The organism is Pseudofrankia saprophytica (genome assembly GCF_000235425.2).
GTDB lineage: Bacteria > Actinomycetota > Actinomycetes > Frankiales > Frankiaceae > Pseudofrankia > Pseudofrankia saprophytica.
Window position 1 is genome coordinate 605,455 of the sequence record NZ_KI912266.1, and the last position, 55,574, is coordinate 661,028.

The 55,574-nt window shown below is 71.5% G+C and carries 48 protein-coding genes, 1 tRNA gene and 1 pseudogene (2 of these 50 only partly in view); 32 read left to right on the forward strand and 18 right to left on the reverse strand.

All coding sequences use genetic code 11. The annotated features are described in order from the left end of the window. The 9 genes from FRCN3DRAFT_RS0202680 to FRCN3DRAFT_RS0202720 form a co-directional block, all read left to right on the forward strand. Positions 1 to 779: the 3' portion of a TIGR03621 family F420-dependent LLM class oxidoreductase gene (locus tag FRCN3DRAFT_RS0202680; protein WP_007514387.1), read on the forward strand. Its footprint begins 187 nt before the window's first position; only the last 779 of its 966 coding nucleotides appear in the window; the start codon falls outside the window, past its left edge; it ends in the stop codon at positions 777 to 779. After that, a complete protein-coding gene (locus FRCN3DRAFT_RS0202685) occupies positions 779 to 1,966 on the forward strand; it encodes a cytochrome P450 (RefSeq protein WP_007514388.1) in 1,188 nt (395 codons plus the stop codon). The genes FRCN3DRAFT_RS0202680 and FRCN3DRAFT_RS0202685 overlap by 1 nt, the downstream gene beginning before the upstream one ends. 33 nt (positions 1,967 to 1,999) lie before the next feature. Beyond that, positions 2,000 to 2,470, forward strand: a complete 471-nt coding sequence (locus FRCN3DRAFT_RS0202690) for a VOC family protein (protein ID WP_007514390.1) — start codon at positions 2,000 to 2,002, stop codon at positions 2,468 to 2,470. Positions 2,471 to 2,583: 113 nt separating this feature from the next. Beyond that, entirely contained in the window at positions 2,584 to 3,717 is a 1,134-nt protein-coding gene (locus FRCN3DRAFT_RS0202695) for an acyl-CoA dehydrogenase family protein (protein WP_007514392.1), read from the forward strand. Further along, positions 3,714 to 4,982: an acyl-CoA dehydrogenase family protein gene (locus FRCN3DRAFT_RS0202700; RefSeq protein ID WP_007514394.1), complete on the forward strand. Its 1,269-nt coding sequence runs from the start codon at positions 3,714 to 3,716 to the stop codon at positions 4,980 to 4,982. The genes FRCN3DRAFT_RS0202695 and FRCN3DRAFT_RS0202700 overlap by 4 nt, the downstream gene beginning before the upstream one ends. A 39-nt stretch (positions 4,983 to 5,021) precedes the next feature. Then, complete coding sequence (locus FRCN3DRAFT_RS0202705) at positions 5,022 to 5,579, forward strand: nuclear transport factor 2 family protein (protein ID WP_007514396.1); 558 nt, start codon at positions 5,022 to 5,024, stop codon at positions 5,577 to 5,579. Between the two features lie 148 nt (positions 5,580 to 5,727). Beyond that, positions 5,728 to 6,579: a mycofactocin-coupled SDR family oxidoreductase gene (locus FRCN3DRAFT_RS0202710; protein WP_007514398.1), complete on the forward strand. Its 852-nt coding sequence runs from the start codon at positions 5,728 to 5,730 to the stop codon at positions 6,577 to 6,579. Between the two features lie 137 nt (positions 6,580 to 6,716). After that, positions 6,717 to 7,310 (forward strand): carboxymuconolactone decarboxylase family protein, encoded by a 594-nt coding sequence (locus tag FRCN3DRAFT_RS0202715; protein WP_007514400.1) that lies wholly within the window; start codon positions 6,717 to 6,719, stop codon positions 7,308 to 7,310. A gap of 120 nt (positions 7,311 to 7,430) precedes the next feature. After that, positions 7,431 to 8,063 carry a TetR/AcrR family transcriptional regulator gene (locus FRCN3DRAFT_RS0202720; protein WP_007514401.1) on the forward strand — a complete coding sequence of 211 codons (633 nt, stop codon included), beginning with the start codon at positions 7,431 to 7,433 and terminating at the stop codon, positions 8,061 to 8,063. Positions 8,064 to 8,078: 15 nt separating this feature from the next. Here FRCN3DRAFT_RS0202720 and FRCN3DRAFT_RS0202725 read toward each other — a convergent pair whose 3' ends face one another. Together FRCN3DRAFT_RS0202725 and FRCN3DRAFT_RS0202735 are read right to left on the reverse strand one after the other, a co-directional pair. After that, entirely contained in the window at positions 8,079 to 8,987 is a 909-nt protein-coding gene (locus tag FRCN3DRAFT_RS0202725; RefSeq protein ID WP_007514403.1) for a TIGR03564 family F420-dependent LLM class oxidoreductase, read from the reverse strand. 214 nt (positions 8,988 to 9,201) lie between these two features. Next, complete coding sequence (locus tag FRCN3DRAFT_RS0202735; protein WP_007514405.1) at positions 9,202 to 9,786, reverse strand: TetR/AcrR family transcriptional regulator; 585 nt, start codon at positions 9,784 to 9,786, stop codon at positions 9,202 to 9,204. 323 nt (positions 9,787 to 10,109) lie between these two features. On the opposite strand from FRCN3DRAFT_RS0202735, the gene FRCN3DRAFT_RS0202740 reads away from it, so the two are divergent. Genes FRCN3DRAFT_RS0202740 through FRCN3DRAFT_RS0202750 form a run of 3 tightly spaced genes read left to right on the forward strand, consistent with a single transcriptional unit; the run spans position 10,110 to position 12,672 of the window. Next, positions 10,110 to 10,949, forward strand: a complete 840-nt coding sequence (locus FRCN3DRAFT_RS0202740; protein WP_007514407.1) for a TauD/TfdA dioxygenase family protein — start codon at positions 10,110 to 10,112, stop codon at positions 10,947 to 10,949. A gap of 31 nt (positions 10,950 to 10,980) precedes the next feature. Next, positions 10,981 to 11,865 carry an SMP-30/gluconolactonase/LRE family protein gene (locus tag FRCN3DRAFT_RS0202745; RefSeq protein WP_007514409.1) on the forward strand — a complete coding sequence of 295 codons (885 nt, stop codon included), beginning with the start codon at positions 10,981 to 10,983 and terminating at the stop codon, positions 11,863 to 11,865. Positions 11,866 to 11,922: 57 nt separating this feature from the next. Next, positions 11,923 to 12,672 carry an SDR family NAD(P)-dependent oxidoreductase gene (locus tag FRCN3DRAFT_RS0202750; protein WP_007514410.1) on the forward strand — a complete coding sequence of 250 codons (750 nt, stop codon included), beginning with the start codon at positions 11,923 to 11,925 and terminating at the stop codon, positions 12,670 to 12,672. Positions 12,673 to 12,929: 257 nt separating this feature from the next. Here FRCN3DRAFT_RS0202750 and FRCN3DRAFT_RS50960 read toward each other — a convergent pair. The 5 genes and pseudogenes from FRCN3DRAFT_RS50960 to FRCN3DRAFT_RS0202775 all read right to left on the reverse strand — a co-directional run. Further along, positions 12,930 to 13,657: pseudogene (locus FRCN3DRAFT_RS50960) on the reverse strand (ABC transporter substrate-binding protein); the annotation flags it as partial. Between the two features lie 848 nt (positions 13,658 to 14,505). Further along, positions 14,506 to 15,378, reverse strand: a complete 873-nt coding sequence (locus tag FRCN3DRAFT_RS0202760) for an SAM-dependent methyltransferase (protein WP_007514419.1) — start codon at positions 15,376 to 15,378, stop codon at positions 14,506 to 14,508. Positions 15,379 to 15,536: 158 nt separating this feature from the next. Then, complete coding sequence (locus FRCN3DRAFT_RS42310) at positions 15,537 to 16,472, reverse strand: 5'/3'-nucleotidase SurE (protein ID WP_007514422.1); 936 nt, start codon at positions 16,470 to 16,472, stop codon at positions 15,537 to 15,539. 118 nt (positions 16,473 to 16,590) lie between these two features. Next, positions 16,591 to 17,214: a hypothetical protein gene (locus FRCN3DRAFT_RS0202770; protein WP_007514424.1), complete on the reverse strand. Its 624-nt coding sequence runs from the start codon at positions 17,212 to 17,214 to the stop codon at positions 16,591 to 16,593. A 337-nt stretch (positions 17,215 to 17,551) separates the two neighbouring features. Beyond that, positions 17,552 to 18,151, reverse strand: a complete 600-nt coding sequence (locus FRCN3DRAFT_RS0202775; protein WP_007514426.1) for a hypothetical protein — start codon at positions 18,149 to 18,151, stop codon at positions 17,552 to 17,554. A 140-nt stretch (positions 18,152 to 18,291) separates the two neighbouring features. Between FRCN3DRAFT_RS0202775 and FRCN3DRAFT_RS0202780 the strand changes: the two genes are divergently transcribed. From FRCN3DRAFT_RS0202780 to FRCN3DRAFT_RS0202795, 4 genes are all read left to right on the forward strand, one after another. Next, entirely contained in the window at positions 18,292 to 20,229 is a 1,938-nt protein-coding gene (locus tag FRCN3DRAFT_RS0202780) for a histidine kinase (RefSeq protein ID WP_027140189.1), read from the forward strand. Beyond that, positions 20,220 to 20,864, forward strand: a complete 645-nt coding sequence (locus tag FRCN3DRAFT_RS0202785; RefSeq protein WP_007514430.1) for a response regulator transcription factor — start codon at positions 20,220 to 20,222, stop codon at positions 20,862 to 20,864. The genes FRCN3DRAFT_RS0202780 and FRCN3DRAFT_RS0202785 overlap by 10 nt, the downstream gene beginning before the upstream one ends. 161 nt (positions 20,865 to 21,025) lie before the next feature. Then, positions 21,026 to 21,943: a metal-dependent hydrolase gene (locus FRCN3DRAFT_RS0202790; RefSeq protein WP_007514432.1), complete on the forward strand. Its 918-nt coding sequence runs from the start codon at positions 21,026 to 21,028 to the stop codon at positions 21,941 to 21,943. Positions 21,944 to 21,952: 9 nt separating this feature from the next. Continuing rightward, entirely contained in the window at positions 21,953 to 23,119 is a 1,167-nt protein-coding gene (locus tag FRCN3DRAFT_RS0202795; protein ID WP_007514434.1) for a DUF7802 domain-containing protein, read from the forward strand. Positions 23,120 to 23,171: 52 nt separating this feature from the next. Here FRCN3DRAFT_RS0202795 and FRCN3DRAFT_RS0202800 read toward each other — a convergent pair whose 3' ends face one another. Together FRCN3DRAFT_RS0202800 and FRCN3DRAFT_RS0202805 are read right to left on the reverse strand one after the other, a co-directional pair. After that, the gene (locus FRCN3DRAFT_RS0202800) at positions 23,172 to 23,780 is read right to left on the reverse strand and encodes a TetR/AcrR family transcriptional regulator (protein ID WP_007514436.1); all 609 of its coding nucleotides are present in this window, start codon (positions 23,778 to 23,780) and stop codon (positions 23,172 to 23,174) included. A gap of 92 nt (positions 23,781 to 23,872) precedes the next feature. Further along, positions 23,873 to 24,757 (reverse strand): phosphatase PAP2 family protein, encoded by an 885-nt coding sequence (locus FRCN3DRAFT_RS0202805; RefSeq protein WP_007514438.1) that lies wholly within the window; start codon positions 24,755 to 24,757, stop codon positions 23,873 to 23,875. Between the two features lie 365 nt (positions 24,758 to 25,122). Between FRCN3DRAFT_RS0202805 and FRCN3DRAFT_RS0202810 the strand changes: the two genes are divergently transcribed. Beyond that, complete coding sequence (locus FRCN3DRAFT_RS0202810) at positions 25,123 to 25,992, forward strand: class II glutamine amidotransferase (protein WP_007514439.1); 870 nt, start codon at positions 25,123 to 25,125, stop codon at positions 25,990 to 25,992. Between the two features lie 97 nt (positions 25,993 to 26,089). Here FRCN3DRAFT_RS0202810 and FRCN3DRAFT_RS0202815 read toward each other — a convergent pair whose 3' ends face one another. After that, positions 26,090 to 26,473, reverse strand: coding sequence for a VOC family protein (locus FRCN3DRAFT_RS0202815; protein ID WP_007514441.1), 384 nt, complete (start codon positions 26,471 to 26,473; stop codon positions 26,090 to 26,092). A 257-nt stretch (positions 26,474 to 26,730) separates the two neighbouring features. Here FRCN3DRAFT_RS0202815 and FRCN3DRAFT_RS0202820 point away from each other — a divergent pair, with 257 nt between their 5' ends. From FRCN3DRAFT_RS0202820 to FRCN3DRAFT_RS42320, 4 genes are all read left to right on the forward strand, one after another. Further along, positions 26,731 to 27,561 (forward strand): helix-turn-helix transcriptional regulator, encoded by an 831-nt coding sequence (locus FRCN3DRAFT_RS0202820; protein ID WP_232793896.1) that lies wholly within the window; start codon positions 26,731 to 26,733, stop codon positions 27,559 to 27,561. A 296-nt stretch (positions 27,562 to 27,857) separates the two neighbouring features. Further along, positions 27,858 to 29,108 (forward strand): cytochrome P450, encoded by a 1,251-nt coding sequence (locus tag FRCN3DRAFT_RS0202825; protein WP_007514446.1) that lies wholly within the window; start codon positions 27,858 to 27,860, stop codon positions 29,106 to 29,108. 105 nt (positions 29,109 to 29,213) lie between these two features. Next, entirely contained in the window at positions 29,214 to 30,266 is a 1,053-nt protein-coding gene (locus tag FRCN3DRAFT_RS42315; protein WP_063630129.1) for an enoyl-CoA hydratase/isomerase family protein, read from the forward strand. Positions 30,267 to 30,557: 291 nt separating this feature from the next. Beyond that, complete coding sequence (locus FRCN3DRAFT_RS42320; RefSeq protein ID WP_063630130.1) at positions 30,558 to 31,301, forward strand: TetR/AcrR family transcriptional regulator; 744 nt, start codon at positions 30,558 to 30,560, stop codon at positions 31,299 to 31,301. A gap of 64 nt (positions 31,302 to 31,365) precedes the next feature. Here FRCN3DRAFT_RS42320 and FRCN3DRAFT_RS0202840 read toward each other — a convergent pair whose 3' ends face one another. Then, positions 31,366 to 32,910: an MFS transporter gene (locus tag FRCN3DRAFT_RS0202840; RefSeq protein ID WP_007514451.1), complete on the reverse strand. Its 1,545-nt coding sequence runs from the start codon at positions 32,908 to 32,910 to the stop codon at positions 31,366 to 31,368. A gap of 285 nt (positions 32,911 to 33,195) precedes the next feature. Then, complete coding sequence (locus FRCN3DRAFT_RS0202845) at positions 33,196 to 33,735, reverse strand: dihydrofolate reductase family protein (protein ID WP_007514453.1); 540 nt, start codon at positions 33,733 to 33,735, stop codon at positions 33,196 to 33,198. A 296-nt stretch (positions 33,736 to 34,031) separates the two neighbouring features. Between FRCN3DRAFT_RS0202845 and FRCN3DRAFT_RS55805 the strand changes: the two genes are divergently transcribed. Then, positions 34,032 to 35,531, forward strand: coding sequence for an NsdA family TPR-like regulatory protein (locus FRCN3DRAFT_RS55805; protein ID WP_007514455.1), 1,500 nt, complete (start codon positions 34,032 to 34,034; stop codon positions 35,529 to 35,531). Positions 35,532 to 37,019: 1,488 nt separating this feature from the next. Here the strand turns inward: FRCN3DRAFT_RS55805 and FRCN3DRAFT_RS0202860 are convergent. Further along, positions 37,020 to 38,915 (reverse strand): ATP-binding cassette domain-containing protein, encoded by a 1,896-nt coding sequence (locus tag FRCN3DRAFT_RS0202860; RefSeq protein WP_007514459.1) that lies wholly within the window; start codon positions 38,913 to 38,915, stop codon positions 37,020 to 37,022. Then, positions 38,912 to 41,080, reverse strand: a complete 2,169-nt coding sequence (locus FRCN3DRAFT_RS42330) for an ABC transporter permease (protein WP_084174206.1) — start codon at positions 41,078 to 41,080, stop codon at positions 38,912 to 38,914. The genes FRCN3DRAFT_RS0202860 and FRCN3DRAFT_RS42330 overlap by 4 nt, the downstream gene beginning before the upstream one ends. A gap of 61 nt (positions 41,081 to 41,141) precedes the next feature. On the opposite strand from FRCN3DRAFT_RS42330, the gene FRCN3DRAFT_RS0202870 reads away from it, so the two are divergent. From FRCN3DRAFT_RS0202870 to FRCN3DRAFT_RS0202895, 6 genes are all read left to right on the forward strand, one after another. After that, the gene (locus FRCN3DRAFT_RS0202870) at positions 41,142 to 42,374 is read left to right on the forward strand and encodes an ABC transporter substrate-binding protein (RefSeq protein WP_035924255.1); all 1,233 of its coding nucleotides are present in this window, start codon (positions 41,142 to 41,144) and stop codon (positions 42,372 to 42,374) included. A 92-nt stretch (positions 42,375 to 42,466) separates the two neighbouring features. Next, on the forward strand, positions 42,467 to 43,141 hold the full coding sequence (locus FRCN3DRAFT_RS0202875; RefSeq protein WP_232793897.1) for a Uma2 family endonuclease: 675 nt from the start codon (positions 42,467 to 42,469) through the stop codon (positions 43,139 to 43,141). 198 nt (positions 43,142 to 43,339) lie between these two features. After that, entirely contained in the window at positions 43,340 to 44,344 is a 1,005-nt protein-coding gene (locus tag FRCN3DRAFT_RS0202880) for an ABC transporter ATP-binding protein (RefSeq protein ID WP_007516783.1), read from the forward strand. Then, positions 44,344 to 45,090, forward strand: coding sequence for an ABC transporter permease (locus FRCN3DRAFT_RS0202885; RefSeq protein ID WP_007516781.1), 747 nt, complete (start codon positions 44,344 to 44,346; stop codon positions 45,088 to 45,090). The genes FRCN3DRAFT_RS0202880 and FRCN3DRAFT_RS0202885 overlap by 1 nt, the downstream gene beginning before the upstream one ends. Before the next feature lie 88 nt (positions 45,091 to 45,178). Continuing rightward, positions 45,179 to 46,639, forward strand: coding sequence for a sensor histidine kinase (locus FRCN3DRAFT_RS0202890; RefSeq protein WP_007516780.1), 1,461 nt, complete (start codon positions 45,179 to 45,181; stop codon positions 46,637 to 46,639). Continuing rightward, positions 46,632 to 47,321: a response regulator gene (locus FRCN3DRAFT_RS0202895; protein ID WP_007516779.1), complete on the forward strand. Its 690-nt coding sequence runs from the start codon at positions 46,632 to 46,634 to the stop codon at positions 47,319 to 47,321. The genes FRCN3DRAFT_RS0202890 and FRCN3DRAFT_RS0202895 overlap by 8 nt, the downstream gene beginning before the upstream one ends. Before the next feature lie 70 nt (positions 47,322 to 47,391). On the opposite strand, the gene FRCN3DRAFT_RS54750 is transcribed toward FRCN3DRAFT_RS0202895, so the two are convergent. Continuing rightward, the gene (locus tag FRCN3DRAFT_RS54750) at positions 47,392 to 47,532 is read right to left on the reverse strand and encodes a hypothetical protein (RefSeq protein ID WP_007516777.1); all 141 of its coding nucleotides are present in this window, start codon (positions 47,530 to 47,532) and stop codon (positions 47,392 to 47,394) included. A gap of 343 nt (positions 47,533 to 47,875) precedes the next feature. Between FRCN3DRAFT_RS54750 and FRCN3DRAFT_RS0202905 the strand changes: the two genes are divergently transcribed. From FRCN3DRAFT_RS0202905 to FRCN3DRAFT_RS0202915, 3 genes are read left to right on the forward strand one after another with little or no spacing between them, the layout of a single operon-like run. Then, on the forward strand, positions 47,876 to 48,340 hold the full coding sequence (locus tag FRCN3DRAFT_RS0202905) for an SRPBCC domain-containing protein (RefSeq protein WP_007516774.1): 465 nt from the start codon (positions 47,876 to 47,878) through the stop codon (positions 48,338 to 48,340). Next, positions 48,337 to 48,669, forward strand: coding sequence for an ArsR/SmtB family transcription factor (locus FRCN3DRAFT_RS0202910; protein WP_007516773.1), 333 nt, complete (start codon positions 48,337 to 48,339; stop codon positions 48,667 to 48,669). Before FRCN3DRAFT_RS0202905 ends, FRCN3DRAFT_RS0202910 begins: the two co-directional genes overlap by 4 nt. A gap of 59 nt (positions 48,670 to 48,728) precedes the next feature. Further along, positions 48,729 to 49,172 carry an SRPBCC family protein gene (locus FRCN3DRAFT_RS0202915; protein ID WP_007516772.1) on the forward strand — a complete coding sequence of 148 codons (444 nt, stop codon included), beginning with the start codon at positions 48,729 to 48,731 and terminating at the stop codon, positions 49,170 to 49,172. A gap of 184 nt (positions 49,173 to 49,356) precedes the next feature. On the opposite strand, the gene FRCN3DRAFT_RS42335 is transcribed toward FRCN3DRAFT_RS0202915, so the two are convergent. The 3 genes from FRCN3DRAFT_RS42335 to FRCN3DRAFT_RS0202930 form a co-directional block, all read right to left on the reverse strand. After that, complete coding sequence (locus FRCN3DRAFT_RS42335) at positions 49,357 to 49,557, reverse strand: hypothetical protein (RefSeq protein WP_007516770.1); 201 nt, start codon at positions 49,555 to 49,557, stop codon at positions 49,357 to 49,359. A gap of 238 nt (positions 49,558 to 49,795) precedes the next feature. After that, the gene (locus tag FRCN3DRAFT_RS0202925; RefSeq protein ID WP_007516768.1) at positions 49,796 to 50,164 is read right to left on the reverse strand and encodes a hypothetical protein; all 369 of its coding nucleotides are present in this window, start codon (positions 50,162 to 50,164) and stop codon (positions 49,796 to 49,798) included. A 343-nt stretch (positions 50,165 to 50,507) separates the two neighbouring features. Continuing rightward, positions 50,508 to 50,597: transfer RNA gene (locus FRCN3DRAFT_RS0202930), tRNA-Ser, on the reverse strand. Positions 50,598 to 50,754: 157 nt separating this feature from the next. Between FRCN3DRAFT_RS0202930 and FRCN3DRAFT_RS42340 the strand changes: the two genes are divergently transcribed. Further along, positions 50,755 to 55,574, forward strand: the 5' portion of a protein-coding gene (locus tag FRCN3DRAFT_RS42340) for an FtsK/SpoIIIE domain-containing protein (protein WP_007516766.1). The gene runs 352 nt beyond the window's last position; 4,820 of the gene's 5,172 nt are visible here — the first part of the coding sequence; it begins with the start codon at positions 50,755 to 50,757; the stop codon falls past the right edge of the window.

Sequence of the window (55,574 nt, forward strand, 5' to 3'; positions counted from 1 at the left end):
CGGCGATGGCGGGGGCCGCGGCGGTCACGTCGACCTTGCGGATCGGGTGCCGGGTGTTCTGCATCGACTACCACGTGCCCGCGGCCCTGGTGAAGGAGGCCGCGACCATCGACCTGCTCTCCGAGGGCCGGCTCGAGATGGGCATCGGCGCCGGTCTGCAGGAGAACGAGTACAAGGCTCTCGGCCTCCCCTTCGCACCCGGCAGGACGCGGGTCGACAAGCTGGAGGAGGTGATCGCACTGCTGAAGGCCCACTGGTCGGGCGAGCCGATCGACCTGCACGGCGAGCACGTGAACGTCAGCGGCTACCGAGGGCTGCCGCTGCCCGCGCAGAAGCCGCGACCGCCGCTGATGATCGGCGGGAACCGGAAGCGGATGCTCTCGCTGGCGGCCAGGGAGGCCGAGATCGTCAGCATCTCGAACGTGCCGTTCGACCCAGTCAACGCGGCCGGGCTCACCCCCAAGCAGGAGGCCGCCCACCGGTACGGGCTCGTGCGGGCGGCGGCGGGCGGGCGGCTGCCCGATCTGGAGATCGAGGGCTCGCCCTACTTCACGATTCTCACTGACAACCCGGCGGCGGCCTACAAGGACATCGCCGGCTGGATCTCCGTTGACGCGGACGTCCTGCCCGACCATCCCAACGTGCTGGTGGGAACGCTCGACGAGATGGAACAGCGGCTGCGGGACAACCGCGAGAACTTCGGCACCAGCTACGTCACGGTGCCCCAAAACGCGATGGACACCTTCGCGCCTCTCGTCGGCCGGTTACAGGGCAAGTGATGACCGACGCGCTGTACTTCGACCCGTACGACCAGGAGATCGCGAAGGATCCCTATCCCGTCTACCAGCGGCTTCGGGACGAGGCACCGCTGTACTACAACGAGCGCCACGACTTTTACGCGCTGAGCCGGTTCGACGACGTCGAGGCCGCGGTGCGCGACCACCGGCGGCTCATCTCGGGCAAGGGCAACATCCTCGAGGTCATCAAGGCGGACCCGACAATGCCGCACGGCGTGTTCATCAATGAGGATCCGCCCCTGCACACCGTGCACCGCGCGCTGGTCTCCCGGGCATTCACCCCGCGGAAGATGAAGGCGCTCGAAAACCGGGTGCGCGCCTTCTGCCAGGCCTGCCTGGACCCGTTGGTCGGCGGCGACCGGTTCGACTTCTTCCTCGACCTCGGCGCCCAACTGCCAATGCGGGTCATCGGCATGCTGGTCGGCATTCCCGACTCCGACCAGCCGGTCGTGCGGGACAAGGCCCACCGCTCGCTGCGCAACACCCCCGGCGAGCCGCTGGCCGTGCGGAAGGACCGGTACTTCTCCGGCGGCGGCTTCGCGGAGTATGTGTCGTGGCGGGAGAAGAACCCGTCGGACGACCTGATCACCGAGCTGCTCCAGGTCGAGTTCGAGAACGTCGACGGCCGGGTCCGCCGCCTGCACCGCGACGAGCTGCAGATCTTCCTCGCGGTCATCTCCGCAGCCGGCGTGGACACGACCGGACGTCTGTTCGGCTGGATGGGGAAGGTCCTCGGCGAGCATCCCGGCGCGCGCCGCGAGCTCGTCGCCGACCGTTCCCTCATTCCGAACGCGATCGAGGAGCTCCTGCGTTTCGAGACCTCCTCGCCGAACGTCGCGCGCTACGTCACCGAGGACCTCACCTTCCATGGCCGGAAGGTTCCCGCCGGCAGCCGGCTGCTGCTCATGCTGTCCGCCGCGAACCGCGACGAGCGGCACTTCGACGATCCCGGTCGCTACGACATCCACCGTGCCATCGACAAGCACCTCGCCTTCAGCCAGGGCGCGCACTACTGCCTCGGCGCGGCACTCGCCCGGCTCGAGGCCCGTATCGCGCTCGACGAGGTGCTCAACCGCTGGCCCGACTGGGAGATCGATCTCGACAGCGCCGTCCGGTCCCCGGCATCGACCGTACGCGGCTGGGACAGCATGCCGGCCGTCGTCGGCTGAGCGCCCCCACCCCAGCGAACCGAGGAGTCAGCAATGGCCGTGATCGACGGCGCTGTGTTCTCCCACGTCGGCATCTGCGTGTCCGACTACGAGAAGTCACTGCGCTTCTACACCGAAGGGCTCGGATTCGAGCTCGCCGAGGGATGGCCGGTGGGCGACGTATTCGCCCCGCTCGCCGAGGTCAGCCCGCCGATGAAGGCCCGGACCCAGATCAGCCGGAAGGGGGCGACCCGGCTGGAGATCATCGGCTGGACGACCCCGGCCGCGGGTGGAACGCCACTGCAGCGCAGGAACCAGAACGGGCTCACGCACCTCTCGTTCTACGTCGACGACCTGGCGGCCGTCGCGGGGCATCTGGTCTCACTCGGCGCCACGTTGCCGGAGGACACCCGGGTCCACATCGACGTGCCCGGCGGGGCGATGGACATGGTGTTTCTCGCCGACCCCGACGGCACCCGCATCGAACTGGTCCAGGACACCACCAAACCGTTCCCACCGTTCTAAGCCCGCGCGTACTTCGCTCTAAGCCCGCGCGCGGGCGCTGCCGCCCTGGGGTCCCGGCCTCGGCCTCGTGCCCGGTCCGAGGTGCCCGGGCACGCCGGAGAGAGGAGCGGCCCATGCTGCTGGAGCGCAGCTCCGAGCAGGAGGTCCTTCGTGACACCACCGCTCGGTTCCTCGCGAGCGAGGTTCCTGTCGACAAGATTCGCTGTCTCCGGGACGACGACGCCGGGTTCGACCTGGATTTGTGGCGTCGCGGCGCCGAGCTCGGCTGGACATCGCTGCTCGCGCCGGAGGCGTCCGGAGGCGGTGCCGTGAGCGAGTCCGGGCTGGCGGACCTGTCGCTGCTCGCCCATGAGTTCGGCGCGCACGCGGCACCCGGGCCACTCGCGGTCACCAACGTCGTCGCCGCCGCGCTCGGCGCCGCCGGCGACGACACCCATGCGCCGGTGCTGGAGTCCCTGCTCGCCGGCGACGCTCTCGCCTCCTGGTGCTTCGCGGAGCCGCCCCCGGCCGACGGCCTGGGCCAGGTCGACCTGCGCTGCGCGACCGACGGCGGCGACGTCGTGCTGACCGGTGTCAAACGCCCGGTGGAGTCCGCCGCCCAGGCAGGCCATCTGCTAGTCACCGGGCGAACCGGGGATGGGCTGACACAGGTCCTAGTCCCCGCCGACGCCGCCGGCCTGTCAATCGAGCCCATGCGGAGTCTCGACCTGACCCGCCGGTTCGCCACGGTCCGCTTCGACAAGGTCAGGGTCCCGGCCGGCGCCGTCGTGGGGGAGCTGGGCGGTGCCGCCGAGCAGGTGGAGCATCAGCTGCGTCTCGCAGCGGTCCTGGCGGGCGCGGACACGGTGGGCGCGATGCAGGCCGCGTTCGACCTCACGCTGCGCTGGACGTTCGACCGCTACTCCTTCGGCCGGCCGCTTGCCTCCTACCAGGAGATCAAGCACCGGGTCGCGGACCTGTTGTCGTGGCTGGAGGCCGCACACGCGATCAACGACGCGGCCGTCGTCGCCGTCGCCTCGGGCTCGTCCGACGCGGCGAGGCTGGTGAGCGCCGCGAAGGCCTTCACCGGTGAGTACGGCTCCGAGCTGGCTCAGGACTGCGTGCAGCTGCACGGCGGGATCGGCCTGACCTTCGAGCACGACCTGCACCTCTACCTGCGCCGGATCGCGCTGAACCGGACGCTGTTCGGCACGCCGGTCGAGCACCGCCGCCGCCTCGCGGACCTCGTCGAGAAGGAGCGTTCATGACGGCCGACGCCGGCGTCGAAGACGTCGAGAGCTTCCGGCGGCGCGCCGCCGCCTGGATGCGGGGGAACCTCCGCGCTGTCAGCGGGCCGCCGACCCACAACCTCGACGGGCTCGGGCGCAGCGAGGACGAGGAACTGGCCGAGATCACCCGTCAGCGCCAGCTCCAGCGCGTGTTCTTCGACGGCGGGTTCGCGGGTATCTGTGTGCCCCGTGAGTACGGCGGGCAGGGCCTCACGCCGGCGCACCAGCGGGCGTTCAACGAGGAGATCGCCGGCTACGAGTTCCCGATGGACCTGCAGTCGCCGACGTTCAACCCGTGCCTCGCGGTGCTGCTGGAGTTCGGCACCGAGGAGCAGAAGCGCCAGCATGTCCCCGCCATCCTGCGCGGCGACGAGATCTGGATGCAGTTCCTGTCCGAACCGTCCGGGGGCTCGGACGTGGCCGGGGCGCTGACCAGCGCTGTGCGCGACGGCGACGAGTGGGTGCTCAACGGCTCGAAGATCTGGACGACCGGCGCCTGGTACTCCGACTGGGCGCTGTGCCTGGCGAGGACCAACTGGGACGTGCCCAAGCACCGCGGGCTGACGGTGTTCATCCTTCCGCTGCTGCGCGACGGCGTCGAGCTGACGCGTATCGAGATGGTCAACGGGAACCGGGAGTTCTGCCAGGAGTACCTGACCGACGTCCGGGTGCCGGACTCGGACCGGATCGGCGAGGTCGACGGCGGCTGGACCGTGGGTACCCGCTGGATGTTCCACGAGAAGATGCTCTACAACTCGCCCTACATCACGATGCCGGCCGGCCTGTCCGACGGTTTCGGTGCCGGCTGGGTGTCCGGCGTCGCCCGTGACGCTGCCCGGCTGGGCGACCCGCACGTGCGTGGCCTCGTCGGTGAGGCGCACATGCTCGACCTGGCGGCCCACGCCCTGCAACGCCGGGTCGCGCTGGGCCTCGCCACGGGCCGGCTGTCCGACCAGGCCGCCGCCGTGGCCCGGCTGTTCACCGGCGTCGCCACCAGCCGCCGCACCGAGATCGCCTTCGACATCGCCGGCCCCTTGGGCGGCACCTGGACCGAGCAGGACGGCGAGGCCGCCGGCAGCGGTCTGGCCTACCTGGTTCGCCAGGCGACCTGCATCGGCGGCGGCACCACGGAGATGGCCCGCAACGTCGTCAGCGAGCGGCTCCTCGGCATGCCCCGGGAACCCGCCCTCGACCGCGACCGGCCCTTCCGTGACGTCCCCCGCGGCCCGGCCACCCGCACCTGACACGCCATCCCATCCACACGTCGACCGCAGGAGACCAGCATGACCGCCGAGACCGAGCTCGAGGAACTACGCCGCGAGATCCGGTACGTGAAGGACCGGATCGAGATCCTCGACTGCGTCAACAAGCAGTCCCGCGGCCACGACCGGCACGACGCGGACCTGATGGCGAGCGTCTACGCCGCCGACGGGATCGACGAGCACGGCCCCGACGTGAACCCCGGCGCCGCCTACGGGGAATGGGCCAACGCGCGGCACTCCCTGGTGTTCGCCGACCACCTGCACAACATCACGACCCACACCTGCGAGATCGACGGCGACGAGGCGCACGCGGAGAGCTACGTCATCGGCACCATGGTCGGCAAGGACGGCAAGACGCTCGCCTTCATGGGCGGCCGCTACCTCGACCGCCTCGAACGCCGCGACGGCGCGTGGAAGATCGTCCTGCGGCGCTGCACGATCGAGTGGGCCTTCACCGCCGACGCGTCCTTCCTGCACTCGGGCGCCTTCAAGGGATTCCTGAAGGGCACGTGGGACACCAGCGACCTCTCGTATGCCCGTCCGCTGAACCTCGACACGGAGCCCGCCGTCCGCTGGTGACACCGCGCCGCCCACCCAGGCCGGCCAAGACCTCCGTCGGACGCCAGAAGATCTGCCGCCGCTGGCGGGCCGACGCGTCGGCCCGCCAGCGGCGGCGGCCAGAACACCCCGAGATGGGGAGCCCGTCAATGAAGGAGAGAGGACGCGCATGGGCAAGCTAGGGGGCAAGGTCGCCTTCATCACCGGGGCCGCGCGCGGCCAGGGGCGCAGCCACGCGGTGCGGCTCGCGGCCGAAGGCGCCGACATCATCGCCGTCGACATCTGCCAGCAGATCGCCAGCGTGCCCTACCCGCTGGCCACCCCTGACGACCTTGCCGTGACGGTGAAGGAGGTCGAGGCCCTGGGCCGGCGCATCGTGGCGACGCCGGCCGACGTCCGCGACCGCGGGCAGTTGCGAGCCGCCCTCGACGCCGGCCTCACCGAACTCGGCCGGCTCGACGTCGTCTGCGCCAACGCCGGCATCTGCCCGCTGACGGACGAGTCGCTGTGCAGCAGTTTCGTCGACGCCATGGACGTCGACCTCGGCGGCGTGCAGAACACCGTGGCGGTGGCCCTGCCGCACCTGGGCGCCGGCGCCTCGATCATCGTGACCGGGTCGACCGCGGGCATGATCAAGGGGACGACGGACGCGATGGGCGCGCCGGGCGGGGTCGGCTACTCGCTGGCGAAGCAGCTGGTCGCCAGGTACGTCGAGGTGCTCGCGTTGCAGCTCGCCCCGCACTCCGTCCGGTTGAACGCGATCCACCCGACGAACGTCAACACCACGCTGCTGCACAACGACAACGTGTACCGGGCGTTCCGGCCGGACCTGGAGAACCCGACCAGGGCAGACGCCGAACTGGCCTTCCCCGTGATGCAGGCGATGCCAATCCCGTACATCGAGCCGGAGGATGTCTCGGCACTCGTCGTGTATCTGGCCAGCGATGAGTCCCGCTACATGACGGGGCTCAACCTCCGGATCGACGCCGGCGCGATGCTCAAGGCTCCCCCCTCGTTCTGAACCGGAATCGCGGACATCACCGGACGAGAGGCATCACATCCTGGCAGCCGGCCACCGGCCGGTTACCGGCCCCAACTCGGTATCCGGGGTGGCTGCGTCCCCGCCGACCGCGACACAACTCGTGAAGGAGCAGCTTGATGGCGCGAATCCCACCTCTGCACCCGAAACAGTGGCCTGCCGAGGTGGTCGCGGCATTGTCCGCGATCGACCCGACCACCCGTGGCCTGCCCGCGCCCAACAGGGACGGCCGCCCGTCCGGGCGGGACGCGATCGCCTCGCTCGCTCGCCACCCGGAGCTCGCGAAGGCCTTCCTGCCGTTCAACGGGTACGCCCTGCTGGACACCGAACTGCCGATCCGCGAGGTGGAGATCCTCATCCTGCGCGTCGCGGCGCGACGCCAGTCCCGCTACCTGTGGGGCCAGCACATCTTCGCCGGGCGGGCAGCCGGACTCACCGACGAGGAGATCGCCCGCGTGGCCTATGGGCCGAACGCGCCGTTCCTCCCGCCGCTCGACAGCGTCCTGCTGCGGGCGGTCGACGAACTGATCGACGACGGTGTCATCTCGGACGACACCTGGTCGGCGTTGGCGACCGAACTCGACGAGAGAAGACTGCTCGACATCCTGTTCGTCACCGGCTGCTACGAAACCATGGCCTGGGTAATGAACTCGCTCGACCTCGAGCCCGACCCGCGCATCCCGGAGTATCTGAAGATCTTGCCGTTGCCCTGACGGCCATGGATCGGGAGCCATACGCGACCGCCGCGTAGCATGGTGGATCGGGAATCATCCAGGGCTGGATCTCACAGCGGACGTGGCGATCTTCCGAAAGTCGCTCCTGAAAGGCGCCAGATGACGACACCTCGCCGGGTCGGCGCGGAGACCTCGAAGACGCGCGCTCTCCTGTTGGAGAGCGCCGAACGGCTCATGCTCGACGAGGGGTACGCCGCCGTCACCTACCGTGGCCTCGCCGCGAAGGCCGGAGTGACGCCAGGGCTGGTCCAGTATTATTTCCCGACCCTGGACGACCTGTTCATCGCACTGGTCCGGCACCGGACCGACCAGACCGTCGGCGCGCTCGTAGGAGCGCTCCGGACCGACCAGCCCCTGCGGGCGCTCTGGGAGTTCTCCAACAACCGGTACGCCGCGGTGCTCATAGCGGAGCTTACGGCACTCGCGAATCACCACAAAGCAATCAGAGCCGAGATCGCGGCGGTCGGCGAGAAGGTACGCGAACTGACCATGGAGGCTCTGGCCAGGTCCTCGAACGACTATTCACGCCCCTTGGGTTCGGTTCCCGCGGAGGTGCTCGTCTTTCTCATGACAAGCACTCCCCGGATGATTCACATCGAAGACGCCGTGGGCATGTCGACATCCCACGCGGAAGCGGCCGAATTCCTCGAGCACTACCTGGACCAGGTTGAGCCCCAGCACACATCTCCTGCTTCGTCTCCGTCCACGTCGCAGACGAAGCACGCCGACTGACGACCTGCGCGGCGGTCAGCCCGTGAGAGAGGCCAACAGGTTCATGGTGCGCTGCCGGGAGGCCCGGCGGTCCGCCCCGACCGGCACGACGAACACCTGGATGTCCGTCGCCCCGGCGTCGAGCAGGCCCTGGAGCTGGCGGGTCACGCTCGCCTCGTCGCCGAGGACAGCGACGTCCGCCGGGCCCTCGGCGCCGCCGATCTCCATGATGCGGCGGTAGTTCGGCTGGCTCTCGTAGACGGCCGAGGTCGCCGCCACCGCCGCCCGGGCCTCGGCGAGGTCGTCATGCACCGCGACCGGCAGCCCGGCGACGACCCTCGGCTCCGGCCGCCCCGCCGCCACGGCGGCGGCATGAAGCCGGGGCACGACATGCGTCTCGATCGCCCGGGCCGAGGCCATGAACAGCACGACGCCGTCGGCGAGTTCACCGGCCACCCGCAGCAGCCGCGGGCCGAGCGCGGCGAGAAGCACCGGCACCGGCTGCGCCGTCGGCACTGTCGCGTCCTTCGCCGTCCAGTCCGTTCCCTCGAACGTCACGGTCTCGCCGCGCAGCAGGCCCGTCAGAATGCGGAGGTACTCCTCGGTGTTGCGGCCTGGGTGGTCGTAGGGCAGGCCGTACAGACCGGTGACGCGGGACGCGTGCGACGGCCCGATGCCCAGCGTGAAGCCGGGCCGTCCCATCGCCTCCGCGACGCCGGCGGCCCGGTTCGCCTGGAGAACCGGATGGCACGGGTACGTCTGGAGGACCGCCGTGCCCAGCTCGATCGCGGATGTCTCCCGGCCCGCGACCGCCATCGCCGCCAGCGGGTCGCCGAGGACCGTGCTGTCCAACCAGAGGGAGCTGAAACCGTCCTTCTCGGCCTCCTTCGCCTGCGCGACGAGCTTCTCCGTCGTCGACGGCCGACCTGTCAGACCAATTCTCACGTGACAATATCCTCAGCGTCGAAAGTCATGATCGGCAATAAGGTGTCGCACAGGGCCGCCATACATCCATACAGCATCGCCATACGACCGTCCAACATTGTCTATGGTCGTTGCCGCAAACCTGGGGGTCCCGATCGATGCCGAGCGGGCCGCGGCAGCCTGTGCGTGCGGTTCGCGCGAGATCGACGTCTGCGTTGACGTCGAGCGCCGGAGGTTATTTGGAGGAGATCAGGTCGATCAGCGTGGCGATCAGATCTGCCGGTGGCACCCGCCGGGCGGACCTTCTAAACGACTGGGTGTTCAGGTGATAGCCGATGAGCGTGCTTCTGATCGTCACGGCGAGGGCCTGTGGGTCGCGTCGGGGAAGCTGCCCGGCTTCCATGAGCTGGCCCAGCCGGGCGGCGCTGGCGTCGAGGGCGGCGTTGTACAGGCCCTCCACCTCGTCGAAAAGGTCGCCCATCGCGGCGGCGTCCCGGTGGATGATCGCCTCGAGTCTGCCGAGCTGACCGAGCGTCGTGAGGGTCTGGTGGAACTCCAACGCCAGTGTGATCTTCACATCGGCCACGGCCGACTCGCCGGGCGTCGCGTCGCCGATCGAGGCGCGGAACCGGTCGAGTTCCTGCCGGACGACGGCCTCGAAGAGAGCCTCTTTCGAGGTGAAGTGGCGATAGAACGAGCCAGCTCCGGCCCGGAGCCCGGCACGGGCCTCTAGATCGGAGACCGTGGTGCCGGCGAGGCCCTTGCCTGCGAACAGGGCGAGTCCCGCGTCCAGCAGGCGCTCGCGGGTATCCCGGGCCATGTCTCATCCTATGGGCGGTCCTTAGCGGATCTTCGGGTGCGAGGTGACGCCCGGAGCGCCCGGCCGCGGATGCGGCCGGGCCTGCGCTCGCACCGACCAAGACACCTTCACCCCCTCCGGCAGCCAGAATAGTGCCAGAAGATCCTTTCTAATGCCAGTAGATTCTTGCGCTGCTGGGTCGGCCGGTGGTACGAACGCATGGCCCCAGATCGCGCGAACCGTCGCGAGGTGGCCGTCGGGGCAGTCGCGGCGCGCGAGCCCAGCCGCCTCCAGGTGCGTCACCCGCGGCGCCGAGTCCCTCTCTCAGCTAGTCGGAGGAAGTCATGTCCATCACGGTCACCAGGCTGGCGCCCGAGATCGGTGCCGAGATCAGCGGCTGGAGGGGAAGTGATCTCGTCAATGAGGCGGTAGCTGCCGACTGCAAGGCCGCTCTGGACCAGTACGGCGTGCTGGTGTACCGCGAGGTTCACATCGAGGACGGCGACCTGGTCCGGTTCAGCCGGCTGCTGGGCGAGGTCGTCGTGCCCAAGGTCAACGACCCCGGCGAGCACCCTGAGATCGCCCGGATCACGCTCGACCCCGACAAGAGCGTGCTGGCCGGCTACCGGCAGGGGAACTTCCTCTGGCACATCGACGGCGCGACCGACGAGCTTCCCCAGAAGGCGACGCTGCTGACCGCCCACGAGGTCGACCCCGCCGGCGGCGACACGCAGTTCGCCAACACCTACGCCGCCTACGACGCCCTGTCCGACGAGGAGAAGGCCGAGATCGCCGACCTGCGGGTGGCTCACAGCTTCGCGACCGCCCAGCGGATCGCCTATCCCGACGCCACGGACAAGCAGCGGGCCAGCTGGGAGAAGGTGCCGACAAGGGTGCACCCGCTCGTGTGGACCCGCGCGAACGGGCGAAAGTCCCTGCTGATCGGAGCGACCGCGGGCACGGTCGTCGGCTGGCCAGAAGACCGCGGCAGGGCACTGCTCGACCGCCTGCTCGCATGGTCCACCAGCCCGCGGTTCACCCTCCGGCACCGGTGGCGCCGCGGCGACCTGGTGATCTGGGACAACACCGGCATGCTCCACCGCGCCCTGCCCTTCGAACCGACCTCACGCCGGCTGATGCACCGCACCACGCTCGTCGGCCAGGAACTCGTCACCACCCGATGACAGCGCGCGAAAGCAGGAAAGCAGGAAGGTCATGGTAGACGTGCGCCTCGTCACCGACGCACGCATGACGATGGGCGAAGGACCGGTCTGGGACGTCGACCGGGACCGGCTCTCCTGGATCGACGTCTTCCAGGCGACAGTGCACCAATGCAATCTTGACGGCGGCGACGCGCGGAGCACGAAGTTCCCCGGACGCGTCATCGCCTCGCTGTCCTTACGCAAGGGCGGCGGAGCCGTCGTGACCTCCGGCAGCGAGATCCACCTGTTCGACCTCGACTCAGGCGAGACCGAGCTGATCTTCGACGCCGATGGAGGCCCGGGTTTCGGGTTCAACGACGGAACCGTCGACCGCCAGGGCCGTTTCGTCACCGGCATGGCCGACATGGCGCTCGTGAGAGCGATCGAGTCCGGGCAGGGCGACCTCACACCGTCAGGCAGCCTGTACCGCGTCGACACAGACCTGAGCGTGCACGTCACCGCAGACCCCATCGGCGTCACCAATGGCCCCTGCTTCGACGAAACGGGCACGACCTTCTACTGCAACGACAGCGCGTTCCGGCGCATCTATGCCTGGGACTACGACCCCGCGTCCGGCGAGGCCACCGACCGCCGGGTCGTCGCCCAGTTCGAGGACGGCGCCGTCGTCCCGGACGGCACCACCGTCGACGAGCAGGGCTGTCTTTGGGTGGCCGCCTACCGCGGCGGCGAGATCCGCAGATATGCGCCGGACGGCACCCTCGACCGGCGCGTACCCGTGCCGGTGGCCAGCCCGACGAGCGTCGCGTTCGCCGGACCGCAACTCGACGTCCTCGTGGTGACCTCCCGTGGCGGCACCACCGCTGGAGGCGACAACGGCCGAGTCCTCGCCCTTCGCGGGCTCGGCGTTCGAGGGCTGCCGGAGCCGAAGTTCGGATAGGCCGCGGCCAGCCAGCGATACCGGACACGCTCCATCGATCCGAAGGGACCTCAAGGCATGGCGGGAAAGCTCGACGGCAAGGTCGCGATCATCACCGGAGCCGGCTCCGGCATCGGGCGGGCGAGCGCCCACCTCTTCGCCACGGAAGGCGCGAAGGTCATCTGTGCGGACTTCAGCGGCCAGGAGGAGCGGACGGCCGACGAGATCGGGGCCGTCGGCGTGGCAGTTCACGTCGATGTCGCGGTGGAGGCCGACGTCGAGCGGATGGTCGCCACCGCGGAAGACCGGTTCGGAAAGCTCGACATCCTCTTCAACAACGCCGGTATCGCCGGACCAAAGGCGCTGATCACCGAGCAGAAGGAGGAGGACTTCGACCGCGTCGTCGCGGTCAACCTGAAGGGTGTGTTCCTCGGGATGAAGCACGGCATCCAGGCGATGCTTCGTAGCGGCGACGGCTCCGTGATCAACACCGCGTCGGCGGCCGGGTTGGTCGGGTGGCGGAAGAACGCCGTCTACGGCGCGTCCAAGGGCGGCGTCATCCAGATGACCAAGGCGGTCGCGCTCGATTTCGCGGACCAGGGCGTCCGGGTCAACGCCATCTGCCCGGGCATGACCTGGACCGGAATGGTCCCAGGATCAGACGACCTCCTGGACCCCCCCGCCGGCGTGCCGGCGCCTCCCCAGCCGATGCGCCGGTGGGGCCTGCCACGCGAACTCGCGACCGCCGCCCTGTTCCTCGCGAGCGACGACTCGTCGTTCGTCACCGGTGTCGCCCTTCCCGTCGACGGCGGCTATGTCATTGGCTGACGTCCGGCCCTTCCGTTTCGCGGTCCAGACCACAACCGCGACCTCGGCCACCAAATAGCGCGATCTCGCGCCCCGGATCGAGGACCCCGGCTACTCGACCCTGTTCCTCGCCGACCACCACCTCGCACCAGGACCCGTCAGCGCCCAGACCCTGCCGCGCCCACAGCGCCTCGCCCCATCGCCCCATCGCCCCAACATCATCGAGCCGGCCGGAGCGAGTACCGGCCGGGTTGGCCCGGCCGGTACCGTGCCGTCGGTCAGTCGGGAATCGGCGAGCTCCCAAGCACCTGGAACTCGGTGGGTTGGCCCTTGTCATCAAGGGTCGTGGACAGCCCGCCGCGTACGCACACCGCGGGGGCTTGTGCGCTGGCCTTGCCGTTGCAGCGGAACTTCATCCCGGCCGCGCCCGGCAGTTCGCTCTCCGGCATGGCCTTGATGGTCGCCGTGACCGTCGCCGGCGTGATGTCACCCGAGATGCCCTCGAGCGCGGTCTGCAGGCCCCCGAGTGTCACGAACACGTACGGCCGGTCGTGGAGCTGATGTCGATGTCGTCGCCGTAGGTCTCCATCGCCGTCTGGTAGAGAACGGCCGAGGGATCGGTGCCGCCGGCCGGCGCGAGTGTCGCGACGACCATTCCGCTCAGGATGTCCGACGACACGGCCTTACGGGTGGCGTCCGTGATGCATTGCGAGATCGCGCTGATCTGGCCGTCGTACCCGACCGCCCGCAACCCGTTGAACGCGCTGATGCAGAACGAGTCGTTGCCCACGACGAACACGATCCCGGGATGGCCGGCGACAGCGCTCTGCATCTGCGGCGTCATGTCGGCGGTGCCCGGCGGCACCCGGACGAGCTCGTACTCGATGCCCGCGTCTTTGAACGCTTTGGGCGCGAGGTTCTGCGGGACGTCCAGCGCGGCGGGCACGTCGATGACCACAAGGGTCACCTTGTCGACGCCCTTTTTCTCCGCGAGACCGACCGGCAGAAGAGGGCCGACGGCGTCGCACGCCGCCTTGCCCAGATTCCCAGCGATAACCGGCTCAGCGATGTTGAGCGCCAAGGTCACGAGGCTCGCGAACACCAGCAGCCGACGCGCCGGCCGGATCTCCGCGCGAGACGCACCCCGCATCGCAAGCTCGCGGATCGCGACCAACAAGCCAAGAACCGACAGATCCACCGCCGGCGCCACCAACGGCGCCACATAGCCCGGCACCCCCAACCGCAACCCCAGCAGCCACACATTGCCGAACCGAACAAGAACGTCAGACCCACCACCATGGCCATGATCACAGTCACGGCTGTGAACGCCACACCACGCCCACGTGCTTCCGACGCCGGAACCGGCGATGATGCGCTCATCGCCTGCCCTGCCGGACCTCGAAACTGGCCTCCACGACCAGCTGCCCGACGGAAACACCCAGGGCAGCGCCTCCCCCTTCTACGAGGCGCCCCGCCGGGGGCACGCGATCGGGATCTTCCTGTTCGCGAAGCCTTCGGGTCCGCTCCCGGACTCCCGCGCCATGTTGCTCCGGGCCGAGCCCCGGACCCCACGCCGAAAGCCGCGTGGATGCTGTACGAACCTGCCCGGGGCACTTTCATCACTTGGCCTGCACGTTGTGCCGCTCGCCGATTTCAAGCGAACAAGCGCTCCGGTCGCAGGCCTATTAACCTTCAGCGCCCGGCACTACGGCTCGGGGCGGGGGCGCCGAGCCGGTGACTCTGCGATCCACCTCGACCTCGGCACCACCGGGAAACTGGCCGTCCGCGCCTGGCCGCGCCCGCCGGAGTAGAGCCCCGGCTTCGACACCGTCGCCCTGGCCCTCTTCAGGGGATCTAGGGCTTCTGTGCCACGGCGGACCAGACGATGTTGCCGCCGGCCTCGGTGACGAAGTCACCAGCGGCCGCGGTGTCGTCAGGGCGCCACAGGTGCACGGGGACCAGCCCCGGAGGGACGAGGTCAAGACCCTGGAAGAACCGGGCGACCTCCGCCCGGGTCCGGGCAGTGACGTCGATGCCCTGGGCCCGGTAGGCGCTGACGAGTTTGGCGACCTGGTCAGGATTGCGGTCGGCGGTCAGGTACGACATCGTCAGGTAGCTGCCGGACGGAAGCACGTCGACCAGCGTGCGGATGATGCCGTACTGGTCGTGCTCGACGGGGACGAAATGCAGCACGGCGATGACGGACAGGGCGACGGGCTGGGTCAGGTCGAGGGTGTCCCGGAGTTCCGGGGCGTTCAGGATGCGGCCGGGGTCGCGCAGGTCGGCGTCCAGGTAGGCGGTGCGGCCTCGCGGGTCGCTGGTGAGCAGGGCGCGGGCGTGGGCGAGCACGATCGGGTCGTTGTCGGCGTAGACGACCCGGGACTGCGGCGCGACCGCCTGGACGACCTCGTGCAGGTTCGGACTGGTGGGGATGCCGGTACCGATGTCGAGAAACTGGCGGATGCCGGCCTCGCCCGCCAGGTACCGGGTGGTGCGCACGAGGAAGGCGCGGTTCTGCACGGCCGCGGCCGGGGTGTGCGGGAACGCCGCCTGGATCTGCGCCGCCGCCTGACGGTCCGCGGGGAAGTTGTCCTTCCCGCCGAGGAAGTAGTCGTAGATGCGCGCGGAGTGCGCGACATCGGTTCTCAGGTCGACCGTTGCCCGGGGACCTTCGACCAACGACTCTTGCAACGAGGAGAACCCCTCCGGCTCGCTGTCCACCACCACAGCCCGCTCCCCATCGCCCGATTTCCCCTTTTCGGCAGCCTAGCGGTCACGGTGGCCCTTCTAGGCGGCGCATGGCTAGCTGGCGTAGCACTTGGCGAGGGTGGCGAAGGCCGCCTTGGGCTCCCAGGCCAGGCCAGGATGGGTCTACGGTTGGTCAGTTATGGGCGGGGGTAGAGGCGGGTGAGGGTCGCGTATCCGGCGTTGAAGGCGCCGACTTCGTCGCTGGGTTTGTTCGTGGAGGTGCAGTCCTGGTTCTGTCGTGCGAGGGCTGGGTCGGGGATCTGTGGTTCGGTGTCGGTTTCGAGGAGTCCGCGGACTGTGCCGCCGGCGAAGCAGTTGGGGACGTTGAGGTTGGTGACCATGGTCTGGCGGGGTTTGGTGTCGGAGAGCAGGCTGGCGCGGTTCTTGGTGATCCAGTTCTGGACCAGTGTGACGGCGGGGGTGTAGTCGTAGGTGTCGCCGAGGCCGAGGCTGACGGCGAGGGCGGGGATGCCGCGTTGGGCGGCGGCGCGGGCGGCGCCGATGGTGCCGGACTCGTCGACGTCGGGGCCGAGGGCTTGGCCTTCGTGGATGCCGGCGATGACGAGGTCGGGGTGCATGCCCAGGTCGTCGAGGGCGACGTTGACCGCGTCGGCGGGGAAGCCGTTCACCTCGGTGACGGGGGTGCCGTTGGACGCGTCGCTCTTGGTGTAGTTGACCGGGCCGTCGGTGGTCTTCCCGCCGGTGCCGCTTTGGTTCGCCGCCGGCGCGACGATCTCTATGGTGACGTCCCCGATGGTGGCCGACAGTCTGCCCACGCCCTGGACGATCGCCTCGATGCCTTCGGCGCCGACTCCGTCGTCGCTGGTGACGAGCACGTCGAGCACAGTGTCCGCCGAGTTGGCGGTTGGGTCGCCTGTCGCGGAGCCACCGGCGCCCGCGCCGCCGCCGGTGGCTGTGTCGGTGGCTGTGTCCGTCGGCGCCGCGGCGGCTGTGGCCGCGGTGGTGGACGTGGGCGCGGTCGTTCCCGCGTCCTCGGGCATACACGCGATGGCACCGAGCAGCACCGCGGCGCTGGCGATCGCGACGGACAGACGGACAGGCTTCCCGGGCATGGGACCCTCCTGACGGTTGAGGTGTGAGGTCGTGTCGGCGCGGCGGGGCGCCACGGCGCCGTGAGCGGCCCGGCCCGGCGCCCCCCTGGACGCGCCGGGCCGGGCCGAGTCGCGGCGGTCAGCGGCCGTAGCGGCTGTAGCTCTCAGTGCCGGAGGTCGAGCTGGTCCCGTTGGTGTAGTACTCGGTGTTCTTGGCCCTGAGGGTGGAGCCGTTGGCCGCGGGAAGGATGTAGACCTTCTCGACCAGGCCGCTCTGGAAGTAGTAGGTCAGGGTGACCGACGTGCCCAGGTAGCCCCAGCTGATGTTCTTGGCGTAGCCCCAGTCGGTGTACTTGGTCCCGAGGCCCATCCAGGGGCGGGAGACGATCCGGAACTTGGCGGTGTTGAGGCGGTCGCAGTCGGTCTGCGAGATCGTGATGCTGGCGATGAACGCCTTCGAGTTGTTCGCCACCCAGACGCCGGCGTAGCCGTTGTCGCAGTTCGTCGACGCGCCGCCCGCGAACGCCGGGCCGCCCGTCGAGACGGCCTGCTCGACCGGCACCGGCGTCCCCGGCGCCGTGACCTCCGGCGCCGTCGGACCAGACGGCGGCGCCGACACCGCGGCCGACGCCGCGGCCGGGGGCGGCGCCGCGTCGCTGGTGCTCTCCGAGCTGCACGCGGCGGTAGCCAGGCCCAGTGCCAGGGCACTGACCGCCAGCGCGGCGCCGACCCGGCGGGAAAACGGAGCGAGAATGCGGTTCACGTTTACTTCTCCTGTCGGCCGCGCTGCGTCTTTCGGCAGCGCTTTACGGTTACGGGGAGCACCCCGGGTCTCCTCGCCGAGCACCGGCCGGCGATGTGGTCGATATTCGCAAAGGCCGAGCTCCGGCCGGAAGGGAGCGCATTCCCGACCTGCCCGGAGTGGGATAGGAACAGGGCCCTACGATCGCCGGGACATCTCGGAAGAAGCCCAGTTGGAGGCCAGACGACGAGGCGAGACAGGGTTCCGCCTGACAATCTGTCGGCCAGCCGACACCACGGCCCAGAACCGCGCCCGGAAACCGCACCGCTATTGGTCTTGGCGATCCGGGACCGCCTTCTCATGACATCGCCGACGCTGTCGTGCTCCCGTCGACGATGGGATCGCCATCCGCCGGCGGTACGGGCACTCGCCGCACGGCCAACGCGCCGAAACCGATGACGGTGGCGACGCTGTCCGCGATGCCGAGGGCGGGGATGTTGCCGATGTTCGCGATCGGGAACGCCACCGCCGCGAGCCCGATCAGGATCGCCACCCACCGTGGCGCGACGCGTCGCAGCGCGATCGCGCACAGCAGGAGCATCAGCGGGAAGCCCAGCCCGAGTGGTTTGATCAGGACGGCCGCACCGTCCCGATCGACGAGGGAGACGTCGCCGAGCGCGACGTGGATCGCGTCGAAGCCGTAGGCGACGTTGCCGGCGATCCCGATCGAGCCCACGACCAACAGCACGGCGGCGAACGTGCCGGACGTCCAGGTCGCGATCCGGATCAGCACGAGCGTGTAGGCGACGGCGCCGAGCACGTGGAAGATCCCGCCGGCCGAGTCGGACTCCCAGCCGCGCAGGGCGTAGAGGACGTTGGAGATCAGGTAGAGGACGGGCGCGACCACGAGGGACGCGTTCAGGAGCCGATCGGCGGGTGAGCCGGGGACGGCGTTCACGGGAAGCTCCTTGCGGTCGGAGCGGATCGGTCCCGATCAGGGTCGCGGCGCGACCGCACCGGCACATCCGGGCAGACCCGGCGGAATGGCAAGGGTTGTCCCGGTACCGCGCGCAGAGTGCGCTGTTGCACCATGTCGCTGTGCTTCGGATCTCGCCGCGTGTGGCGGGGCCGGCGTGCGGTGCCGCCGTCACGGCGCTGGTGGCGGGTGGGTTCGCCCTCGGAGCCTGGCTCGACAACCTGCACAACGGCCTGCTCGCCGTCGCCTTCACCGCCGTGGGGCTCTACGTCGTGTGGCAGCGCCCGGCCAACCGCGAGGCCTGGCTGTTCGTCGCCACCGGGGTGGCGCAGGCGGTGATGTTCGCGGCCCGCCAGTACGGCCTGCGCAGCCCCGCGCTGCCCGCCTCCTCCTGGGTCGGCTGGCTCGGGGTGTGGACGCTCCCGCTGGTGTTCGTGCTGACGGCGGTCACGCTCATGAGCTTCCCGACCGGGCGCCTGCCCTCGCCGACGTGGCGCAGGGTCATCGGGGCGCTGGCCGTGCTGGGCGTCGCGCTCGCGGCGATGTCGGCGCTGTGGCCGGTCGAGTACGCCCGGGTGCCGCTGGCCGCGCCACATCCGCTGCACCTCCCGGGCGCCGCGGCCGCGGCCGACATCCATCCCATCGCGATAGCTATCGGCTACCCGGCGTTCCAACTCGTCTGGGTGGTGTGCGCGATCAGGCGGCTGGCACGCGCGCAGGGCGACGAGTCCCGGCAGTTGCGCTGGTTCGTGTTCGCCGTGGCGGCGACGGGGGCGGTGATGGCCGCGGGGCTGATCGGGTGGCGCACCCCCGTGCCCGGGCTGCTGGCCGTGCCGCTGGTGCCGCTGGCAGCGGGAGCGGCCATCCTCAAGTACCGCCTCTACGACGTCGACCCGGTGATCAACGCGACGCTCGTCTGGGGCGCGATGGCGGCGGTGGTCACCCTCGGGTACGCCGTCGTGGTCGTCGCCGTCGGCAACCTGATCGGCGGTTCGGGCACGCTGCTCGCGCTGCTGGCCACCGCGCTGGTGGCCGTGGCGTTCGACCCGCTGCGCCGCCGCGCGCAGCGGGTGGCGGACCGGATCGTCTACGGCCGCCGCGCCACCCCGTACGAAGCCCTGTCACGGCTGTCCGCCCAGCTGACGGGCCCGTCCAGCGGACTGCTCGACGGGCTGTGTGCCACGGTGGCCGAAGGCACGGGCGCGCGGCAGGTCGTGCTGTGGACGGGATCCGCGGACGAGCTGCGCGCGGTGTCGGCGTGGCCGGCGGGGCGTCCGGACGAGGTACGGACCCTCGACGAGCTGACGCTCGGCGGGCGCGCGGTGCCGGTGGCACACGGTGGCCGGACCGTCGGCGCGCTCGCCGTGACGACGGGGGCGCGCGGCTCGTTGACCTCCCAGGAACGCGGTCTGCTCGCCGACCTCGCCGCCCAGGCGGGCCTCGTCCTGGAGCTGCGCGCGAGCGCCCAGCGGCTGGTCGCCGCGGGCGACGAGGCCCGGCGCCGGCTGGAGCGCGACCTGCACGACGGCGCCCAACAGCGGCTGGTCACCGTCGCGATGGAGCTGGGCGCGCTCGCGGGGGCCGCCGACGGCGCCACCGCGTTCGCCGGACGGGCCGAGGCGGCCCGCCAGCAACTGCTGCAGGCGACCGCCGAGCTGCGGGAGACCGCGCGCGGACTGCACCCGGCCGTGCTCACCCAGGACGGGCTGGAGGCCGCGCTCGGCTACCTCGCCGACCGCTCCGCCCTTCCGGTGCGGCTGCACGTCACCGTGGACCGCCGGCTGGCACCCGCCGTGGAGGCCACGGCGTACTTCGTCGTCAGCGAGGGACTCACGAACGCGGCCAGGCACGCCGGCGCCCGGATCACGACCGTCACCGCCGAGCTGACCGCGCAGGGGCTGCTGCTGGAGGTCCGCGACGACGGCCGAGGCGGGGCGCAGGCGCGCCCGGGATCCGGCCTGGAAGGACTCACCGACCGCCTCGCCGCCCTCGACGCCAGGCTGGTCGTCGAGACCGGACTCGGCGGAACTCGGCTGCGGACGGTGATCCCATGCGGGTGATGCTGGCGGACGACGCCGTTCTGTTCCGCGAAGGGCTCGCCCGCATCCTGACCGAGATGGGCTTCGACGTCACCGGCCAGTACGCCGACGGAGACACTCTGGTCGCCGGGGTGCGCGACGACCCACCCGAGGTCGCGGTACTGGACCTGCGCATGCCACCCGGCTTCGCCAACGAGGGCATCGAGGCGGCCATGGCGATCCGGGCCGCGGCACCGACGGTCGGGCTGATGCTCCTGTCGCAGTACGTCGAGGTGCACCACGCCCTCCGGCTGATGACCGAGTTCGACGGCGGAGTCGGCTACCTGCTCAAGGACCGCGTCTCCGACCTGCGCGTCCTCGGCGCCGAACTGCGCAACATCGCTTCCGGAGGCACGGTGATCGACCCCGACCTGGTGGTCCGCCTCGTCACCCGCCGCCGCGAGGACGACCCACTGGCCAGGCTCACGGACCGGGAACGGGCAGTACTGGGCCTGATGGCACGCGGGCACTCCAACGCCGCCATCGCCGCCGACCTCTACCTCGCGGTGAAGACCGTCGAGGCCTACGTGACCTCCATCTTCACGAAACTGGATCTGGCACCAGGCGACCGCGAACACCGACGCGTACTCGCGGTCCTCCGCTTCCTACGCGCATAAGTCCCGCGCCTGACGATCGCCACCGCTGGCGTCCAGGCCCTTGCCAGCGGCTCGCCCGATCTCTTGACCCGGCCGGAGCCGTCGAGCATCGTACGTCTGGTCAAATGCATACAAGATACATGATCTTGTATGGTTCATGCGTCAGCCCCCTAGGAGACCGCATGACGACCTTGCAGGTGCGGCGCGTGCCCTTCGACTTCGACGGCGACATCCCCTTCCTGTGGAACCCCGACAACCCCGAGTTCTCGCTGCAGGCCAATGCGACGGGCATCATCGCGATCGCGTTCGAGAAGTACATCGTGGCCGCGGTGAAGGAGGCGATTCCCCAGCTCACCGACCCCGACGTCGCCGCGGAGGCGGACGCGTTCCTCCGCCAGGAGGCACAGCACGCCAGGGCCCACCGCCAGCACCTGAGGGCGCTGGCCCGGACCTACCCCGGGCTCCAGGGGACGGCCAACGCCGCGATGGCGCTGTACGACGAGCTGCTGGAATCGAAGCCGTTGAAGTTCCATCTGGCCTACATCGCCGATCTCGAGTCGGCCTTCACCCCGACGTTCAAGCTCTTCCTCGATCATGAGGACCGGCTGTTCGCCCCCGGCGACGACCGCGTCGCGTCGCTGTTCCTGTGGCATTTCACCGAGGAGGTCGAGCACCGCAGCTCCGGCCTACGGATCTACCGGGAGTTCGGCGGCGAGGCCTACCGCCTCCGCGCGCTGCCCGCGGTGCTGTGGCACATCAACCGCCTGATCAAGGTCATCGCGGAGGGCTTCAACGAGCATGTCCCGTTCGAGGACCGGAAGGTCGACGCACGCTCCATGATCCCCGCTGTCGGGCTGCGGCAGGGGCTGCACCAGAAGCTGGCGTTCCGGCGCCGCGGCGCCGGCGCCCAGGGCTCGGGGGGTCTCGACTTCGTGCCGAAGAGCGAACGCCGCGCCGCGGCTCGCCGCGTCCTGCGCGCCCAGCTCCCGGGGCACGACCCCGAACACCAGCCGCTGCCGGAGTTCGTCGGCACCTGGCTGGGCCGCTACGACGACGGCGCGCCCGTCGCCACCTGGTACTCCGCCACCAAGGCCGGCTGAGGACGCCCCATGTCCAGTAGCTGCGACCCCGCCTTCGAACGGCTCGCCGGGAAGATCGGAAGCTTCTCCTGTGACTCGGTCGAACCCGTCATCCACCTGCGCGATCCGTTCGACCTGAGCAACGGGACGCTTCCCGTCGTCGAAACGCTCCTGATCGCCGGCGCGATACTCGCCCTGGTCCATGCCATACGGCGCTGGCGCCGGCACGGCGACCCGTCGAACCTGGCGATCTGGCTCGGGGCGATCGTCTACCTCGCCGTCACCGAGCCGCCCCTGTTCTTCTCCCGGAACCTGGGGCTGCCCGACAACATGCACGAGGTGTTCGCCCACAACGTCTTCACGATCCAGCTGGTGTACGACCGCATCCCGCTCTACATCGTCGCCCTGTACACGGCCCTCACCTCGCTGGCCTACGAGATCGTCCGGTCGCTCGGCGGCTTCCGCCGCAACGTCTTCCTCGGCGCGATCTGCGTCGGGTTCGTCCACCACCTCTTCTACGAGATCTTCGACCAGCTCGGACCCCAGCTGCGCTGGTGGATCTGGAACGACGACCTGGCCATCAACCAGCCACAGCTGGCGTCGGTACCGATGACCAGCGTCTTCATCTTCGCCGCGCTCGGCCCGGCCGCGCTCACCCTGCTGGTCCGGCTGTTCGTGGGGCGCAGGGCCGACCGGGGCGAACCCCCGCGCGGCTGGGGCCTCGCCGGCCGCACGATCGCGGCGGGGGTGCTCGTACCGCCGCTGATCGCCGTCGGCAGCCTGCCGTCCTCGGTGGTCGGCGACGACAACAACGAGGCCCAGGCGGTCGTCATGTGGCTGTGCGTCGCGGCCTTCGCCGTCGTCGCCGTGCCGGTCCTCTACCAGCAGTGGCGGTCCACCCGCGCGGCCCCGGTCCCGCCGGCGGCCGAACGTCCGTGGTTCGCCCTCGGGTATGGCGGCGTCTTCCTGGCGGCCTTCGTCGTTCTGTGGGCCACCGCGCTCCCCGACTACCTCTCGGCCACCGACGGCGTCACCACCGACGCCACCCCCACCGGCAGCCTGCCCTACGCCGTCGGATGCTTCCTGGCCGCGGCCGTCGTACTGGCCGGCCTCGCGACGGCGTCACCAGTCCTCGTCAGCCGCCGGCCGTCACGGTCGGCGCCGCGGGAACCATTGCCGGAGAAGTCGCCCGCCTGACACGATGATCTTGGTCGAACCGTAGCCCGCGGCCCGCAGTCCTCGGCCCGCGTCATACGGACCCGGGGGCGACGGCCGGCGCTATCCAGCGTTCCAGATAGCCGCGTAGGTCGGGCCCCGTGCGCGGCGGATCGGGTGGGTCGATCGTCATCGACTGGAGGATCCGCAGCATCAGCTCGATCAGCTCGTCGAGCCGGCGATCGTCGTAGCCGGCAGCCACCCAGTCGATCTCCGAACGGTGGAACAGGTCCTTCCCGAACTCCATCGCCACGGTCGAGGTGACGCCGCGCGTGAACGGACCGGGGCGGCCGGCGGCGAGCAGCAGGGTGAGGTGCGCCCTCGTGGGGAGCCATTCGATCGCCGTCGCGAGCGCCTCGACGACCCAGTCCGCGGGACGGGTGACCCGGCGCAGGTGCCGCGTGAGCTCATCGACGAAGGAACCGACGGCCGCCTGCCCGACGGCGATGAACAGCTCGTCCGTGCTGGCGTAGTACCGGTACACGGTCTGACGGATGACGCCGAGCTCCATCGCCACGTCGTGCAGCGTGAACGCCGCCGCGCCGTTGCGGTCGACGCACCGCATCGCCGCCTCGATGATCCGCGCGCGCGCCTCGTGCTCATCCGCGGGCGGCGAGCCCGCCCAGCCGTGACGCCTCGCCATGACCCGATTCCTCTTGCGTCGACAACCCGAGCTCTCGCCACCCACCGACCCCGCGGCCAACCTACAGGGCCGCCATCACCATACGAAGAAGATCAATTTGTGTGGTGAGGTGCCGCCGAAACGGAACTGGTCGCGGTGGCCACCGGGACGGGCGCCGACGGCGTCGCGGACAGTCGGGCCGCGAGCTGGCCGGTCCGGCCGGGCGCGGTGATCCATACCGCGCCGGCCACCAGCAGGCCGCCCACGATGCCGTCCAGCCAGTAGTGGTTACCGGTCAGCACGACGACGAGCGTGGTCACGACCGGGTGGGCGAGCGCGGCCCACCGCGCCCGGGACCGCAGGATCGTGACGACCCCCCATGCCTCCAGGATCGCCCAGCCGACGTGCATGCTCGGCATTGCCGCGTACTGGTTCGCCGAACCGCCCGTCGACGACGGGTATGGCGACGGGCCGATGAGCTGGCCGGTGTCGACGATGCCGACGTCCGGCAGCACTCCGGACAGGAAACGCGGGGGCGCGAGCGGGTAAGCCAGGTGGATCGCCAGCGCGGCGCCGGTCAGCGCGATCAGCGCGTTACGCACCCGAGCCCAGTGGTCGCGGTGGCGGAGCAGTACCCAGGCCAGAAAGACAATCGATGCCGGGAAATGGACGTACATGTAGAACCGGTTTGCCAGTTCCACCAGCGTGGTCGAGTGGAGGGCCCAGCGCTGCACGGTCTCCTCGCTCGGCAGGCCAAGCGCCCGTTCCAGCTGCCAGACCTCCCGGGCGTGTCCCAGCGCGACGCTCTCGTGCCCGGCCGCCAGTCGCCGCCCGAGCCGGTAGACCATGAACAGTCCGGCCATCAGCAGCGCCTGGCCGAGGGCGTATCCAAGCCACCGACCGAGCGTCCGCACCCGCCTCGGCGGCTCCTCGGCGGGCGGCGACGAGCCCACGTCCGCCGTCTCCCGTCCGCCAGCACCCACCGCCGCCGCGCTCATCGCACTCCTCCCGCTCTCCCGCCCGCGCGGCCGGCGCATTTCGTACCAGGCCCCATGTGGCGAGCCCCGCCGGCCATGGCCGCGCGCCCGGTCCGCGCGCCTGGCGCAGACATGAACTCCGGGCGTTCCACCGATGTCTGATTCATGAACCCTAGGCGGCGCACGTCCGTGACGTACCACCACCAAGGCAGCTAAAACGCCCCAGCGACGCCCGCGGACCGGCACGGGCGGACGACGCCGCCCTCAACCGCGCCGAGCAGATGCGGGCCGGCCGGCGCGCACGGTGTCAGAGTGCCGATGCCGATGCCAGGGCCGCCGCCCCGCGGGTGGAGTGGCGCAGATGCTGACGAGGAGTGCGATGCCGCATGTGTCGCCTGTTCGGAATGAGCAGCGCTCCGCGGCGTACTCACGCCACCTTCTGGCTGCTCGACGCCCCCGACAGCCTCAGCGACCAGAGCCGGCGTGAGCCAGACGGCACCGGGCTCGGCTTTTTCGACGCGGACGGCACTCCGCGGCTACACAAAGAACCCATCGCCGCCTATGAGGACCGAAGTTTCGCCGAGGCGGCCAGACAGGTCGAGTCGGCGACGTTCCTTGCCCATATCCGTTTCGCTTCCACGGGAGGCGTGGAAAAACGCAACACTCACCCCTTCGACCAGGACGGTCGCCTGTTCGCGCACAACGGGGTGGTCGAAGGCCTGGCCGAGCTGGACGCCGAGCTCGGCCCCGACCTGTCGGCGGTGAAAGGTGACACCGATTCCGAAAGGTTCTTCGCCCTCGTCACCCGCGAGATCAGATCGGCCGACGGCGACGTGGCCGCCGGCATCACCCGCGCCGCCCGCTGGGTCGCCCAGCAGGTGCCCGTGTACGCCCTCAACGTGATCCTCACGACCCCACAGGGGCTGTGGGCGTTGCGCTATCCCGACACCCACCCGCTGTACGTCCTCGAACGCCCGGCCGGCGGACACCATGGCGACCGGCATCTCGACCACAGCGGCACCGGCGGCCACATGCGCGTCCGCTCCCGCGACCTGGCCGACGTTCCCGCGCTCGTGGTCGCCAGCGAACGCATGGACGACAGCCCCGCCTGGCGCCTGATGGAGCCCGGCGAGCTCCTACACGCAGGGCCCGACCTCCGTGTCACCCGCCAGATCGCGCTTTCCGACGGGCCTGCGCACCAGCTCTCACTGAAGGATCTCCGACCTGAGGCCGCCGCCTCGCAGCGGCACGGATAGCGGCCATGGCAAGCGCAAGCCGCCACCCGCGGTCGAGCCGCCACCCGCGGTCGAGCCGCCACCCGCGGTCGAGCACCGCGCGGCCGTGCCTGCCCGGCTACCGGCCGAGCATGGCCTCGAGCGCGATGTTGTCGGGGTCGCGGAACGCGAGCAGCCAGCCATAGGGCAGCTCTCGCTTCGGCGTGAACGTGGCGCCCGCATTGGTGAGGTTTTTCTCGAGCTCGTCGAGATCGGCCTCCGTCTCCACGGAGAACGAAAGATGATCGAGGCCGGGGCGTGTCTCATCGAACGGCTCCGCGATGCGCTGGTCGTGTTCGCGCAGGACGAGGCTCAGTCCGCCGGGCAGCACGCCATGAGCGAAGGACGTCGTGTCGCCGCGGCCTCGGGCCAGCTCCTTCCAGCCCAGGACCTCGGTGTACCAGGCGCAGCTTCGATTCAGATCCGTCACCGTAAGACCCACGTGTGACACCCCGTACGGCATCTCGATCCTCCAAACAGGTGCGTCGACGGTCGCCGGCTCCGCGCCGGTCGGCCAGGTTGAGTCCAGGACGGGACGCCGGGCCTTTACCTCGAGACCTCGGACATGTGGCGTCGGACCCGACCGACTGTAGGCAGGGGCCGCCGCGGGTGTACGACCCGGACGGCCTTCCTCGGCACCGATCCGGCCGCGCTCCGGCCCCGATCCGGCCGCGCTTCGACCGCGCTCCGGGCCGTGGCGGGGCGGCCTACGATCGCGTCGTGACCGCCGCGCCGCTCATCGCCATGCGCCGGTGCGCCACGGTGGTCGCGGGCACGGTGGAGCACCGCGCGACCGAGGTGATCTCGTACTGGCACCGCCACGACCTGCACGAGATCGAGTACGCCGTATCCGGCTGCGCCGAGATTCGCACCCCGACGACGCACTACCTGCTGCCGCCGTCCCATGCGGCGTGGGTGCCCGCCGGAGTCGAACACGCCCCGCTGCTCAGGGACGTGACCACCATCGCGGTGTTCTTCGACCCCGCCGTCTTCGACTTTCCACGCGTGGGGGCCGCCATCATTCCGGTGCCGCCGGTGATGCGCGAGATGATGAGATACGCCGCCCGGTGGCCCATCGGTCGGACCCACGAGGACGCGGCGGCCAACGCGGAGGCCAGCGGCTTCTTCACGGCGCTTGCCGGCGTCGTCCGTCGCCAGCTCGCCTACGAGGCGCCGCTGTCACTGCCGGTCTCGGACGATCCCGTCGTCCGCGACGTGATCGCCTATACCGCCGCGCACCTGGCCGATGCCAGGTCCGCCGCGGTCTGCCGTGCCGTCGGCATCTCCGAACGCGTACTGCGCAGACGGTTCGCGACCGTCCTGGGCCAGACCTGGCAGGAGCACCTGCGGCAGGCTCGGCTGGTCCGGGCCATGGCGCTGCTCAGCACGTCGACGATGTCGGTCAGCCAGATCGCCGCCGCGGTGGGTTTTGGGAGCGCGAGCGCGTTGGCCCGCGCCTTCCGGGCTTGGACGGGAGAGACCCCTTCCGCCTATCGCGACCGCTCCCTCACCAGCGTCGACCCGGATGAGAGCGGACCGAACCAGACGTAAAGCGGATGGCCGCCAGGTTCCCCGCGCCGTCATGTGCCGGTCCCCAGGCGGCCGTCATGGGCTCGACGGGTTCTCCACATGCCCCCGCGCTCTGCCCCATCACCTGTTCCCTCACCCGGCAACGCCGTCGAACGACGTCGGACGACCGGGGAACCGCGGCCTCGTGAGGGCTGTACGCAGCGGTTTTCGCGCGCCACCCATGACATGCTTGCCAGTCGGCGTCATCGACGTAGTTGTCAGTTCCTGTGTTGTATGTAAACTGACGACGCCTGGTACCGCCGGCCCCTGGGGGATTGATGGCGACGGACAGCACGACGACCGGCGGTTCCACGTCGGACGTACTCCCCGAGGACAAGCCCGACACTCGTCTGATCAGCGGCGATTTCTGGGGGGACGACCCGCATCGCGGGCTGGCCTGGCTCCGGGCGAACGACCCGGTCCACTGGGACCCGGACGGCGAGATCTGGGGCGTCACCAAGTACCTGGACGTCCGCGAGGTCTCCAAGCACCCGGAGATCTATTCGAGCGCAAGCGGCTTCCGGCCCGATGTCAGCGGCTTCCCGATGATGATCGAGATGGACGATCCGGCGCACTGGCACCGTCGCAAACTGCTGAACAAGGGCTTCACGCCCCGGCGCGTCCAGGACCAGCGGGCCCGTATCCAGACAGTCGCGCACGCGCTGGTCGACCAGGTCTGCGAGCGCGGCGAATGCGACTTCGTCTGGGACGTCGCCGCCTGGCTGCCGCTCATCGTCATCGGCGACCTGCTCGGCGCGGTTCCCGAGATGTACCCGGACCTGCTGCGCTGGTCCGACGACATGATGCGAGGCCAGGGCCAGTCCGACAACGCCGAGGCCGCCGGAAAGATGATGACCGCCGCCGCCGAGTACTCCACGTACTTCACCGGGGTGCTGGCCGACCGGCGGGCGCACCCGCGCGACGACCTGCTCGGCGTCCTCGCGCACGCCGAGGCCGACGGCGACCGGCTCGACGACGAGTCGATGTTCTACGAGTCGCTGCTCCTGCTGATCGGCGGCGACGAGACCACCCGCCACGTCATCACCGGCGGGCTCTACCAGCTGCTGGCGGACCGGGCGAACTGGGAGCGGCTGCGCGCGAACCGCGCACTGCTGCCGAGGGCCGTCGAGGAGATGCTCCGCTGGGTCAGCCCGATCCGGAACATGGCCCGCACGCTGACCCAGGACGCGACGCTGCGCGGCAGGCAGCTTCGCGAGGGCCAGAAACTGCTGCTGCTCTACCCGTCGGCCAACCGCGACGAGGACGTGTTCGCGGACCCGTTCCGGTTCGATATCGAGCGCACCCCGAACGAGCACCTCGCCTTCGGCCTGGGCACGCATTTCTGCCTGGGCAACTCGCTCGCGCGCCTCGAGCTGAGCATCATCTTCGACACCCTGCTCGACCGGCTGCCCGATCTCGAGCTCGTCACCCCCGACGAGCCGGCGCTGCGCCCGGCGAACTTCGTCAGCGGATACGAGTCGCTCAAGGTCACCTTCACCCCGACGAAGCCGGTAGGCGCGACGCTGTGACCGACGGGGTACGGACGCGCGGCGTCGGTGGCGGCGCCGCGGGCAGGCGCCGCCGAGAGCGGGAGCTCTCGACCGGGATGGCGCCTCGGGTCGACACTGCGGGACGTGCCTGAGACAACCGCGGCGCCCCGCGCCGCCGACGAACCGGAGTCCAGGGCCGCCGAATCCGGGGCCGCCGAATTCAGGGCCGCCGAGTCCGAGCCGACCGAGTCCGCGTTAGCCGAGCCTGAGTTAGCCGAGCCCGTGTCAGCGGCGGCTTCCGAAGCGGCGGCGCCCACGACGCCGGGCGACGTGCTGCTGACGTCCACGACCGGTCGAGTACGGCTGCTCACCCTGAACCGGCCCCGGCAGGCCAACGCCTTCAGCTCCGCGCTCTACCTGGCCGCCGCCGAGGCGCTGCGCGCGGCGGCCGCCGACGACGGGATCGGCGCCGTCGTCCTGACCGGCGCCGGCAAGTACTTCTCCGCGGGTACCGACCTCGTCGAGATGGCCGCCCAGGCCTCCGCGGTCGCGGCCGGGAACGCCGCGACCGCCGCGAATGGCAGAGCCACGGAGACCGCGGCCACGGACACGGACACGGCGGACACGGCGCAGACGGCGCAGACGGCGGGCACGACCGGCGGCGGCCCCTTCAACGCCTTCCTGGACGCGCTGACGACATTCCCGAAACCGCTGCTCGCGGCAGTCAACGGCGCGGGCGTCGGGCTCGGCCTGACCATGCTCGCCCACTGCGACATCGTGTTCATCTCCGAGGAGGCCCGCCTCCTGGCGCCGTTCACCACGATGGGCGTCGCTCCGGAGGCCGGGAGCAGCTACCTGCTCCCTCGCCGGATGGGCCGGCAGCGGGCGGCGCGGGCCCTGCTGGCGGCGGAATGGATCTCGGCGGCCGAGGCGGTGGAGACGGGTCTGGCGCTGCGAGCCTGCCCGGCGGGCACGCTGCTGGCCGAGACGTTGGCGCTCGCCGCGACGATCGCTGACAAGCCGCTCGCCTCCGTGCTCGCGACCACCCGGCTGATCCGGGATGCCGAACGGGCGGGCATCGAGCGAGCTCGGCAGGTCGAGGGCATCGCATTCCGCGAGCTGATGCGCCGTCCCGACCTTGGCACCACCATCCTGGACCGGCTAGGGCCCTCCGCGCGCGACGAGCGGCGGAGCTGACGGCGGCGGAAGCAGGCAGCGCGCGAGCAGGCACCAAAGAGTTGCGGCGCGACCAGGCAGGCCCGAGCCGGGCGCCCGGCAACGGAGCTGGTCACGCGCGCGGCGCGGGCCGCCGGCCGCGTTCCGACGACAAATTCCGCCCATTCCACATACCTAAAGTCACGCAAGCCACTACCGCCTTGGCGGGGCGGATAGGCTGTAGATTTCCTCGGCAATAGCCTGTCGCGTTGCCTAACAGGCACGACACCTCGCACGCTGCCACACCCGATACACGTCCGATACAAGAGGAGCATGGTGGAACCGATCCGCGAGCGCGCGGCCGACGCGCAGCCGCGGCCGGTCCGCCGCGCGCCCTGGTCGGGCCGCTCCCCCGCCGCCGCCGCCGAGTCGGCCCGAGAAAAGATCATCGACGCCACGTTGGCCTGCATCCGGCGGCACGGCCTGGAACGCACCTCGATCAGCGCGATCGCGACGATCGCCGGCGTCTCCCGGCCGACCGTCTACGCGTACTTCGACACCCGCGAGGCGCTGGTCTCCGTCGCGCTCGAGCAGGCGGGCGCGTCGATCGCCGAACGGGTCGTCGCCGCGGCCCGGCGCCGGTCGAGGACGGCCGGCGACTTCGCGGTGGAGGCGTTGATCGCCGCCCGCCGGGAGTTCCGCGCCGAGCCGGCGCTGCACCCGATCAGCCAGGCCCCGGCGGACCCGTGGGCCGCGAACGAGGCGCTGTCCGAGAACTCCCTGGAGATCGCCAGGACCATCCTCGAGCCGATCACCAGCTACGACCCGTCGCTGGAGTCCCGGCTGGACGAGATCACCGAGACGCTGATCCGCTGGCTGCTCTCGCTGCTCATCTTCGACAGCGACCGCACGTCCAGCGACACCAAACTGCGCGCCTACCTGCGCCGCAGCGTCGTCCCGGCGATCCTTCCCGAGTCCCTGGAAGGCTCCGCCGAGCCCGATGACTCCGGGGCCGCCAGCGCGGCGGCGGACGCACCGGTCGCCGACGAGCCCGTCCCCGCCGACCACACCCCCTGACACTCCTCGCCGGGTGGCGCCGGCGATCCACCGGCCCACCCGGCGCCACCCGGCGGCGGGCGGCTCAGGTCGACGACGAGACGGTCTCGAGTTCATCCGTCCGGCCGGTGCCTACGGCCGCCGCCGCCTCCGGCCGGGCCGGGCGCATGAGGATCAGGACGAGGATCGCGGCGAGGACGCCGACGGCGCCAGCTACGAGGAAGGTCGCCTGGACGCCGCTGACGGCCGCGGTGTGCGCCGCCGTGTCCAGTGCCGGCCTGGCCTGCGCCGGCGCGGCGTTCAGCAGGCCGGGGGTCTGGCCGCCGGCGATGGCGTGGGCCACCCGGCCGCCGGCCGCGGGGATGGCCTTGCCCGCCAGGCTGTCCTGCGCGCGGGCGACGAAGACGCTGCCGAGCGCCGCGATGCCGAAGGCGTAGCCCAGCTGGCGCATGGTGTTCACCGCTCCCGCGGCCATCCCGGTGCGCTCGAACGGGACCAGCGACATGGACACCGATCCGAGCATCGGGGTCGTCATGCCGACGCCGATACCGATGATCGCGAAGCCGGGAATCAGTGCCGGCCAGCTGGCCGACCCGTGCACGAGCAGGGCGACCACGAGGGCGCCGACGCCGATGAACGCGAGTCCGCTGCCGATCACCAGGTCCGGCCGGCGCTCGTGCAGCAGCCGGCCGAGCAGCGCGGAGACGAGGAACGCGGTGATCGAGAGCGGCAGGCCGGTGAGGCCGGCCTCCAGTGGGCTCATCCGCAGCACCGACTGCAGCCAGATCGACGTGTAGGTGAAGGCGGAGAAGGCCGCGAACGTCATCAGCAGGCCGGCGAGCAGCACGGCGACGAAGGAACGGTTGCGCAGCAGCGCCAGGTCGAACATCGGGTGTGACGAGTGCGCCTCGAGAGCGACGAACGCCGCCAGCAGCACCACCGTCGCGCCGAGCAGCAGCCAGACGCCCGCGTCCGACCAGCCGTCGTCGTTCGCCCTGATCAGCGCGTACGTGGCGGCGGCGGCCGCGGCGGTGAAGCTGGCGATGCCCGGGACGTCCACGCGCACGCGCTGCTGCGCCCGCGCGTCCGTGAGGACCGTCAGCGCGAGCACGACCGCGATGGCGCTGACGGGCAGGTTGACGAAGAAGATCCACCGCCACGAGATGTACTCGGTGAGCACCCCGCCGACGATCGGGCCGATGGCCGACGAAGCGCCGGCGACCGCTCCCCAGATCCCGTAGGCGGCGCCCCGGTCCCGGCCTGTGTAGGAGGCGTTGAGCAGCGGGAAGTTGGTCGCGAACATGGCGGCGGCGCCGATTCCCTGGACCGCGCGGGCCGCGACCAGCAGCCCGTCGTTCGGGGCGAGGCCGCACATCAACGACGACAGGGCGAACAACACGAGCCCGACGACGTAGGCGCGGCGGTGCCCGACGATGTCCGCGACCGAGCCGGCGCCAAGCACCAGCGCGGCCAGTGCGAGCGCGTAGGCGTCGATGACCCATTGCAGCGCTCCGAAGGATGCGTGCAGATCGTCGACCATGCTCGGCAGCGCGACGTTCACGATGGTGACGTCGATCAGCAGCATGAACGTGCCCAGGCAGACGGTCAGCAGTGGCAGCCACTTGCGCATCGTGATACCTGCGATTCTGGCGAGACAGTGGTACGCGGTTGGGCCCCTCGTGGGCGGCTCGGTCCCCCAGCATGCTCCACGGGTCCGACAAGTCGGCCGTTCCGGGCGGCGGGCCGGGCGGCTGTTCCGGGCACCGTCCGGGGCGGCCGGTCCAGGCCTCCCGAGACCGCGCGGTCGACGGAGGACCGCCGAGTCCCGGGCGTCAGTGCGCGGATTTCCCCAGATAGGCGCACCTAAGCAGCCCGAACGGGCCGTCCTGGCGGGCCTGTGTGGATCTTTGGTCCGTCAGCCGACGACTCGCAGCCAGAGCCAGGAGGCGGTTGGCAGGGAAGCGGCCTGGATGGGCTCGAGCTTGACGGTGGCACCGCCGGGGTGGGCGAACAGCCGGGTGCCATCGCCGAGGAGGATCGGGGCGACGAAGACGAGGATCTCGTCGACGTGGCCGGCCTCGAGACACTGACGGGCGACGTCGGCGCCCAGGACGTTGACGTAGCCGTCGCCGGCCGCCTCCTTGGCCGCGGCCACGGCGCGACCGAGATCGTCGACGAAGGTGACACCCGGGACCGGGGTGGCCGGGGGGCGGTGAGTGAGCACGACCTGCGGCCCCTGCCAGGCGCCCTGGAAGGCGCCTTCCTTGTCGGTGCCGCGGTTCGGGTCGTCGCCGTCGAACGTGCGCCGGCCGGCGAGGATCACCTTGATCCTGCTGACCAGGTCGTCGATGAACGGATCCTCGACGAGGAACTCCGCCAGCCACGACATGTCGCCACCAGGCCCCGCGATGAAACCGTCCAGCGACATCGTGGCCGAGTACAGCACCTTCGCCATGATCCACCTCCGTCGACAACCGCTTTGCCGACAGAATCCGGCCCAACCGGACGCCGCCGCCTCCAGTATCGAAGGCTACGGCACCGCGGAACTCTGAATTCGCCGTATATCTCATCGTCGTCGCCTTGGTTCTTTCTTCTCCGCGCGGTCCCGCTCGGGCCGTGCAGTCGGGGATAGTTGTGCACCACCCCTTTCGGGGCCTGTGAGAGGCCCACTACTCTGCGCCCCCGCAGACATATGAGAACTCACCTTTGCGCCCCACTCGTCCAGGGCGGCGGCGCGACACGAGAGGATTCATGTCCACCTCGGCGTCATCTGAGGACGATGTCAGCCCGACGCTGTTCGCCCGGCTGCTGTCGGAGGCGGGCCTGTCGGACACCCGTTTCGCCCGCCAGGTCAATCTCCGTGCCCGTCGCCAGCGACGGGTGGAGCTCGGGCTGTCGCGTTCGACGGTCGGGCACTGGCGGCGCGGAATGCGCCCCCGCAATCCCATGGTCGCCGAGCTGGCGGCCGCCGAGATTTCCGCGGCGATGGGCTACCCGATCACACCCGCAGATTTCGGCTGGCGAGGCGAACAGCGCACACGTCACGATCTCGAGCTGAGCATCGCCGGCTCGCCACAGGAGACCCTCGGTATCCTCGCCGGGCTGTCTGGCCGGGACGTCCATCGGGGCGGCCTGTTACCCGAGATCCCGGCGTTCACGGCCACCGCGTTCGCGCAGCCAGCGCTGTCGAGTCTCACCGGGATCGTCGCCCGCGTCGAGCAGGCGTCGCCCTCCTCTCCTGACCGAGGCCAGGATCCCTTGGACCGAGGCCAGGACCGGGCTCGAGATTCCGGCGATCCCACGACCAGCGCGGCCATGATCAGAGAGGTGACCGCGTCCTTCCGAAAGCTGGACGCCCGGCTGGGCAGCCGGGAAATCCGTTCCCACGCTGTGACCTTCCTGCACGACCGTCTCCGGGCCGTGAAGAACGGGCCGACGAGCGCCGATCTGTGCGGCGCCTTCGGTGACCTCGCCCAGTTCAGCGGATGGTTGTCCCAGGAGTGTGAGCACCAAGCGCTGGCGCAGCGCTACTACATCCAGGCGCTCGGCCTCGCCGAACATGCGGGCGACGCGATGCTGGCCGGACGGGTGCTGGCGGCGATGAGCGACCAGACCGCCTGGCTCGGGCACCCGCGGCAGAGCCTCGCCTTGGCGATCACCGCGCTCGATCGCGCCGGGCCGGCGGCCACGCCGCTGGTGGCGGCTATGTTGCACGACAAGCACGCTTGGGCGTTGGCCCGGACGGGTGACGAAGGTGGCTGCATGGCCGCCCTGCGGGAGCTGGAAAAGGCTGTCAGCCGTGCGACGCCCGGCGACGGGCCGGTGTGGGCCAGCCACTACAACGCCGGTGACGTGGCCGAATGCCAGGGCCATTGTCTCAGGCTGCTCGGACGACCGGCGCAGGCCGAGCGGTCGCTCGTGGAATCCAGGGCGTTACAGGACCCGGCGCGTGTCCGTAGCCGTGCCTATGGTGAGGCCGATCTGGCGCTGGCATTCCTGCAACGGCCGGCGCCGGACCTGGAGGGCGCGCTGGAGGCCGCCTACCACGCCGTCACGCTGGCGTCTGGCCTCTCCTCGGCCCGCATCACCGCGAAGCTGCGGGAGCTGGACAACGCGTTCGCCGAACACCGGACGTTGGCCACCCAGAGATGGCGGCGCGCGGCGGCGCCTTTGTTGGCGGGCGGTCGGCACCGGCAAGCGGCGAAACCGGTGCCTGCCGGTGCCGACCTCAGTTCGACAGCACCAAAATGACGCGGCGTCCGAAGGCGGTGACTTGAGATCCGGAGTCGGAAGCGGAAGATCGCACATGGTGACCCGTTTCACCTACGGCGCATTTTGTCCGCGGCGAGGGAGGGGGACGAGGATGCGTTCAGGAATTTTTATCGGAACGTCCACCCCAGGTTGTTGCGTGACCTGCGAGCCCTCTCCGCCGATGACGCCGACGACGCCGAGATAACGGCGGCGGCGGCCAGGATGTGGCCACGGATCATCGGGTCCCTGGACACGTTCCGGGCGGACGCGCTCGGTGGCCTGGCCGCCCCGGCTCCGCCCGGCGAGCTTGCCGGCGAGAGCGCCGCGGTGCTCGCCTTCCGGGGATCCCGCCGCGCGGTCGTGCCGCTGTCCCGCGCGGCCGTGCCATCGCGCACATCCGTCGTGCGCAGGCTGGTCGCGGTCAAGACCGCGGCCGCCATCTCGCTCGCCGCCATTGGCGGTGTCGCGGCGGCGACCGGCGCCGTACCGGCCCCGTTCGGCGGCGACGGAACCCATGCGACCAGCACCCCGCCCGTCCGGTCGCCGGAACCGAACGCCTTAGCCGCCACCGGCGGACCGGGAATGCCTCCCGGGTACGGTCCAGGCGCTGGCACACCAGCCACCCCCCTGGGGGGCCCGGTCTGCAGCGCGTATGACGGCACCGCCAGGGGTGGTCCCTCCCCGATCGCCGCCGCCGGTGGCCCGCAGTACGTGAGCACCTCCTGCGCCGGGCTGGCCGGCCAGCAGCCGGAACCCACATCGCCCCCGGCCCCATCCGCGACGCCACGCAAGCACGGCAGCGACAGCGACAGCGACAGCCCAGGCCACCCGGCCGGCAAGCCCAGCGAGCTGCCTGGCACCCCCGGCAAGTCACCGGAGAAGCCCGATGCGGGTAAGCCTGGCCACGCGCCCGAGAATTCTGGCGGGGGTAAGCCCAGTCGGGCACCCGAAAACCCCGCCCCGGGCAAACCCAGCCAGGCACCCGAAAACGCCGCCCCAGGCAAACCCAGCCAGGCACCCGAAAACGCCGCCCCAGGCAAACCCAGCCAGGCACCCGAAAACGCCGCCCCAGGCAAACCCAGCCAGGCACCCGAAAACGCCGCCCCAGGCAAACCCAGCCAGCCGGGCGGCGGACCTGCGCAGTCTCCGGGCAGCCCCAACGCCGGCGCACCCGGCAGGCCGGACGGCGGACCGGATCAGGGCAAACCCAGCCAGCCCGCCAGCGTGGGGGGACCCTCCGACGATGGATCCCGCAACGGAGCCGGCGGTGGACCTGGCCAGGCGCCCAACAGCGGCCCGGACCGCAACCCGGGGAACTCGCTGGGGCGGTAGAAAGCCGACATCGGCGCCAAGGGCGTTGTCGACAACCGCTTCGCACCGGATGTCGGCGCGGCCCGCCGGCGCACCCGCCTCCATGAGACTGTTCGCCACGACTGAACTCATCGCACGTCCGGAGCGGGAACGGGCCAGCCGGCGGCCGGTCAGCCCTCAGCCGGTCGGTTGGGCGGTGCCGCCGAAGTAGCTCTCCTCGATGAGCTCGGGGTGGGCGGCCAGGTGAGCGGCGTCCTCATGGAGGGCGATGCGGCCGCGGTCCAGGACGTAGGCCCGGTCGGCGACCCGCAGCGCGAGCGAGACGTGCTGCTCGACGAGCAGCACCCCCAGGCCCGTCTCGTCCGCGACCCGGCGCAGCGCCGCGAGCAGCGGCGGCACGATGCCGGGCGCCAGGCCGAAGGAGAACTCGTCGACCAGCAGCAGCGCGGGCCGGCGGACCAGCGCGAGGGCGAGCGCGAGCTGCTGGCGCTCGCCGCCCGAGAGCGCGCCGGCCGGCCGGCCGAGCAGCGCGCGCAACGCCGGGAACAGGTCGAGAACGGCCGCGATCCGATCCCCGGCCCGCTGGGCGCCGATAGACGGGGTGGCATCGGCGGAGCGGGTGCGCTCGCCGTCGGAGGGGCCGACGCCGGCCGAAGCGCCAGTGCCCTTGGCGGGGCCGGCCGCGGCGTCGGGGACGGGCCAGCCCGCCCCGGCGGCGCCGCGCGGCGCGGGATGGCGGACGGCCAGCCGCAGGTTCTCCCGGACGGTCAGGGTCGGGACCGAGCCGTGTCCCTGCGGCACGACGGCGAGGCCTCGCCTGGCGAGTTTGTCGGGAGCCGCGCGCCGGGTGGGCGCGCCAAGCAGGGTCACCGTGCCGGCGACCGGGGGCAGCAACCCGGAGATCATGCGGATGAGCGTCGTCTTGCCGGCCCCGTTCGGGCCGAGCAGCGCGACGATCTCCCCGGGGCTGACGGTGAGCGAGACGTCGCGCACCACTGGTGCCCCGGCAGGGGCAGCGCCGCCCGCGATCGCGAGCACGCCGCGTCGCCGCCCGCCGTAGCGCCCGACGACCCGGTCGACGTCCAGCAGCACGGGCGGCAGCGCCCGCGCCGCGGCCGAGCCTGGCCTGGCGGGCGTGGTGTCACCGCTGGCCGCCGGCTGGCGGGGCCGCGGCGGGGCGGGCGTGTCCGCGCCGTCCGACCCGGTGCCGAGGTAGGCGGTCCGCACGGCGGGGTGCACCCGGACCCGCTCGGGCGGGCCCTGGGCGACCACCCGCCCGCCGTCGAGCACGACCACCTCGTCGCAGACGGAGAAGACGAGCTCGACGTCGTGGTCGATGAGTAGCACACCTATGCCGGCGGCGGCGAGCGCGCGCAGGCGGGTGGACAGGGTCGCTCGTCCCGGCGCGTCGAGGCCGGCGGCCGGCTCGTCGAGCAGCACCGCTCGCGGCCTGCCGGCGAGTGCCCGGCCGAACGCGAGCGCCGCGCGCTCGTCGTGGGTCAACGTGTCCGGCAGGCGGTTGGCCACGGCGGCGAGCTCGACCCCGCCGCGCCCCGCCCGGGCGATCCCGTCGGTGATCGCCGCGCCGATGGCCAGCGGCCCGGTGGCCGGGCCGATGGTGATCGGCCCGGTCGTGGCCGGGCCGACGGTGGCGGAGACCGCGGACGCCAGCTGTGAGGACGCGGCCGAGGAGGTCGGTCCGCCCGCGGCGGCACCGCCGGCGACGGCCAGGTTCTCGGAGACGGACAGGTCCTCGAACAGCTCCAACGACTGGAACGTGCGGGCCAGGCCGCGCCGGAACCGCTCGTGCGGCGGCAGCGACTCGATCCGGGCGCCGTCGAGCAGTATCGACCCGTCGGTGTCGGATCCAGGCACGAAGCCGGTGATCGCATCGATCAGGGTGGTCTTGCCGGCGCCGTTCGGGCCGATCAGGCCGATGATCGTGCCGGCCGGCACGACGAACGACACGTCGTCGACGACGGTCACACGCCCGTACCGGACGGTCAGGCCATCGACGGCGAGCCCGCGCTCGGGTGCCACCAGCGCGCCCATGTTCGGCAGCGATCCGCTCATCGGGCGTCTCCCTCCGGCGTCGCCCCACCGGTCACACCGGTCCCGGGCCGCCGATCGCCCGGCGCACTCGGCTCCCCCGCGGGGACCGCGGGGACCGCGCCGGCCGGCGGGTCCGGTCGTCTCAATGGACCCGTCCAGCTGCCCGGTCTCCGCGGGGCGGGGCCGCCGCGCGCCCCGCCCGACCGGGCGCCGCCGCGGCCGGCCCGGTGCGCACCGGCGACAGCGGGCGTCGCCGGGCGCCGGTAGGCGAGCCCCGCGGGCCGCAGCACCGCGAACACCACGACGGCGAGCCCGCAGATCAGCGACTGGTAGGTGCCCAGGCCGGCCACGTCGTCGAGCGCGGTGAACAGCAGCCCGCCCGGCACCAGCAGCCCGGCGGCCAGCGCGCCGGACACCGTCGTCACCCCGCCGACCGCGACGACGGCCAGGAAGAACAGCGACGCGGTGACGCCGAACGAGTCAAAGGAGAGTGTGCCCTGGCCGTAGCCGATGAGGCAGCCCCCCAGGCCGGCGATCCCGGCCGAGATCCCGAAGGCGAGGACCTTGGTGCGCCGGACGTCGACGCCGGCCGCCGACGCGGCGCGCTCGTTGGCCCGGACGGCGAGCATCTGCCGCCCGAACCGGGAGCCGCGCAGCCGGACGACGCCGTAGCAGCAGGCGGCCAGCACGACCAGCGACAGCAGCCCGTACTGCACGCGGGGGAAGCCCCGACCGGCGACACCGAAGTCAAGGCCGAACACCTTCGGCGCCGGCACCTTGGAACCGGCGAGCCCACCCGTGATGAGTGGGTTGGCGAACACCGCCTCCTGGATCGCGACGCCGGCGGCAAGCGTGATCACCGCGAGGTCGATGCCGCGTACCCGGCGGGCGACGAATCCCAGCAGCAGGCCGACGGCGGCGGCCACCGCCGTGGCGAGCAGCGGCGCGACCGGGAACGGGATGTGCAGGCTGCGCTGCAGGCGGGCGAGCAGGAAGCCGGCGACGCCGGCGATCGACATCTGCGCGAGCGAGAGCTGGCCGACGTAGCCGACCAGGACGACGAACGACAGGCAGACGACCGCGCCGGCGAGGCTGCGCTCCAGGCCGAGCCGGTAGGTGCCCTGCAGGAGGAACAGCGCGCCGACCCCGACGGCGACGCCGACGAGCAGCGTGAGCGCCGACCGGCGCGCGCCGATCGGCGGGCTGACCGGTGGCAGCCGGGCGGTGGCCGCGGCGGCCGAGACCCGGCCCGGCACCAGCTGCCCGCGCGAGACGGCGACCCCGATGAGCAGCAGCAGCGGCAGCAGCGCGCGCAGGCCCGGCTGGTCGAGCCAGCTCACGTCCCGCTGGACCTGCAGCAGCGCCGACTGGGCCATGCCGAGCGCGAGCGCGCCCGCCACGGTCGCGCCGAACGACGACAGGCCACCGAGCAGCGCCGCCGCGAGCGCGGGCACGACGAACAGCGAGTACGTCGTCGGGTTGAGGGCCGAGACCGGCGCGATCAGGATGCCGGCCGCCGCCGCCAGCACCGCGGCCACCACCCAGTTCGCGGCGGCGATCAGCTCGGTGCGGTAGCCCCACAGCGCCACCGTGTCCGCGTCGGCGGCTACGGCCCGGGTGGCGAGCCCGAACCGGGTCCAGCGGGAGACCGCCCACAGCACCAGCCCGGCGGCGACCGCGAGCGCGGCGAGCAGCAGCCGGTCGCTGGGGACCGTCGTGCCGAACACCTTGACGGGCTTCTGGGTCAGCACCGGATCGAGGAACCGGCTGTCCGTACCCGACGACCCGGAGACGAACTGGATCACGGCCACCGCCTGCAGCGCGATCATCAGCCCGACGGCGGCCACGACGGCGGTCATCGGCGGCGCGGAGCGCAATGGCCGGAACACCAGCAGATAAGCGATGAGCCCGAACAGCCCGGCGAGCGCCAGCGAGACGGTGAACGCGAGGGTGAATGACGGGTGGTCGGTCAGATGAATTCGTGGTGGCACGCCGACGATGGGAAAGACGATGTCGCCGACCTCACGCAGCTCGGCGTACTGGTACGTCGCGTACATGGCGAAGGCACCATGCGCGACGTTGACCACGCCAGATGCCCGATAGGTCAGCACAAGACCGAGCCCGAGTGCTGCGTACACGGCCCCGGTGCCAAGCCCGAGAACCAACGCGGCTAGATACGTGGACACACCAGTCCCCAAGCTCGACTCGACCGCGCCCGGCTGCCGACGGGAGTGTAGCTTCCTGGGCGTGATCCGTTTTGCGCGTGTTCTCGCGGCTGGCTGCGTAGCGCTGGTGATGGTTCTCGCCGGGTGTACGAGCGAACGCGGAGGGGGTTCGTCGGACGGCGGGACGAACGGCACGCCCGCGGCCCAGCCGACCGGGGCACCCCTGCTGCTCGGCTACGTGACCCAGGAGAACAGCGCGGTCGGCTCGTTCCCGGAGACCCGGATCGCCGCGCAGGCGGCCGCCGCGTACGCGAACTCGGACCTGAACGGGGTCAAGGGCCGGCCGATCAAGCTGGTGACCTGCGCGACGAACGGCTCGCCCGAGTCGTCGCAGGACTGCGCGAACAAGCTCGTCTCGCAGCACCCGGTCGCCGTCGTAGGCGGGATCGACGTCGGCGCCGAGGCGGCGATGGACGTCTACAAGAACGCCGGCATCCCGTACGTGAGCGGCTCACCGCAGCTCAACGGGGAGCTCAACTCGACGAACTCGTTCTCGCTGACCGGCGGCACCGCGGCCGAGCTGCTCGGCATCACCGACTACCTCACGTCGGTGAAGAAGGTCCACAGCGTGCACGCGCTGTACGTCGACCTGTCCGGGCTGCTCTCCATCGCGATCGACTACTCGAAGCGGATTCTGAACAAAAAGGGTGTGACGGACGTCACACTCACGTCGGAGAAGGCTGACGCCGCCGACTTCGCCCCGGCGCTCAGCAACGCGGCCAAGGGCAACCCCGACGCGATCGTCGTCGTGTTCCAGGCGCAGGCCTGCGCCCGCATCGTCCAGGCGGCGAGCGCGCTCAACATCAAGACACCGATGTACCTGATCGGTTCCTGCGCGAGCCCCGCCGTCGCCAGGGCGGCCGGCGGGCACACCGACAACCTGGTGTTCGCCTCCGGCTACGTGCCGGCGACCGACGGGGACAAGGACGCCGCCGCGGCTGCGTTCGCCAAGCGGGTGCCGGCCGAGCAGCGGACGTCCGGTTCGGAGGGCTCGTTCTCGGCGGTGCTGGTGGTCCGCAACCTGCTCGAGACCCTGCCGGACCCGACGCCGGCGGCGCTGACCACCACGCTGCGGGCGACCACGGAGTACCCGAACGTCATGGCGCACCCGTTCACCTGCGACGGCAAGCAGATCGTGATCCTGCCGTCGATCTGCAACTCCGCCGTGCGCCTGCTCACCTGGAACGGCAACGGCTTCACCGACCTCACCGGGAACTGGATAGACGGCCGCAAGCTCGTCGACCTCGTCAGCTGACACCCGAGCCCGACCCCAGCCCGACCCCAGCCCGCGCCCTTCGGCCTGACACCCGAGCCCGCGGGCCTTCGCCCGAACGAACCCGTACCCGCTTGTCCCTCGGCGGCCTGGCCCTGGTGGGCCAGGCCGCCGAGTCGTTCGGCGCGCACCCGGCCGATGAATCGTCTGGCTGCGGTTGCCTTTTCGTCGCGTTAGGCTGGCTGCTGACCAGGGAGGACGGAACCATCGCCGCCGAGAAGGTCACGCCGCGCCAGTACGACCGCTGGCCGGAGGACCACCGTGCCGACGTCGAGATCGCTGACGGCCGAGCCGTCGCGACCGCCGTCCCGTCAGCCCGGCGCCGAAGAGCGGCGCGGCTCATCGCGAACGCCCTGGACGCCGCCGGCGGGTCCGAGTGGAACGCGGACGTCGCCGTCGAGATACGGCTGACCGAGGCGCCGCTGACGGTCCGCCGCCCGGATGTCGTCGTCTACCGCGCCGACGCGCTCGACGCCGCCCCAATGCACGCGGACCAGGTGCTGTGCGTCGTCGAGCTGGTCTCTAGCAACTCCCTGGCGACCGGCCGGATCGTCGGCGTGCACCGTTACGCCCAGGCCGGCATCGGCCACTACTGGCGGATCGAGTGGTCGGCCACCGGGGTTCCCGTCGCCTGCGCCTACGACCTCGACCCCGCGTCGCAGGTCTACCAGGAGCACGCCATCCAGAGCGGGCTGGTGCACGTCACCACCCCGTTCCCGGTGACGATCAATCTGACCCAGCTGTCCTAGCGCCGCACCCAGCACCCGACCCCCGGCACCTCTCACGCAGCGCGAGCGCCGGCGCCCGGCGCCCGGCGCCCGGGAGGCTGGCGCTGGAACGCGACGTGCCATCGACTGATTGGTTGATGGGCCTATCAACCGGCCCGCGGCCGATGACGGCCGGACGGTTGATCCACAACGGGGGCCGATGGCGGCAGGGTTTGAGCCATGGCTGGTTCAGGCTCCACCACGATCGAGGTAGACGGCCTCGAGAAGCGTTACGGCGACCGCGAGGTGCTGCGCGGAGTGTCGTTCAGCGTGCGGCAGGGTGAGATCTTCGGCGTCCTCGGGCCCAACGGCGCCGGCAAGACGACGACGGTAGAGATCATCGAAGGGCTGCGCAGGCAGGACGGGGGCACGGTCCGCGTCCTCGGGCTGGACCCGTGGGCGGACCGGCGGACGCTCACGCCCCAGCTCGGCGTCCAGCTGCAGGAGAGCGAACTGCCCGCGCGGATGACCGTCGACGAGGCGCTGGCGCTGCAGGCCGCGTTCTACGACGCCCCGGTCGACACCGCCGCGCTGCGCGACGAGCTCGGCCTCACCGAGGTGCGCCGGACCCGGTTCGGCAAGCTGTCCGGCGGGCAGCGCCAACGCCTCTCGCTCGCGCTCGCGCTGGTCGGCGACCCGCGGATAGCGGTGCTCGACGAGCTGACCACGGGCGTCGACCCGCACGGCCGGCGCGACGTGTGGGACCTCGTCGAGCGGATCCGCGAACGCGGCGTGACGATCCTGCTCGTCACGCATCTGCTCGAGGAGGCCGAGCGGCTCTGCGACCGGGTCGCGGTGCTCGACGCCGGCCGGGTCGTCGCCCTCGACACCCCGGCCGGGCTGGTCCGCGCCGCCGAGGGCACGTCAACGATCCGGTTCCGGCCGTCCGCGGCGATCGACGACGCCCTCCTCACCGCCATTCCCGAGGTCGCCACGGTGACCCACGCCGGGCCGACCGTCCGGGTGACCGGCAAGGGCGAGCTGGTGCACGCCGTGGTCGCCGTGCTCGCCCGCCACCAGATCGTCGCCCAGGACCTGCGCATCGAGCAGGCCACGCTGGACGACGCCTACCTGTCGCTGACCAGGTCGCCGGCCCCGGAACCCACGGGCGCGGGCGAGACCACGCCCCAGGCGCAGGCGCAGGTCGAGGGAAGCACCGCCGACGACGAAACGAGGAGGTCCTGATGTCCCGGATGGCGTTCGGAGCGCTGACGCGCAGCGAGGCACGACTGGCGCTGCGCGACCCCGGCACGACGCTGTTCGGCGTCGGCCTGCCTGTCGTGCTCGTCGTGATCCTCGGCTGCGTCCCGTCCTTCCGCGAGCCCAGCGCCGATCTCGACGGAGCGCGGGTCATCGACCTCTACCTCCCGATCACGATCGTCATGGTCGTCGCGCTGCTGGGGCTGAGCCTGACGCCGGGGACCCTGGCGAGGTACCGGGAGAAGGGGGTGCTCAAGCGGCTCGCGACCACGCCGGCGAGCCCCGCGCTGCTGCTGGCGGCGCAGGGTGCCGTGATCGCGGTCATCGCGGTCGTCGTCGCGGCGCTGCTCCACGTGGTCGGCGCGGCCGCGTTCCACGTGCCCGCGCCGGAACAGCCCGTCGGCTACGTGCTGGCGCTCCTGCTGACGATCGCGACCCTCATCGCGCTCGGCCTGCTGATCGCGTCCGTGGCGCCGAGCGGCGGGGTCGCGAACGGCATCGGGGTCGGGCTTTTCTACCCGCTGATGTTCTTCGCCGGGCTGTGGGTGCCCCGAGAGGCGATGCCGCACCTGCTCGTGCGCATCGGGGACGCGACCCCTCTCGGAGCGGCCGTCGGCGCGTTGCAGGACTCGATGTCCGGGTCGTGGCCGAGCGCGGCGCACGTCGGGGTGATGGCCGCCTACATCGTGCTGTGCGGTATCGGCGCGGCCCGCTGGTTCCGCTGGACGTGAGAACCTGTCGGGGCTGTTGTCCCCGATCGGCGTGAATTCGGGAGACGGGTGCCAGCCCGGAAGATCGGAATCGGGAAAGAGGTGTCACATGTCCGGCTCGACCGGCTCGACCGGCTCGTCCGCCCCGACCGGCCCGTCGGACGGGTCGACAGTGCCCGGTCCGCCCGGCGCGCCCGTCCCGCGGGAGGCTCCGGCTGGCCTGGGCGTCCTCACCGAGCCCTGGGAGTCACGGGAGCTGCGCGCCTACCGGATCATCCCGTATGTCGGGCTGGTCGTCTCGGCCCTGCTGACCTGCCTGGTGCCGCTCCAGGCAGGCTGGTCGCACCGGGCGGTGGATCTCGGCCTGTCCGCCGTCGCCGCGGCCTGGATGGTGTGGTTCCGTACCGCGCATCCGGCCTGGGTCAGCAGGCGACGGCTGATGACCGGCTACCTGGTCGTCCTGCTGGCGTTGATCGCGGTTCTGGTCGTCAGGTCGCCCTGGTTCGGTTTCTTCGCCTTCACGGGCTACCTGGAGTCGACCGCGTTGCTGGTCGGGTGGTGGCGGCTGGCCGGCGCGGCGGTGACCGCCCTGATCGCGGCGACGTCGCAGGTCGGCGGGGTGCCGACGACCTGGGGCTACCTCGTGCTCTACCTGGTCGTCGTCATCTTCAACGTCGGCGTGGCCGGCACCATGACCTGGTTCGCCGTCGTCGCCAACGAGCAGAGGGAGGCTCGCGGACGCGCGATCGCGGAGCTCGGCGACGCCAACCGACGGCTGCAGGCCGCGCTGACCGAGAACGCCGGCCTGCACGCTCAGCTCGTGGTCCAGGCCCGAGAGGCCGGCATCCTGGACGAACGGGCCCGGCTTGCCCGGGAGATCCACGACACCCTGGCGCAGGGACTGACCGGGATCATCACCCAGCTGCAGGCCGCCGAGCAGGCCGGGGCACGCGGGCGACACATATCAACCGCGCTGCGGCTGGCCCGCGAAAGCCTGACCGAGGCTCGCCGGTCGGTGCAGGCGCTGCGCCCCGCCGAGCTCGCCGAGGCTGCGCTGCCCGACGCGCTGGCAGACGTCGCGGCCCGGTGGACGCAGGCGAACGGGGTGCCGGTCGAGGTGTCGGCCACCGGGCTGGTCGTCGCGCTGCACCCGGAGGTGGAGGCGACGGTGCTGCGGGTAGTCCAGGAGTCGCTGGCCAACGTCGCCAAGCACGCGGCCGCCAACCGGGTGGGGCTCACGCTGTCCTACATGTCCGACGTGGTGACCGTCGACATCCGCGACGACGGCGTCGGCTTCGACACCGACGAGGCCGGCCCCGGCCAGGCCGAGGGCGGTGGGGACACGCGTGGCGGCGGGTTCGGGCTGGCTGCGATGCGCCAACGGGTCGCCCGGCTTGCCGGCGGCTTCAGCGTCGAGTCGGAGCCGGGCGCGGGCACCGCGGTGTCCGCGGCACTTCCGGCGATCCCCGCGCCGCGCGGCGACGCCGAGACGCTGGGAGCCGAGACGGTAGGAGCCGAGATCGTGGGAGCCGGGATGGTCGAGACAACCGCGTGGGCCGTCGATGCCTGAGCCGTCTCCTCCCGGCCGCGAGGAGCAGGGCGACCACCCGGTGCGGGTGCTGCTCGTCGACGACCACCCCGTGGTGCGCGACGGGTTGCGCGGCATGTTCGCCGACACCCCGTCGATCGAGGTGGTCGGCGAGGCCGGTGACGGCGCCGCCGCCGTCCGGCTCGCCGGGGCGCTGCGACCGGACGTGGTGCTCATGGACCTGCGGATGCCGCGGCTCGACGGGGTCAGCGCGATCACCGCGCTGCGCGACGCGGGCAGCGAGGCCCGGGTGCTGGTCCTGACGACGTATGACACCGACAGCGACGTGGTCCCGGCGATCGAGGCGGGTGCCACCGGCTACCTGCTCAAGGACGCGCCTCGCGACGACCTGATCCGCGCCGTGCGCGCGGCCGCCCGAGGCGAGGCGGTGCTCTCACCGTCGGTCGCGACCAGGCTGCTCGGCCAGATGCGCGCCGCGCCGGCGCCGACCCGCGACCCCCTGAGCACCCGCGAGCTGGAGATCCTGGCGATCGTGGCCCGCGGCGCCACGAACCGGGAGGTCGCCCGGAAGCTGTTCATCAGCGAGGCGACGGTGAAGACCCACCTGCTACACATCTACGCCAAGCTGGACGTGAACGACCGGGCGGCCGCCGTCGCCGAGGCGTTCGGCAGGGGACTGCTGCCCACCCGCCGCCCGGGCTGAGCGCTGGGGAGGACCCGCGGGCGGACCGGCGGGCGGCGGTCCGAACCGGCGGCCGGGCGCCGCCCTGGGATCAGCGGCGCCTGAGCCCCTGCACCATCTTTGCCACGGTGCAGAAGTACTGGCGGTGGATCTCCAACAGCTGAGCGGCCTCGGCGCGTGTCGCCACCTTGTCGGACCTGGTCTTGCAGCCGGGGCAAACGTAGTGAGCCATGACGGGGATCCTCCTCCGGAAGTTCCGACCCAGGGGATTGGTGTGTTCCCTGGCGAGTCGCCCGCTACGCCACCAGTTTGGGTGGATTTTAGGCAAGCCGATCAGGGTAAGTCTCGGAGTTGCGGTCAGTGCCGAGTCTCCCGCAGCCGGTCCCGCCGTCGACGCGGCCCCGCGCGCGCTTGGTCCGCGTTGAACTCGCGGGGCCGGAGCCACCCTCATGATCACCCAGGTCCCCCCAACCTGGACGGCGACGGTCCCCAGCTATAGCAACCGATGGTTGCACTTCCGCGGAAGCGGCGATAGCCTGACTAGCAACCAATGGTTGCGATAGCCGGGAGACCCCATGGAGTACGCGAGCATCGAGCGCGAGATCCACGTCGACGCCCCGCCCGAGGTGGTGTTCGAAGTGATCAGCCAGCCCGAGCACGTCCGGGACTGGTGGTACGCCGAATCCGACGTCCAGCCGATCCCCGGCGCAACGGGGGAACTGGCGTGGGCCGACGGCGACAACCCCCGAGCCCAGGTCGTCCCCATGACCGTGCTGGTCGCCGAGCCGCCACGGTTGTTCACCTTCCGCTGGACGCATCCGGCGGGAGAAAAGGCGGTCGACGGCAACTCGCTGCTGGTCACCTTCGAACTCGTTCCATCCGGCTCGGGCACGCTGCTCCGGCTCACCGAGACCGGGTTCCGGGAGCAGGGCTGGGAGATCGCGGTCCTGGAGCAGCAGTACAACGACCACGTCGCCGGCTGGGGCACCTACGTTCCCCGCATCGGGGCGTGCGCCGAACGCCTGGTCTCGGCGCGATGACGCTCGCGATCAACGACGACCTGTGGTCGGCGATCGGGGATCCGACCCGCAGGCGTCTGCTCGACCTGCTGTTGACCACCGACGCCGGGACCGCCACCTCGCTCAGCGAGCAGCTGCCGGTGACCCGGCAGGCGGTGGCCAAACACCTCGGCGTCCTCGATCGCGTCGGCCTGGTCCAGGCGACGCCGGCCGGGCGAGAGAAGCGCTACCGCGTCGACGAGGCCCAGCTCGCGCGCGCCGTGGCACAGCTGAACGCCGTCGGCAACGCCTGGGATGCCCGGCTGCGGCGGATCAAGCAGATCGCCGAAGCCATCCAGAAGAACAGTTGAACGCGCCCCGGCCGCGACCGCGGCCGGGCGGAGAACCGGATCGGGAAGAGGAGAGAACAATGGCGGACATTCTGCACCGCGTGGGGGTCGTAGCATCCCGCGAAGCCGTTTTCCGTGCGCTGACGACGCGGGAGGACCTGGCGGGTTGGTGGACCGAGGACACGCACGGGGACGGCGAGGCCGGCGGCGTTCTCAAATTCCGCTTCGGGGCCGCCGGCGGTTTCGACATGAAGGTTCTCGAGACCCAGCCGGCCGAGCGCGTCCTCTGGGAGGTCATCGACGGCCCGGACGAGTGGGTCGGCACCCAGGTCAGCTGGGAACTGCGGACCGCGGGCGAATTCACGATCATCCTGTTCGCTCACCAGGGATGGCGTGAGCCCGTGGAGTTCATGTACCACTGCAGCACCAAGTGGGCGACGTTCCTGATGAGCCTGAAGGCGTTCCTGGAAACGGGAACCGGCGAACCGGCGCCCCGCGACGTGCAGATCAGCGACTGGCACTGACCGAAAGCCGCGTCGCCCTGGTCGTCATCTTCGAACGGGTCACACCGGGAATCAGGAATCCAGTGACCTGGTGACTTGGTGGCGCCGACGAGTCCGCCGATGGCATCCGGTCCATCCCCAGATGGCAGCGCCCCCGCCCGGCCGTCAGAGCCAGGTGGGGGCGCGCATCGGGTCGGGTGTCGGGTCAGCGGGCGGGCTGCAGGGCCCAGCCGCGGTCCTCGTCGAAGATGGGCGAGAGGGCGACCATCGGCGGGAAGACGAGCGCCGGGTGCAGGCCGAGGGTCAGGTCGTTGTCGACGACGCCGATGGTGAACGTGCCGGGCAGCGGGCCCTCGGTGATCCGCCATTCCCGGGGCTCCGGAAGCGGCCGGACCCGCTCGAACACGTCCGGCTCACCGTCGAAACCGACGAACAGCGGGTCGGCGGCGCGGCGGATCGTGTAGGTGCTGTCGCCGTTGCGGCCCTTGCCGGCGTTCCGGATCTCCCAGTCCTGCGGCCCTCGTCTTCGGCATAGCCGTAGTCGAGGGCGACGGAAGAGAGCTTGCGGTTCCGCGCAGTCCCCACGGCCAGCATCGCAGCGGCAACGCCGCGGGCGGTCGCCGGATCTGCGGTGTGGATGGTCGTCACTGCTCGTCGTCCTCTGCCTGGGCGGCAAGGATCAGCGCGATGTTTTCCAGACTGGGCCGCCCTTCGCCATTCAGCGTGGCGGCAAGGTAGGCGACCGCGGCGATACGTATCGCGGACTCTTCGATGATCTTCCCGGTAGCCTCGGCAAGCGCGTCGGGATTGCTCGCGGCCAGGTCGCGCAACAGTCGTAGGGCCGACTGGCCGTCATCCGGACCGCCATTGTCCACGTCGCTGGACGGCTCCGGCAGGCCGGCGGCGAGGATGATCGCCCGGCGGATCTCCGCGGACATCTGCGTCAAGTCATGGGACGCAGCGGCGGTGATCAGCGCGATGCCCTCGACCAGCCGATCGTTTGCCTCGGTCACGATGTCCTCACTGGTGGATACGGGCGCGGAACCTGCCGCGGCGTCACAGGGCTGCCGATGGCGGCGTTCCCATGTCACCACCTCGGCCGAGTAGGGCGGAGCGTCGTGTCAGGCGTCAGGGGCACGGCCAGCACCGTTTCGTGACCCTGAGGTCTGACCGGACGCCCGGGATCCCTCAGGAGGCGAAGCCGACCTCGCCGACCTTGCCCGAATCAACATCATTCCTGTTGGGGTCATCCTTGGGCCATCCACAGCCAGTTTTAGATCTTGGAGACGACTCAGGGGCCCGACCCGAAGATCCACTCTCGCGAGTGAACCAGCAGGTCAGACCCCTGATCAAGGGCGGAGGCTCGGGGATTTGAACCCCGGATGGGTTGTAGACCCAAACCGCATTAGCAGTGCGGCGCCATAGACCGGACTAGGCGAAGCCTCCCAGCGTGCTCGCCAATCATAGCGGCTCGACCGAGGGGTGTGGCGGCCGGCCGGGCGGCGGGTGCCGTCGCGCGAGGCGGATCTGTCAAGCGTCCGAGTCGGGGCGGGAGGTCCGGTCTGGTGGGGTTCGCGGTGGTCCTGGACGTACCTTGCGCGGCATGCGAGTGGTACTGAGCGTTGCCGATCCGGTTCGCGGGGTCAGCACGGACGTCATGGTGGAGGCGGACGAGGAGACACCTGTCCGAGAGGTGGGGCGGGCGCTCGCCGGCCGCCTCCGCGCCGGGGCGGACCGTGCGCCCGTCGTGTTCGTCGACGGGCGCACGGTGGACGGACGGCTCGATCTGCGGGAGTCGCCGCTGGTCGACGGGGTCGTGGTCGGCCTGGGGTCGGCGGCGGGGTGCCCCGCCGTGGGCGAGCCGGTCGGGCTGGTGGAGGCGCGGGTCGTCGGCGGACCGGGTGCCGGCGTGGTGCACCGGCTCGGGCCGGGCCGGTTTCTGATCGGCACCGGGCCGGACTGCGCCGTGCCGCTCGATGACCCGACGGTCGCGGACGTCGCGCTGGAGCTCATCGTCGGGGCGGATGGTTCGTGCGCCGTCGTCCCGGCGGGGGCGGGCGACGGGTTCGACGAGGTGCTCCTCGACGGGGAGCCGTTGCCGGCGGCCGGACGGCTGCTTCCTCTGCCGCTCGTCGCCGAGCGCGACGATGCCGCGCCGTTGCGGCCCGCGCCGATGTTGGCGGTGGGGGCGGTGTTGTTGACCGTGGCGGTCGCCGGGCCGCAGGATCTGGCGACCCGGCCGGCCGAGGACGGCCACCGGCGCGACGTGAACCGGCCGCCCCGGATGTCCCCGCCGCGGCCCGACGTCCGCTTCCGGCTGCCGCCCGCGCCCGCGCGACCCGAACGCCGCCCGATGCCGATCCTCGGGGCGCTGCTGCCGGCGGTGGGCGCGGGCGCGATGGCGTTCGCCCTGCACATCTACTACCTGCTGCTGCTCGCGCTGCTGGCACCGCTGGGCATGGTCGCCTCGCACCTGAGCGGCGGCCGGCTGGCCCGCCGGGCCCATCGCCGCGACCTCGCCGAGCACCGGCGCCGGCTGGCCGAGACGGAACGCGAGATCCACGCGGCGCTGGCGCGCGAGTGCGCCGAGCGGCGCCTGGGCGCACCGGACCCGGCCCAGGTGCTGCTCACCGCGGTCGGGCCGCGGCGACGGCTGTGGGAACGCCGCCGTGGCGATCCGGACTACCTGCGGCTGCGGCTCGGCACCGCCGACCTGCCGAGCGACCTGACGGTCGAGGACCCCGCCGATCAGCGACGGCATGACGGGCGCCAGCTACAGGGGTGGAGCCGGACCGTGCCGGACGTCCCGGTCACCGTGGCGCTCGCGGAGCACGGCGTGCTCGGTGTCGCCGGCCGTGGCGAGCTGCCGCGGGTGGTCGGCTGCTGGCTGCTCGCCCAGGCCGCCGTCCTGCACAGCCCGCTGGACCTGGTCGTCTACCTGCTGACCTGGTCGGACGGCGCGTCGGCCTGGGAGTGGGCTCGCTGGCTGCCGCATGCCCGCCCGTCGGCTGAGACTGACGGCCAGGAGGCCGCCCTCCGGGTCGGCCTGGACGAGGTCAGCAGGGCGCGCCGGATCGGGGAGCTGGCCCAGCTGGTCGCCGCACGGACCGCGGATCGGGGTGGCCGCCCCGGTGCCCCCGGCTCCCACGGCGGCACCCCCGTTGGACTGCGGGGGCCGTCAGGCGCGCTCCCCGGTGAGCCGGACGTGCTCGTGATCCTCGACGGGGCGCGGGCGCTGCGCGGGTTGCCCGGCATGGTGTCGGTGCTGCGCGACGGGCCGGCGGTCGGGGTGTATTCGATCTGCCTGGACCGCGACGTCCGGCTGCTGCCCGCCGAGTGCCAGGCGGTGGCGGAGCAGGTCCCGAGCGGCCTGCGCGTCAGCCAGGCGAGTGGGGTCGTCGTCGACGACGCCCGGCCGGACCTGGTCGCGACCGCGGCGACGCTGGACCCGTCCGGCCAGACGCTCGATGAGTCGGTCGTCACGGGTGGCGCGGCGGCCTGGTGCGAGCGGCTGGCCCGCGGGCTCGCCGCGCTGCGCGACGTCGGCGGCGATCGGGACGAGTCGACGCTGCCCGCGGCGGCGCGGCTGCTCGACGTCCTCGCCCTCGATCCCCCGACGCCGGCCGCGGTCGCCGCCCGCTGGGCGGCAGCGCCCGGCGGGGACACCTCCTTCACGGTCGGGGTGGGGCACGGCGGGCCGTTCACGCTGGACCTGCGGCGGGATGGGCCGCACGGGCTGATCGCCGGCACGACCGGGTCGGGAAAGTCGGAGCTGCTGCAGTCGATCGTCGCGTCGCTCGCCGTGGCGAACCGGCCGGACGCGCTTACGTTCGTGCTCGTCGATTACAAAGGCGGAAGCGCTTTCGCCGACTGCATCGACCTTCCGCACTGCGTGGGACTCGTCACCGACCTGGACAGCCACCTGGTCGCCCGGGCACTCACCTCCCTGAACGCGGAACTTCGCCGACGCGAGCACCTGCTCGCCGCCGCCGGCGCGAAGGACCTCGAGGACTATGACCGCCTGACCGGTCTTTCCCGTCCGAGTGCTTCTGCCCGTCCAGGTATCTCCGGCGCCGCCGGCCGGATCCCCGAGTTGCCGTGGCTGCCCGATCTACCACGGCCACCCGAGCTACCACGGCCACCCGAGCTACCACGGCTACCCGCGCCGCCACGGCTACCGCGGCTGGTGATCGTGATCGACGAGTTCGCCTCGCTGGCGAGGGAGCTGCCGGAGTTCGTCGCCGGTCTGGTGAACCTCGCGCAGCGCGGCCGGTCGCTGGGCATTCACCTGCTGCTCGCCACCCAGCGGCCCGCCGGCGTGGTCTCCCCGGAGATCAGGGCGAACACGAACCTGCGGATCGGCCTGCGGATGACCGACGCCGGCGAAAGCGCCGACGTGCTCGACGCGCCGAACGCCGCCCGGATCGGCCGGTCGACACCGGGACGGGCATTCGCGCGGCTCGGGCACGCGTCGCTGGTGGCGTTCCAGACCGGCCGCGTCGGCGGCCGGCCGACGTCGCCGGGCCCAGCGACGGATGGAGGCGCGGGTGGCGGCGGGGGCGGCGCCGCGGGCGGGGCCGCGCGGGCGCCGTGGGTGGTCGAGCTGCCATGGGCGGCGCTGGGCGGGCCGCTTCCCCGCCGGCCGACGGAGGCGGCGGACGACGGCGCCGCCAGCGACCTGCGGCTGCTCGTCGACGCGGTGCGCGCCGCGGCCGAGCTGACCGGTGTCCCCCGGCAGCCTGGCCCATGGCTGCCGCCGCTGCCGCCGGTGGTCACGTTGGGCGACCTACTCGCCGACGCGGCACGCACACCGGCCGACCCGAGCGCCGCCCGTAGCGCCGTCCGCGGCGCCGCTGGCGGTGAGCACGCGCGGCTGGCACCGGTCCCGGTCGGGCTGTCGGACCTGCCGGACGACCAGGACCAGCGTCCCTACCTGGTCGACCTCGACGGGCACGGTCACCTGCTGGTCGTCGGGTCAGCGCGATCCGGCCGGTCGACCGTGCTGCGGACGTTCGCGGGCGCGCTCGCGGCCACCGTGTCGTCCCGCGACGCTCATCTGTTCGGTCTCGACTGCGGCAACAACGCGCTGCTGGCTCTCACCGCGCTGCCGCACACCGGCGCCGTGGTCAGCGCGGACGCGCCCGAGCGGGTGGAACGGCTGTTCGCCCGGCTGCGCGCGGAGGTCGCCGGCCGGCAGGAGGCGTTCGCCAGCCGTGGCTACGCCGACCTGGGCGAGCAGCGCGCGGCCGAGCCGGCGGCCGCGCTGCCCTATCTGGTGCTGTTGCTCGACAGGTTCGAGGGCTTCCTGACCGCCTTCGAGAACGTCGACGGCGGACGGCTCGTCGACGAGCTGTCGCGACTGTTACGCGAAGGCCCGGCGGTCGGCCTGCGGGTGCTGGTCACCGCCGACCGGCGCGGGCTGACCGGCCGGGTCGCGTCCGCGATCGAGAACCGGCTGGTGCTGCGCCTCGCCGACCGGGGCGACTATCCCCTGGTTGGCCTGGCGAGCTCAGCCGTGCCGGACGGCGTGACGCCGGGACGCGGGTTCCGGCTCGGCGACGCCGTCGAGAACGCCCTGGGAGGCGCCGGCGGAGACCCTGGGCCACCTGGGTCTCGGCCACCTGGTGCGGCCCCGGCGGTCGAGACCCAGGTCGCGCTGCTCGCCCCCGATCCGGCCGGCAGGGCGCAGGTGGCCGCGCTCGCCCGGCTCGGCGGGTGGGCGGCCGCGCGGGATGGCGTGCCGCCCGGCCCGGCGACCGGTCCGCGCACCGACCAGCGCCGGCCGATGCGGATCGACCCCCTGCCGTCCCGGATCACGCTGGCCGAGGCGGCAGCGCTCCCGGGGTCGCCATGGCCGGCGCTGGGACGTGGCGGTGCGCCGGAGACACCGACACCGGCGCGGCGGGGTCTCGCGGAGGCGCCCGGAGGGGCTGGAACGGCGGCACCGTGGGCGGCCACGGCCACGGCACCGGCAACGCCACCGCCACCTCCAGTGCCGCTGCTGGGTCTGGTCGGGGTCGGTGGCGACGAGCTGGGTCCGCTGATCGTGGACCTGGCCGCGGACGGCCCTGGCTTCACGGTCGCCGGGCCCGCGCGCTCCGGGCGCAGCACCGCGTTGGTCACCCTGGCGACGACCCTGCTCGCCGGCGGAACCCGGCTGGTCCTGATCACGCCCCGGCCCTCGCCGCTGCGCGGACTGGCCGGCGCGCCGGGCGTGCTCGGCTCGCTGGGGGCCGACGCCGCCGCCGATGCCGACGAGGTGGCTCGGCTGCTGCCGGCCGCCGGCCGGCGCGACGACGCGCGGGCCGTGGCGGTGATGGTCGACGACGCGGAGCTGCTCGCCGACATGCCGCTGGCCGGCTGGCTCGCCGATTTCCTGCGCCGGGCGCGCGACACCGGGTCCGCGCTGGTCGCAGCCGGGAC

Excerpts from the sequence above, each read along its gene's own strand:
- FRCN3DRAFT_RS0202890 (WP_007516780.1), top strand. The coding sequence starts at position 45,179 with ATGTCCGGCTCGACCGGCTCGACCGGCTCGTCCGCCCCGACCGGCCCG.
- FRCN3DRAFT_RS0202720 (WP_007514401.1), top strand. The coding sequence starts at position 7,431 with ATGACGACACCTCGCCGGGTCGGCGCGGAGACCTCGAAGACGCGCGCT.
- FRCN3DRAFT_RS0202840 (WP_007514451.1), bottom strand. The coding sequence starts at position 32,910 with ATGCGCAAGTGGCTGCCACTGCTGACCGTCTGCCTGGGCACGTTCATG.
- FRCN3DRAFT_RS0202710 (WP_007514398.1), top strand. The coding sequence starts at position 5,728 with ATGGGCAAGCTAGGGGGCAAGGTCGCCTTCATCACCGGGGCCGCGCGC.
- FRCN3DRAFT_RS0202750 (WP_007514410.1), top strand. The coding sequence starts at position 11,923 with ATGGCGGGAAAGCTCGACGGCAAGGTCGCGATCATCACCGGAGCCGGC.
- FRCN3DRAFT_RS0202700 (WP_007514394.1), top strand. The coding sequence starts at position 3,714 with ATGACGGCCGACGCCGGCGTCGAAGACGTCGAGAGCTTCCGGCGGCGC.
- FRCN3DRAFT_RS0202740 (WP_007514407.1), top strand. The coding sequence starts at position 10,110 with ATGTCCATCACGGTCACCAGGCTGGCGCCCGAGATCGGTGCCGAGATC.
- FRCN3DRAFT_RS0202845 (WP_007514453.1), bottom strand. The coding sequence starts at position 33,735 with ATGGCGAAGGTGCTGTACTCGGCCACGATGTCGCTGGACGGTTTCATC.
- FRCN3DRAFT_RS0202790 (WP_007514432.1), top strand. The coding sequence starts at position 21,026 with ATGACGACCTTGCAGGTGCGGCGCGTGCCCTTCGACTTCGACGGCGAC.
- FRCN3DRAFT_RS0202705 (WP_007514396.1), top strand. The coding sequence starts at position 5,022 with ATGACCGCCGAGACCGAGCTCGAGGAACTACGCCGCGAGATCCGGTAC.
- FRCN3DRAFT_RS0202915 (WP_007516772.1), top strand. The coding sequence starts at position 48,729 with ATGGCGGACATTCTGCACCGCGTGGGGGTCGTAGCATCCCGCGAAGCC.
- FRCN3DRAFT_RS0202795 (WP_007514434.1), top strand. The coding sequence starts at position 21,953 with ATGTCCAGTAGCTGCGACCCCGCCTTCGAACGGCTCGCCGGGAAGATC.
- FRCN3DRAFT_RS0202685 (WP_007514388.1), top strand. The coding sequence starts at position 779 with ATGACCGACGCGCTGTACTTCGACCCGTACGACCAGGAGATCGCGAAG.
- FRCN3DRAFT_RS0202910 (WP_007516773.1), top strand. The coding sequence starts at position 48,337 with ATGACGCTCGCGATCAACGACGACCTGTGGTCGGCGATCGGGGATCCG.
- FRCN3DRAFT_RS0202815 (WP_007514441.1), bottom strand. The coding sequence starts at position 26,473 with ATGCCGTACGGGGTGTCACACGTGGGTCTTACGGTGACGGATCTGAAT.
- FRCN3DRAFT_RS0202825 (WP_007514446.1), top strand. The coding sequence starts at position 27,858 with ATGGCGACGGACAGCACGACGACCGGCGGTTCCACGTCGGACGTACTC.
- FRCN3DRAFT_RS0202785 (WP_007514430.1), top strand. The coding sequence starts at position 20,220 with ATGCGGGTGATGCTGGCGGACGACGCCGTTCTGTTCCGCGAAGGGCTC.
- FRCN3DRAFT_RS55805 (WP_007514455.1), top strand. The coding sequence starts at position 34,032 with ATGTCCACCTCGGCGTCATCTGAGGACGATGTCAGCCCGACGCTGTTC.
- FRCN3DRAFT_RS0202695 (WP_007514392.1), top strand. The coding sequence starts at position 2,584 with ATGCTGCTGGAGCGCAGCTCCGAGCAGGAGGTCCTTCGTGACACCACC.
- FRCN3DRAFT_RS0202800 (WP_007514436.1), bottom strand. The coding sequence starts at position 23,780 with ATGGCGAGGCGTCACGGCTGGGCGGGCTCGCCGCCCGCGGATGAGCAC.
- FRCN3DRAFT_RS42320 (WP_063630130.1), top strand. The coding sequence starts at position 30,558 with ATGGTGGAACCGATCCGCGAGCGCGCGGCCGACGCGCAGCCGCGGCCG.
- FRCN3DRAFT_RS54750 (WP_007516777.1), bottom strand. The coding sequence starts at position 47,532 with ATGGCTCACTACGTTTGCCCCGGCTGCAAGACCAGGTCCGACAAGGTG.
- FRCN3DRAFT_RS42310 (WP_007514422.1), bottom strand. The coding sequence starts at position 16,472 with ATGCCCGGGAAGCCTGTCCGTCTGTCCGTCGCGATCGCCAGCGCCGCG.
- FRCN3DRAFT_RS0202895 (WP_007516779.1), top strand. The coding sequence starts at position 46,632 with ATGCCTGAGCCGTCTCCTCCCGGCCGCGAGGAGCAGGGCGACCACCCG.
- FRCN3DRAFT_RS0202880 (WP_007516783.1), top strand. The coding sequence starts at position 43,340 with ATGGCTGGTTCAGGCTCCACCACGATCGAGGTAGACGGCCTCGAGAAG.
- FRCN3DRAFT_RS0202690 (WP_007514390.1), top strand. The coding sequence starts at position 2,000 with ATGGCCGTGATCGACGGCGCTGTGTTCTCCCACGTCGGCATCTGCGTG.
- FRCN3DRAFT_RS0202805 (WP_007514438.1), bottom strand. The coding sequence starts at position 24,757 with ATGAGCGCGGCGGCGGTGGGTGCTGGCGGACGGGAGACGGCGGACGTG.
- FRCN3DRAFT_RS0202905 (WP_007516774.1), top strand. The coding sequence starts at position 47,876 with ATGGAGTACGCGAGCATCGAGCGCGAGATCCACGTCGACGCCCCGCCC.
- FRCN3DRAFT_RS0202885 (WP_007516781.1), top strand. The coding sequence starts at position 44,344 with ATGTCCCGGATGGCGTTCGGAGCGCTGACGCGCAGCGAGGCACGACTG.
- FRCN3DRAFT_RS0202715 (WP_007514400.1), top strand. The coding sequence starts at position 6,717 with ATGGCGCGAATCCCACCTCTGCACCCGAAACAGTGGCCTGCCGAGGTG.
- FRCN3DRAFT_RS0202860 (WP_007514459.1), bottom strand. The coding sequence starts at position 38,915 with ATGAGCGGATCGCTGCCGAACATGGGCGCGCTGGTGGCACCCGAGCGC.
- FRCN3DRAFT_RS0202810 (WP_007514439.1), top strand. The coding sequence starts at position 25,123 with ATGTGTCGCCTGTTCGGAATGAGCAGCGCTCCGCGGCGTACTCACGCC.
- FRCN3DRAFT_RS0202735 (WP_007514405.1), bottom strand. The coding sequence starts at position 9,786 with ATGGCCCGGGATACCCGCGAGCGCCTGCTGGACGCGGGACTCGCCCTG.
- FRCN3DRAFT_RS0202745 (WP_007514409.1), top strand. The coding sequence starts at position 10,981 with ATGGTAGACGTGCGCCTCGTCACCGACGCACGCATGACGATGGGCGAA.